General features: G+C 61.1%; 44 protein-coding genes and 9 pseudogenes (2 of these 53 running past the window's edge). 22 read left to right on the forward strand and 31 right to left on the reverse strand.

From position 1 onward, the window contains the following. From ACSKB8_RS36360 to ACSKB8_RS36390, 7 genes and pseudogenes are all read right to left on the reverse strand, one after another. A protein-coding gene (locus tag ACSKB8_RS36360; protein ID WP_438109355.1) for an aminotransferase class I/II-fold pyridoxal phosphate-dependent enzyme crosses the window boundary here: on the reverse strand, window positions 1–556 show its 5' portion. It extends 479 nt beyond the left edge of the window; 556 of the gene's 1,035 nt are visible here — the first part of the coding sequence; it begins with the start codon at window positions 554–556; its stop codon lies beyond the left edge, outside the window. 60 nt (window positions 557–616) lie between these two features. Beyond that, window positions 617–1,356, reverse strand: a pseudogene (locus ACSKB8_RS36365) (branched-chain amino acid ABC transporter ATP-binding protein). Further along, window positions 1,349–2,120 (reverse strand): annotated as a pseudogene (locus tag ACSKB8_RS36370) (ABC transporter ATP-binding protein). Before ACSKB8_RS36370 ends, ACSKB8_RS36365 begins: the two co-directional pseudogenes overlap by 8 nt. Continuing rightward, on the reverse strand, window positions 2,117–3,103 hold the full coding sequence (locus tag ACSKB8_RS36375) for a branched-chain amino acid ABC transporter permease (RefSeq protein WP_438110807.1): 987 nt from the start codon (window positions 3,101–3,103) through the stop codon (window positions 2,117–2,119). The pseudogene ACSKB8_RS36370 and the gene ACSKB8_RS36375 overlap by 4 nt, the downstream one beginning before the upstream one ends. A gap of 44 nt (window positions 3,104–3,147) precedes the next feature. Then, entirely contained in the window at window positions 3,148–4,020 is an 873-nt protein-coding gene (locus tag ACSKB8_RS36380; protein ID WP_370986662.1) for a branched-chain amino acid ABC transporter permease, read from the reverse strand. Between the two features lie 20 nt (window positions 4,021–4,040). Beyond that, window positions 4,041–5,228 carry an ABC transporter substrate-binding protein gene (locus ACSKB8_RS36385; RefSeq protein WP_370986661.1) on the reverse strand — a complete coding sequence of 396 codons (1,188 nt, stop codon included), beginning with the start codon at window positions 5,226–5,228 and terminating at the stop codon, window positions 4,041–4,043. 602 nt (window positions 5,229–5,830) lie between these two features. Beyond that, window positions 5,831–8,002, reverse strand: a complete 2,172-nt coding sequence (locus tag ACSKB8_RS36390; RefSeq protein WP_438109356.1) for an alkaline phosphatase family protein — start codon at window positions 8,000–8,002, stop codon at window positions 5,831–5,833. A gap of 279 nt (window positions 8,003–8,281) precedes the next feature. On the opposite strand from ACSKB8_RS36390, the gene ACSKB8_RS36395 reads away from it, so the two are divergent. Then, window positions 8,282–8,752, forward strand: coding sequence for a prepilin peptidase (locus tag ACSKB8_RS36395; protein ID WP_438109357.1), 471 nt, complete (start codon window positions 8,282–8,284; stop codon window positions 8,750–8,752). On the opposite strand, the gene ACSKB8_RS36400 is transcribed toward ACSKB8_RS36395, so the two are convergent. Beyond that, window positions 8,749–8,955, reverse strand: a complete 207-nt coding sequence (locus ACSKB8_RS36400) for a hypothetical protein (RefSeq protein WP_438109358.1) — start codon at window positions 8,953–8,955, stop codon at window positions 8,749–8,751. The genes ACSKB8_RS36395 and ACSKB8_RS36400 overlap by 4 nt on opposite strands. A gap of 58 nt (window positions 8,956–9,013) precedes the next feature. Between ACSKB8_RS36400 and ACSKB8_RS36405 the strand changes: the two genes are divergently transcribed. Continuing rightward, the gene (locus ACSKB8_RS36405; RefSeq protein WP_438109359.1) at window positions 9,014–9,268 is read left to right on the forward strand and encodes a hypothetical protein; all 255 of its coding nucleotides are present in this window, start codon (window positions 9,014–9,016) and stop codon (window positions 9,266–9,268) included. 166 nt (window positions 9,269–9,434) lie between these two features. Here ACSKB8_RS36405 and gspM read toward each other — a convergent pair whose 3' ends face one another. From gspM to ACSKB8_RS36450, 9 genes and pseudogenes are all read right to left on the reverse strand, one after another. Continuing rightward, entirely contained in the window at window positions 9,435–9,989 is a 555-nt protein-coding gene (gspM, locus tag ACSKB8_RS36410; RefSeq protein ID WP_438109360.1) for a type II secretion system protein GspM, read from the reverse strand. Beyond that, the gene (locus ACSKB8_RS36415; protein WP_438109361.1) at window positions 9,986–11,053 is read right to left on the reverse strand and encodes a PilN domain-containing protein; all 1,068 of its coding nucleotides are present in this window, start codon (window positions 11,051–11,053) and stop codon (window positions 9,986–9,988) included. The genes gspM and ACSKB8_RS36415 overlap by 4 nt, the downstream gene beginning before the upstream one ends. A gap of 3 nt (window positions 11,054–11,056) precedes the next feature. Beyond that, window positions 11,057–11,923: a general secretion pathway protein GspK gene (locus ACSKB8_RS36420; protein ID WP_438109362.1), complete on the reverse strand. Its 867-nt coding sequence runs from the start codon at window positions 11,921–11,923 to the stop codon at window positions 11,057–11,059. 47 nt (window positions 11,924–11,970) lie between these two features. Then, window positions 11,971–12,690, reverse strand: coding sequence for a PulJ/GspJ family protein (locus tag ACSKB8_RS36425; protein WP_438109363.1), 720 nt, complete (start codon window positions 12,688–12,690; stop codon window positions 11,971–11,973). Next, window positions 12,687–13,106, reverse strand: a complete 420-nt coding sequence (locus ACSKB8_RS36430) for a PulJ/GspJ family protein (RefSeq protein ID WP_438109364.1) — start codon at window positions 13,104–13,106, stop codon at window positions 12,687–12,689. The genes ACSKB8_RS36425 and ACSKB8_RS36430 overlap by 4 nt, the downstream gene beginning before the upstream one ends. Beyond that, window positions 13,078–13,542, reverse strand: coding sequence for a pilus assembly FimT family protein (locus tag ACSKB8_RS36435; RefSeq protein WP_438109365.1), 465 nt, complete (start codon window positions 13,540–13,542; stop codon window positions 13,078–13,080). Before ACSKB8_RS36435 ends, ACSKB8_RS36430 begins: the two co-directional genes overlap by 29 nt. After that, the gene (gene gspG / locus ACSKB8_RS36440; protein WP_438109366.1) at window positions 13,535–14,023 is read right to left on the reverse strand and encodes a type II secretion system major pseudopilin GspG; all 489 of its coding nucleotides are present in this window, start codon (window positions 14,021–14,023) and stop codon (window positions 13,535–13,537) included. Before gspG ends, ACSKB8_RS36435 begins: the two co-directional genes overlap by 8 nt. A gap of 18 nt (window positions 14,024–14,041) precedes the next feature. Beyond that, complete coding sequence (locus ACSKB8_RS36445) at window positions 14,042–15,250, reverse strand: type II secretion system F family protein (RefSeq protein ID WP_438109367.1); 1,209 nt, start codon at window positions 15,248–15,250, stop codon at window positions 14,042–14,044. 3 nt (window positions 15,251–15,253) lie between these two features. Beyond that, window positions 15,254–16,973, reverse strand: a pseudogene (locus ACSKB8_RS36450) (GspE/PulE family protein). A gap of 265 nt (window positions 16,974–17,238) precedes the next feature. On the opposite strand from ACSKB8_RS36450, the gene gspD reads away from it, so the two are divergent. From gspD to ACSKB8_RS36465, 3 genes are all read left to right on the forward strand, one after another. Next, complete coding sequence (gspD, locus tag ACSKB8_RS36455) at window positions 17,239–19,554, forward strand: type II secretion system secretin GspD (RefSeq protein ID WP_438110808.1); 2,316 nt, start codon at window positions 17,239–17,241, stop codon at window positions 19,552–19,554. After that, window positions 19,526–20,065 (forward strand): tetratricopeptide repeat protein, encoded by a 540-nt coding sequence (locus ACSKB8_RS36460; protein WP_438109368.1) that lies wholly within the window; start codon window positions 19,526–19,528, stop codon window positions 20,063–20,065. The genes gspD and ACSKB8_RS36460 overlap by 29 nt, the downstream gene beginning before the upstream one ends. Before the next feature lie 359 nt (window positions 20,066–20,424). After that, window positions 20,425–22,851: a spermidine synthase gene (locus tag ACSKB8_RS36465; RefSeq protein WP_438109369.1), complete on the forward strand. Its 2,427-nt coding sequence runs from the start codon at window positions 20,425–20,427 to the stop codon at window positions 22,849–22,851. Window positions 22,852–22,881: 30 nt separating this feature from the next. Here ACSKB8_RS36465 and ACSKB8_RS36470 read toward each other — a convergent pair. Beyond that, window positions 22,882–23,506 (reverse strand): annotated as a pseudogene (locus ACSKB8_RS36470) (putative 2OG-Fe(II) oxygenase). A gap of 141 nt (window positions 23,507–23,647) precedes the next feature. On the opposite strand from ACSKB8_RS36470, the gene ACSKB8_RS36475 reads away from it, so the two are divergent. Continuing rightward, window positions 23,648–23,980 (forward strand): hypothetical protein, encoded by a 333-nt coding sequence (locus ACSKB8_RS36475; protein WP_438109370.1) that lies wholly within the window; start codon window positions 23,648–23,650, stop codon window positions 23,978–23,980. 28 nt (window positions 23,981–24,008) lie between these two features. Here the strand turns inward: ACSKB8_RS36475 and ACSKB8_RS36480 are convergent. After that, window positions 24,009–25,993 (reverse strand): annotated as a pseudogene (locus tag ACSKB8_RS36480) (hypothetical protein). Between the two features lie 310 nt (window positions 25,994–26,303). Here ACSKB8_RS36480 and ACSKB8_RS36485 point away from each other — a divergent pair. The 5 genes from ACSKB8_RS36485 (at window position 26,304) to ACSKB8_RS36505 (ending at window position 31,914) form a co-directional block, all read left to right on the forward strand. After that, complete coding sequence (locus ACSKB8_RS36485) at window positions 26,304–27,209, forward strand: peptidyl-prolyl cis-trans isomerase (protein ID WP_438109371.1); 906 nt, start codon at window positions 26,304–26,306, stop codon at window positions 27,207–27,209. Beyond that, window positions 27,209–28,186 carry a HupE/UreJ family protein gene (locus ACSKB8_RS36490; protein WP_438109372.1) on the forward strand — a complete coding sequence of 326 codons (978 nt, stop codon included), beginning with the start codon at window positions 27,209–27,211 and terminating at the stop codon, window positions 28,184–28,186. Before ACSKB8_RS36485 ends, ACSKB8_RS36490 begins: the two co-directional genes overlap by 1 nt. A 17-nt stretch (window positions 28,187–28,203) precedes the next feature. Then, window positions 28,204–28,806: a HupE/UreJ family protein gene (locus ACSKB8_RS36495; RefSeq protein WP_438109373.1), complete on the forward strand. Its 603-nt coding sequence runs from the start codon at window positions 28,204–28,206 to the stop codon at window positions 28,804–28,806. After that, window positions 28,803–29,426 carry a HupE/UreJ family protein gene (locus ACSKB8_RS36500; RefSeq protein WP_438109374.1) on the forward strand — a complete coding sequence of 208 codons (624 nt, stop codon included), beginning with the start codon at window positions 28,803–28,805 and terminating at the stop codon, window positions 29,424–29,426. Before ACSKB8_RS36495 ends, ACSKB8_RS36500 begins: the two co-directional genes overlap by 4 nt. Before the next feature lie 331 nt (window positions 29,427–29,757). Further along, on the forward strand, window positions 29,758–31,914 hold the full coding sequence (locus ACSKB8_RS36505) for a TonB-dependent receptor domain-containing protein (protein ID WP_438110810.1): 2,157 nt from the start codon (window positions 29,758–29,760) through the stop codon (window positions 31,912–31,914). A gap of 564 nt (window positions 31,915–32,478) precedes the next feature. Here ACSKB8_RS36505 and ACSKB8_RS36510 read toward each other — a convergent pair. Next, the gene (locus ACSKB8_RS36510) at window positions 32,479–32,646 is read right to left on the reverse strand and encodes a hypothetical protein (RefSeq protein ID WP_438109375.1); all 168 of its coding nucleotides are present in this window, start codon (window positions 32,644–32,646) and stop codon (window positions 32,479–32,481) included. Between the two features lie 656 nt (window positions 32,647–33,302). Beyond that, entirely contained in the window at window positions 33,303–34,628 is a 1,326-nt protein-coding gene (locus ACSKB8_RS36515; RefSeq protein WP_438109376.1) for a glycosyltransferase family 4 protein, read from the reverse strand. A 738-nt stretch (window positions 34,629–35,366) separates the two neighbouring features. On the opposite strand from ACSKB8_RS36515, the gene ACSKB8_RS36520 reads away from it, so the two are divergent. The 6 genes and pseudogenes from ACSKB8_RS36520 to ACSKB8_RS36545 all read left to right on the forward strand — a co-directional run bounded on the left by ACSKB8_RS36520 (window position 35,367) and on the right by ACSKB8_RS36545 (window position 41,095). Beyond that, window positions 35,367–36,032, forward strand: a complete 666-nt coding sequence (locus tag ACSKB8_RS36520; RefSeq protein ID WP_438109377.1) for a hypothetical protein — start codon at window positions 35,367–35,369, stop codon at window positions 36,030–36,032. Continuing rightward, complete coding sequence (locus ACSKB8_RS36525) at window positions 36,011–36,241, forward strand: hypothetical protein (protein WP_438109378.1); 231 nt, start codon at window positions 36,011–36,013, stop codon at window positions 36,239–36,241. Before ACSKB8_RS36520 ends, ACSKB8_RS36525 begins: the two co-directional genes overlap by 22 nt. 27 nt (window positions 36,242–36,268) lie before the next feature. After that, window positions 36,269–37,114, forward strand: a complete 846-nt coding sequence (locus ACSKB8_RS36530; protein WP_438109379.1) for a tetratricopeptide repeat protein — start codon at window positions 36,269–36,271, stop codon at window positions 37,112–37,114. Then, window positions 37,062–37,640, forward strand: a pseudogene (locus ACSKB8_RS36535) (glycosyltransferase family 2 protein); the annotation flags it as partial. The gene ACSKB8_RS36530 and the pseudogene ACSKB8_RS36535, both read left to right, overlap by 53 nt. A gap of 252 nt (window positions 37,641–37,892) precedes the next feature. Beyond that, window positions 37,893–38,750, forward strand: a complete 858-nt coding sequence (locus ACSKB8_RS36540) for a hypothetical protein (RefSeq protein WP_438109380.1) — start codon at window positions 37,893–37,895, stop codon at window positions 38,748–38,750. 143 nt (window positions 38,751–38,893) lie between these two features. Beyond that, window positions 38,894–41,095 (forward strand): glycosyltransferase family 2 protein, encoded by a 2,202-nt coding sequence (locus tag ACSKB8_RS36545; RefSeq protein WP_438109381.1) that lies wholly within the window; start codon window positions 38,894–38,896, stop codon window positions 41,093–41,095. Between the two features lie 60 nt (window positions 41,096–41,155). On the opposite strand, the gene rfbD is transcribed toward ACSKB8_RS36545, so the two are convergent. Both rfbD and rfbC read right to left on the reverse strand, forming a co-directional pair. Next, the gene (gene rfbD, locus ACSKB8_RS36550) at window positions 41,156–42,106 is read right to left on the reverse strand and encodes a dTDP-4-dehydrorhamnose reductase (RefSeq protein ID WP_438109382.1); all 951 of its coding nucleotides are present in this window, start codon (window positions 42,104–42,106) and stop codon (window positions 41,156–41,158) included. Beyond that, window positions 42,106–42,660, reverse strand: a complete 555-nt coding sequence (gene rfbC, locus ACSKB8_RS36555) for a dTDP-4-dehydrorhamnose 3,5-epimerase (RefSeq protein WP_438109383.1) — start codon at window positions 42,658–42,660, stop codon at window positions 42,106–42,108. Before rfbC ends, rfbD begins: the two co-directional genes overlap by 1 nt. 111 nt (window positions 42,661–42,771) lie before the next feature. On the opposite strand from rfbC, the pseudogene rfbA reads away from it, so the two are divergent. From rfbA to ACSKB8_RS36580, 5 genes and pseudogenes are all read left to right on the forward strand, one after another. Next, window positions 42,772–43,649, forward strand: a pseudogene (gene rfbA / locus ACSKB8_RS36560) (glucose-1-phosphate thymidylyltransferase RfbA). A gap of 24 nt (window positions 43,650–43,673) precedes the next feature. Continuing rightward, a complete protein-coding gene (gene rfbB, locus ACSKB8_RS36565) occupies window positions 43,674–44,741 on the forward strand; it encodes a dTDP-glucose 4,6-dehydratase (protein WP_438109384.1) in 1,068 nt (355 codons plus the stop codon). 57 nt (window positions 44,742–44,798) lie between these two features. Further along, window positions 44,799–45,662 carry a class I SAM-dependent methyltransferase gene (locus tag ACSKB8_RS36570; protein ID WP_438109385.1) on the forward strand — a complete coding sequence of 288 codons (864 nt, stop codon included), beginning with the start codon at window positions 44,799–44,801 and terminating at the stop codon, window positions 45,660–45,662. Window positions 45,663–45,665: 3 nt separating this feature from the next. Then, window positions 45,666–46,619, forward strand: a complete 954-nt coding sequence (locus tag ACSKB8_RS36575; protein ID WP_438109386.1) for an alginate O-acetyltransferase AlgX-related protein — start codon at window positions 45,666–45,668, stop codon at window positions 46,617–46,619. A 410-nt stretch (window positions 46,620–47,029) separates the two neighbouring features. Beyond that, on the forward strand, window positions 47,030–47,953 hold the full coding sequence (locus ACSKB8_RS36580; protein WP_438109387.1) for a hypothetical protein: 924 nt from the start codon (window positions 47,030–47,032) through the stop codon (window positions 47,951–47,953). 51 nt (window positions 47,954–48,004) lie between these two features. Here the strand turns inward: ACSKB8_RS36580 and ACSKB8_RS36585 are convergent, their stop codons facing one another. From ACSKB8_RS36585 to ACSKB8_RS36620, 8 genes and pseudogenes are all read right to left on the reverse strand, one after another. Continuing rightward, on the reverse strand, window positions 48,005–48,289 hold the full coding sequence (locus ACSKB8_RS36585; RefSeq protein ID WP_438109388.1) for a hypothetical protein: 285 nt from the start codon (window positions 48,287–48,289) through the stop codon (window positions 48,005–48,007). A 53-nt stretch (window positions 48,290–48,342) separates the two neighbouring features. After that, a complete protein-coding gene (locus ACSKB8_RS36590; protein ID WP_438109389.1) occupies window positions 48,343–49,443 on the reverse strand; it encodes a polysaccharide pyruvyl transferase family protein in 1,101 nt (366 codons plus the stop codon). Window positions 49,444–49,573: 130 nt separating this feature from the next. Next, on the reverse strand, window positions 49,574–50,017 hold the full coding sequence (locus ACSKB8_RS36595) for a hypothetical protein (RefSeq protein WP_438109390.1): 444 nt from the start codon (window positions 50,015–50,017) through the stop codon (window positions 49,574–49,576). Between the two features lie 40 nt (window positions 50,018–50,057). Beyond that, a complete protein-coding gene (locus ACSKB8_RS36600; protein WP_438109391.1) occupies window positions 50,058–51,668 on the reverse strand; it encodes a glycosyltransferase in 1,611 nt (536 codons plus the stop codon). After that, window positions 51,613–54,021 carry a glycosyltransferase WbsX family protein gene (locus ACSKB8_RS36605; protein WP_438109392.1) on the reverse strand — a complete coding sequence of 803 codons (2,409 nt, stop codon included), beginning with the start codon at window positions 54,019–54,021 and terminating at the stop codon, window positions 51,613–51,615. The genes ACSKB8_RS36600 and ACSKB8_RS36605 overlap by 56 nt, the downstream gene beginning before the upstream one ends. A 44-nt stretch (window positions 54,022–54,065) precedes the next feature. Then, window positions 54,066–56,135 (reverse strand): tetratricopeptide repeat protein, encoded by a 2,070-nt coding sequence (locus ACSKB8_RS36610; protein ID WP_438109393.1) that lies wholly within the window; start codon window positions 56,133–56,135, stop codon window positions 54,066–54,068. After that, a pseudogene (locus tag ACSKB8_RS36615) lies at window positions 56,132–57,474 on the reverse strand (HlyD family type I secretion periplasmic adaptor subunit). Before ACSKB8_RS36615 ends, ACSKB8_RS36610 begins: the two are co-directional and overlap by 4 nt. Continuing rightward, window positions 57,464–57,671 (reverse strand): annotated as a pseudogene (locus ACSKB8_RS36620) (peptidase domain-containing ABC transporter) (it continues 2,027 nt past the right edge of the window). Before ACSKB8_RS36620 ends, ACSKB8_RS36615 begins: the two co-directional pseudogenes overlap by 11 nt.

Below are 57,671 nucleotides of genomic sequence, written 5' to 3' on the forward strand. Positions count from 1 at the left end.
ATCGCGAATACGCCGCGCCCGTCGGATTGGAGGGCGCATTGAGGATCAGCCAGCGGGTTTTCGGCGTGATGGCGGCCTCGAGCGCCTCCGCCGTCAGCTTGAAGCCTTGGTTTTCGGAGCAGCGCACGATGACCGGCTTGCCATCGTTGGCAATGACCATGTCGGGATAGGAGACCCAATAGGGTGCGGGGATGATGACTTCCGTCCCCTCCTCCACGCTCGCCATCAGCGCAAGAAACAGGATCTGCTTCGCGCCGCCGCCGACGCAGATCTCGTTGTCTGCGTATTCCAATCCAAGGCGCCGCTTGTAGTCGGCGACGATCGCCTTGCGCAGCGCGACGGTGCCGTTCACCGCGGTGTATTTCGTCTCTCCGCGGTCGATCGCCTCATGCGCCGCTGTCTTGACGTGATCGGGCGTGTCGAAATCCGGCTCGCCGATCGCCATGTCGATGATGTCGCGTCCGGCCGCCTTCAGCTCGCGAACCCGCGCGGAAGCTGCCGTCGTGGGGGAGATCTTGATGCGCGAGACGCGCGCAGCCGGCACGAAAATCGTCACTTTGGTCGTCCTTTGGGTTTCGAATGTGTCCGCGCCCGCTCGCGGCGAACGCCGTGAATTCTAGTGCTCGACCTCGATTTCGCCGCGCATGCGGCCCGTGAGGAACAGCTCGCCGAGCTCGTCGTGGGTGATATCCGCAGGCCTGCCGTCCCAGATCACCTTGCCGAGGCGCAGGATGACGGCGCGCTGGGCGACCTCCATGGCCTTCTTGGTGTTCTGCTCGACGAGCAGGATGGTCTGACCGCTCGCGTTGATGCGGAGCAGCTCGTCGAAGACAATCCCGATAGCGCTCGGCGAAAGTCCCACGGACGGCTCGTCGACCAGCAGAATCTTGGGCGCTGAAGCACGGCCATGGCCACCTCCAGCAATTGCTGCTCGCCGCCGGACATATTTCCGGCGAGCGTATTGCGTCGTGTCTTCAGGATCGGGAACAGGTCGTAGACATAGTCCCGCTCGGCCCTCACCTGACTGTCACGCAACGTATAGGCGGCCATCTGGAGATTTTCGTCCACGGTCATCACGGGAAAGTTGCAGCGCCCCTGCGGCACCCACGAAATGCCCTCCGCCAGGATCGCGCGCGACTTGTAGGATGTGATCTCCTTGCCACGCCAGTTGATGCTGCCGCCCTTGATGGTCGTCATGCCATAGAGCGTCTTCAAGAGCGTCGACTTGCCGGCGCCGTTCGGGCCCATTAGCGCCACGAACTGCCCCTGGGGAACGTCGAGATCGACGCCGTTGAGGATGTCGAGCAAGCCGTAGCCGGCGCGCAATCCCTTGATCGAGAGTGAGGGTTCAGCCACCGAGATAGGCCTCCCGGACCGCCTGGTTCTGGACGATGTCGTCCGGCGTGCCTTCCGCAAGTTTGCGCCCCTGGTCGAGCACGACGACGCGCTTGCAGAGGCTCGTCACCACGTCGATATTGTGCTCGATGATGAGAAAACTGACGCCGAAGGAGGTGTTGGCGAGACGGATGCTCTCGACCACGCGCTCGATTAGCTTCGGATTGATACCGGCCATCGGCTCATCGAGCAGAATGAGTTTTGGCTCCGGCATTAGCATGGAGGCGAACTGGATCAGCTTCTGCTGACCGCCCGACAGCTTACCCGCCAGCTGGAATCGCACGTCCCAGAGGCCGGCGATCTTGATCAGCTCTCGCGCGCGCTCCCGCAGCGCCGCGAACTCGATTGCGGGCCGCGGATCCGACGCCGAAGGTCGACCAGATGCCGGGGAAGGTGAACATCTGGCCGGCGATGACGAGATTCTCCTCGACGTCCAGCGCGCCGAATACCACCGTCTTCTGGAACGAGCGCAGCATGCGACCTTCGCGGGCGATGTCGTTCAGCGAACAGCCCGTGATGTCCTGACCATCGAGCTTCACCGCCCCCGCGTTGGGCTTGGCGAGCCCCGTCACGCAATCGAAGAAGGTGGACTTGCCGGAGCCGTTTGGGCCGATGAGTCCGCAAATCTCTCCGCGGTCCACGTGAAGGTCGACCCCGTCGACCGCACGAATGGCGCCGTAAGACTTGCAGAGGCCGGAGATGTCGAGGATCGGGAGCCCGGTCATTTGCGCCTCTCGAGGAAGGACCAGAAACGGCCGATGAGCGGCGCGAACCCGCTCGGAAACCAGAAGACGAGCCCGAGCAGGAAGAAGCCATAGGCGATCATGCGCAGCTCCGGCGTCACGCGAAGTGCTTCCGTGAGCCCGACGAACAGCAGGCTGCCGAAGATGACGCCCGAAATGGTCCCCGCCCCGCCGCCGAGCACGATGATCAGCATCGTCGTCGAATAGTACATCTGGAAGGTGAGCGGGCTGACGACGGTCAGGTAGTGCGCATAGAGACTGCCACCGAGGCCGGCGAAGGCGGCGCTGATCATGAACACGACCAGCTTGTAGTGCCAGGTCGGGATGCCGACGGATTCAGCCAGCGTTTCGTTCTCGCGGATCGCGATCATGTTCCGCCCCGCCGGCGAGCGAACGATGAGGTAGGCGAGCAGCGTGGCAATCGCGGCGATGGCCAGGACCAGATAATAGAAGCCGACCGTGCCGGAGACGGTGAACGAAGCCGGCCCCAGCGCAAAGTAGGGCTTGGGAATGGCCGCCAACCCCATGTCGCCGCGCGTCAGGCTGATCCAGTTCTTGGCGATGGCTTGGCCGATGATGACGAAACCCAGCGTGCACATCACGAACGACGTCGCGCGCAGCCGTAGCGCCGGAATGCCGAGCGGCAGCGCAATGGCACCGGCCGCAAGTCCCGCGGCCAGGAAGTTCACATAGAAAGGTGTGCCGAAATGCACCGCGAGCAGCGCGGACGTGTAGGCGCCGATGCCGAAGAAGGCGGCTTGCGCCAGCGACAGCAGCCCGGTATAGCCGAGCAGCAGGTTGAGCCCGTGCGCCGGCAACAGGAAGATCAGCGCGATGATCATCGCGTGCAACGGATAGTTGCCGAGAAATAGCGGCGCGACACAGGTCAGCGCCGCGAGCGCGAGACCGACGGGAAGGCGGAGATCCCGTCCCGTCGTCGCGGCTGAGAGTTCAGCGGGCGTCATGTTCGGCTCTCGGGCGATCTCGCTCACCTGTCATCACCCCCGATCTAGAAGCGCGCCTGCGCGGAAAAGAGCCCGTGGGGACGCCACATCAAGATCAGCATCAGGGTCGCAAAGCCGACCGTGTCGCGGAATTGCAGGCCGACATAGGTGGCGACCAGGCTCTCGGCGATACCAAGGATCATGGCGGCGACGAACGTGCCGCGCACGTTGCCGAGCCCACCCATGATGATGATCGGCAGCGTCTTGAAGGTGATCAGCTCGCCCATGCCGCCGTAGACGCTCACGTTCACCGGCGCCGTCAGCACGCCCGAAAGCGCGGCAAGACAGGCTCCGAGGATGAACGTCCACAGCGCGATGTGGCGAACATCGATACCCACCACCGCGCAGCACTCGATGTTCTGGGAGACCGCGCGCATGGCCTTGCCCATCCGGCTGTAGGTGACCATCAACTCGAGCCCGACGAACACGATCAGACCGACGATGATGATCAGAATACGCTGTTCGGCCAGGGTGAAGCCAAGAACGCTCACCGGCTCGATGTAACCGCCGGAGAAGAACTTGTAGCTGCCGCCGAACAGCAGGATGACCGTGTTCTGCAGGATCAGCGCGACGCCGAGCGTGGCGAGAACGCCGGCTTCGGCCGGCGCGCCTACTATCCGCTGCATCACGAAGTTGCCGACCACGACGGCGATGACCGCCGTCGCAACCACGCCGATCACGACCGCGACCGGATAGGGCAGATCGAAATAGTCTATCGCGAACCAGGCCCCGAAGGTCCCGAGCATGTAGTATTCGCCGTGGGCGAAATTGATGGCTCGCAGGACGCCGAAGATCATCGTCATGCCGACGGCAACGATCGCGTAGACCGATCCGGAAACGATGCCGTTAACGACCTGTTCGATGATCGTGTAGAACATGGGGCCACCGTTTCGCGGGCTTACTTGGGATAGTCAATCTCGGCCTTGTAGGCGCCCTTGATCACGGGCTTGCCGCCCTCGATCTCGACTAGGATCATCGGCAGGCGCGCCTGGTTGTGATCGTCGAAGGAGACCTCGCCGACCGCGCTATCATAGTGGATGCCGGAGAGTGCGGCCCGGACTTTCTCGCGATCGATGCTCTTGGCCTGCTCGATCGCCTTGGCGAGCAGGTGCACCGTCTCCCAATGCACGTAAGCGTGATTGTTGGGAGCCTCGCGGTATTCGGCCGTGAACTTCTCGACGAAGGCCTTGCTCTTCGGAGAGTCGTACCCCGGAAGCCAGGCTGCGGCCTCGATCGCCCCCTCCATCGCCTTCGGCGCGGCCTTGATGGTGCTCGCGGTATTGAACTCGGCATTGCCGATCAACGGGATCTTGCCTGCGATCCCGACTTCAATCATCTGGCGCCCGACGATGGGCGCGGAATCGGCATTGCCGTACATGATGATGGCCTGAGCGCCGGAATCGCGGATCTTGGAGAGCACGCTGCGGAAATCCACCTCGCCCTCCTTGTAATAGTCTTCCGTCAGGATCTCGCTCTTGAAGCGCGGCAGGTATTTCTTGGTGAACTGAATGGCGGCGCGGCCGTAGTCGCTGTCGACCGAGAGCACGGCGTATTTGGTGTATCCCTTCTTCTCGGCCGCGTATTGCAGCACGAGCAGTGAGCGGTTCTCGTCGGTCGGATAGTTACGGAAGGTCCATTTGAAGCCACCGACGCCCGCCTTGTAGGTGATCATCGGGTTGGACGAGGCCGCGTTGAGAAGCAGGACGCCGGCGTCCTCGACGACCGGCTGCATGGCCAGCGTCACGGAACTCGAGACGTCGCCAATAATGAAGTCGACCTGATCCTGATCGATCAGACGGCGGGTCGCCGAGACACCCTCGACCGGCGTGCCCTGGCTGTCCCCCGGCATGACATTGATCTTGCGTCCGCCCACGCCGCCCGCATCGTTGATTTCCTTTGCAGCCATCTGGGCGCCGCGCAGCGAAAAGGCCCCGTACCGGGCGTTCGGGCCGCTCATCGGCGCGACGAGACCCAGCCTGACCGCGCCATCTTCGCTTCGCGCTGCAAAGGCGCCGGAGGAAGCGGTCTGGAGTCCAATCAGCGCGGCTCCGATGCAAAACCCACGTCGGCTCAACTCGATCGTCATTTCCCCGCTCCGCTGCTGCTACCAAATGATGCGACCGCGAACCCCGCCACTTCAGTGGTCTTGCCCTTGGAATTTTTTGTTGCGGCCGACGGCAAAAAATAGATTTACGTTTGATGACAGGGGAAGCACGACTGTAGTCTGCCGCCATAGCGAATTCTTATGGCCGTCCGGGGCCTCGGGACGGGCGTTGGTCCCGGCTGCGGTCTAAACTCTGCTCCCGCGCGTTGATCTTCACAATGCTTTCGGATTGGCTGAGGCGACCGGCCGAAATTGGCAACGGCGGAGTCAAAACCTGCTTGATTTTCAACGAAAAAGCTCACGTTTCGAAAACGGACAAAATGCTTTGCAGCAAATTCGATAGCTTGGTAGCCGTTTCGAAATGAAGAAGCCGCCTTTGCGGAGCGGATCAACTGCCAAAGGTTGGCGAGCCCGCGCGCCCGCCGACCCGGAAGAAGAACGCGTCAGCACGTGACCTTCCCACCTTCCCAAGCGCCGTTGCTGGCCGTGACCATGGCCTGGATCAGTCCCGCCCCACTCCCAGAGTTGCGATGGGCGCGTGTGAGCGCCCATCAGCCAAGTATGAGGATCCCGCGCGCCGCTTTTCAGCGCAGGATTTCCTGCAGCACCTCGCCGTCGACCTGGCGGGGCTTGACATCGAGGAGCCGCATGATCGTCGGCGCCACGTCGACGTTGCGCATGCGCGAGATCGTGGTCCTCGGGCGGATCTGCGGGCCGACGGCGATGAAGGTCGCGCTCATCTCCGTCAGCTCGGGATCGTGGCCATGGGCACCGTAGAAGTTCGGCATCGACAGCGTGGTCGTCGCCGCATTGAATGGCGCATCACCGAGGCGGGCGACGCCGGGGTTCTGGATGCCGTCGAAGTTGTAGCCCGGAGCCATCAGCGCGAACACATCGCCAAAATCCTGGCTGATGGTCTTGCTAGTGCACAGCCCGGTACCGTCTTCGCAGTGCAGCGGCCGGGTTTCGACCACCGTGAATATCCGCCCGTTCCTAAGCGAAAAGTTGAACCGCGAGTTGGGATCGACCGCGTTCTTCACCGCGTCGGCGATCTGCGTCACCAGCGCGTTGTAGGTCGCCGGATCGACGGTGCCGCCCTGCTCGCGGTTCTGCAGATTGACGTAGATATTGACCGCCGGCCCCGAGGTGCGGATCGCCACCTTGCTGGTGTCGATGCCGGCATTGTGCAAAATGTTGGTCATGCTCACCGAGGTGTGGAACGGTGCGAAGCCGTGATCCGACACCACGAAGATGTTGCTGTCACGGCCCGCAGCATCGATGATCCGCTTCACCGCCGCGTCGGCGGTCTGATAGGCGAAGCGGATGTAGGACGCGTACCGCGCGACCTTGGCGGGATCCTGGTTGTCGCCGATCGAGTTCGGGTCGGTCGAGCTGGTGCCCTGGCGGCTGTCGGTGAGCAGGAACTGGTGCTCGGAGCCGTCGGGCTGCTCGATGTAGACCATCACCAGGTCGGCGTCGGGATGCTTGCGGATCGCGTGCTCGGCGATGTTCGCCTGGTAGCGCACGAAGGTCTTCACCATGTCCTCATACATCGCCTCGATCTCGGTATCGGGGAAGTTGGTGAAGCCCGGACTCAGCCGCTCCGGAATGCGGAAGTCGGCCTGCGGACGCCAGAACCCGATATTGTTGTTAATGTCGTCAACATCGGCCAGCACCGCCGCGTTGCGCGGGATGAAGTTGGCGCCGTAGCGGGCAAAGCGCACGACCGACAGATCGGGCGCAAGCGCCGAGACGAAGTATGCGGCACCGACCTTGGCCCCGCTGCCCTCGAAGAAGAACGGCGCATTCGCGCTGCCGACCTTGGCGTAGGCCGGTCCGGTCGACGGCGCGTGGAAAGGTCCTGCCGTGATGCCGCCAGTCGTGTCGAAGAACACCAGGGTATCGTAGTTCACCGTGTTGTCATTGGTGGTATCGAGCGCCGCCACCCGGATCGCATACTTGACGTCGAACGTGGCGGCATTGGTGCAGGTCGCGGTCGGTGCCGACGCGCACGAGAGCGTCTCGATCGCCGTCGGCGTCGCCAGCACCGGGCTGAACGAGAAGTGGCCAGCCACCTGGAGCGCCGCGGCGATCGCAGGATCGGGCGCGAAGTCGGCCTGGGACAGCGAAAAGCCCCGCGCCCCGATGCCGCCAAACGCCCCGAATGGCACGGTGTAGTCGGTGACGCGGGTCGGCTGGGCTGACTGCACGACCGTGTTGTTGATGGAGATGTCGGCGCCGTCGCTGCCCGGCCACGTCGCGGTGATCACCTTCTTGCCCTGCTGACGCAGCTGTACCCACAGCGGCACGGCTGTCGGCTGCGACGTAGGACCGAGCGGGCTCAGGCGATAGCCGCCGATCGGCGCCCCGAAGCCGCTGATGCTTGATGAGATCGGCGCGACGATCGCCTGGAAAGTGTTCGAGGGAATGTCGTTATGAACGGCCGTCGAGCCGGTGGCGATCTCGATGTGCGACACTGCCGTGAGCGACGGCGAGGCAGTCACGTTCTGCTCCGCAATCGCGCCATGATGGCTCAGCCACGCCAGGCCGCCGTCACGCGGCAGCACGCCCTCTTTGATAAATTTCTGAATGAAGTCGGGCTTGGCACCGTCGAGCGAGATCAGCACCACCCGCCGCGGCTTGCGGCCATGGCCATGCTGGTCGTTGCCATCATCGGCGCGGGCCGGTGCCGCAACGCCGTTCAGTGATAGAGCAAGCGACATCACCGTTATCGAGACAAAGGTCTTTAAATTCATAACAACGCCCCATGTTCGCTGCGCGACTACGTGGATTTGTCGGGAACGAGAGGCAATGATTAACGGGCTCGCCTAACGCGCATGTGACGTTCAGGCGATGTGCGTAAGTGGCGGCGACGCCGCCGCGAGCTGGCAAGGTGCGCAACAAATTCGGCTGTTCGAATATAATTGCGGCCGGATGGAAAAACGCATTGACGACCAAGTCAAATCCTGCGTGAAGTCTCATGCCCCGCACTCGGTCGGGGAAGGCCTCTCGCACCTCTTTGCAATCTTTTTCCCATGATCACAGCCGTCAGCTTCGCCTTCCTTGGCATCGCAGGCGCTGGGCTTGCATGGATCGACCTGCGGCGCGGCATTATTCCCAACTGGCTAAATCTTGCGCTTGCGGTGGCCGGGTTTGTCAGGAGCGCGATCCTCAATGGCGGGACCGCTGCATTCAGCGCCGCCGCGCAAGCTGTCATCGTTGGCGCGGTCATATGGCTGCTGCGTCGATTTTATTTCATGCTTCGGCAAGTTCAGGGGCTTGGTCTCGGCGACGTCAAGCTGCTTGCTGCGTCCACCATCTGGATCGGCATTGTGGGCGTTCCGACGCAGCTCCTTATTGCGTCGTTGTCCGCACTCGCGGCGGCTGGTGCGATGCAGTTCGCGGGCAAAACCATGACACGGCAGACGTCGCTTCCATTCGGTCCTTTTCTTGTTTTTGGCCTGGTGTTCACGCTCGCGCTTCAGCAGGCCGACTGGATTGATTAGTCCTGTTCGGCTCGGTCCGGCGGCTTTTGGCTTCCCTGCGCAATCGTGCTCTCAGCTTGGACACGGGCAGGTGCGGCCGGTCCGGTCCCGGGCTGCGGCAGGTTCAGCGTTGCGCTCTGCTCGTCGCGCACGAGCGTGACCTCGCGGCCGTGCACTGAGCGCAGCTTCCAGCCCTGATACTCCTCGCCTAGCCTGAGGCGCATAGCCGCCCTGGTGGTATGATCGACAAAAATCGCAAAACTCTGATCATCGCCGGCGATCGTGCCCACCAACGATAGTGGCGGACGCTCCATCGGCGGCGGCTTGGGCGGCGGCGGTGGCGGTCTTGTCGCCGGCACCGCGGCAACCGCTGGCGGCGGTGGTCGCCGCGACGGCGAAAAGACCGGCCGCTCGCGCGTGTTCGACAAGGAGGTGAGCGGGATCGCCCACAGCGGATTAGCGCTCACCGCACGTTCTGGTGCTGAGGGGACCTGGGTGGGCATCATGGGCGTGACCACAGCTCCGGGAGTGGCGTGATTATCCCAGGGTGACGGATCGGAGACTATTCCCGTGCGGCCCGGACCGGGGGCATCAGCGCCGGAAAAATCCGTCGGCAACGCCAAAGCCAAGCCTGGGACGGCGAGCGCAGACGCCAGCAACAAGGTGGCGCAAAGCGAATGTGGTCCCGTCGCGGCGTGCTTTTTCATTTACTACCTCGCCACTGGCCAGAGACAGCGAGCAACACCCGCAACTTTCCTTCGCCGGAACCAGAGAAACTGGACGGCGATTGCACGACCAGCTGATCGACAAACAGGAACGGCATGCCGGCCTCCAGATCGTACAGCAATTGCTGCAGGCCAGGCTGATCAATCTCGCAGCTTGCGATCATGGATAAGAAATCGGCCTTCGTGCCCTTCAGGTCGACCTGGGAAGATAACACGTTACCGCCGAGCCTGGTCACCGCAGCAGTGACGCGCTGCAAGAGCGCGGCGCCTGCAATCGTCACGGTCGTACCTTCAAGGAATGGCGAGCCGGATCGCGCCGCAGCGGCGGCATCCAGGGCGCGCGCGGACATAGGCCGTCGTCCTTCGAGTTGTTCGAGCATCGCTGCCGATGCCGCGACTTCGGCGCGCTCACCAAGCAAATCGGCCATCGAGCTTGCAATCACGAACACCAACAGAGCCGCGATTGTGAAGTAGAGTGCTGCTGCGGGGAACGGTCTGGACAACAATTTCAGCAAGGTTGCTGTCTGATTCATGAGCCGTCCCCGAAGTAAGGCGTCATGCGAGCCTCGATGTGGAAGCGTTCACCCGGATCGCTTTGGCCTCGCGTGGTCGGCGCAAAGAAAGTGGCGCGGGTGAAGTGCGGCGACTGCTCGATCAACCGGATCAATGACGGTGCATCCTGCGTCATTCCGACCACCTGCATCTTGTCGCCTTCGACCCGCAGCTCGGTCACATAGGTGGTATCCGGCAACACACGCGATACTGCCTCGAGCACCACCACACTCGATGGGGTCGTCTGCTTGAGCTTGGCAAGCAATGTCTCCGCCGATCCGCCCGTTTGGTTGATCCGCAAGGCGGCGCGACGTTGCGCGATGTGTTGCTGCAGCTCGTGCTGCTCCGCGTCGAGCATGCCACCGACATAGGTGGACACAATAAGCGAGGCCGCCGCCCCTGCTGCCGCGAGGCCCAACCCGAGCCGCAATAGCCTGGGCACATCGACCGTGCGGCCGGCGCCGCTCGGCTGAGCCTCGAACAGCCTGATGCGCGTCCCCTCGCTTTCCGCCTCGTGGAGGTCGACCAGACCAGCCACGGATGAAACGCGGAGATCGCCGGCCAGTCTAACCAGCGGCTCGATCTTTTGTCTTGACGTTGCCGCCAACATCAGTCCGATCCGTTCATTCGCGAGCGGGGCCGGCGGACTGGTGCCGAACACGGCGTCGCTCGCGGTCCATGGCGTCAGACGATCGATCTGCGTCCGGATCATGCCGTCAAGAAAATCCGCCGCCTGTTTTGGGAAATCGAGCGGACGGACCAGCACGTGATCCCGCCTCATCACGATATCGAGTTGGCTGCCACGTAGCGCGGCTGCCCACTCAGGCGGCACAGCAGGTTCGGGACGGTTCTGCACCAGCCGGAACGACAGCTCAGGCAGGCTCGCGCCCGTTCCCGTCGAAGTGACCCGCGCGGTGAAGCCGTTCCCCTGCCCCTCGATCAAGACGATCTGCCGCCGTCGCACAAGCTTCGCACCGACCGCATCGATTGCGGCCGCCACAGCTGCCATCCACGTCGCAAACAACTCCTTGAGTTCCGAAATCATCGGTCACAGCTTTCTGTAGGCTTGCGAGCTCACATCGCCTTGCCACGACAGCACTCGATAGAGCTCCGTGTCGCCACCCAACCTGATCACCATCTCAGAGGCCGTGTGGCGGCCGTTGGGAAAGCGGATTAAAGTCAGGATGCGATAGGCCTTGCTCTTTTCTGCGTTAGCGCTCGCCCTGGCCGGGCCAAGCGCTGCCGCGATGGCGCTGCGGTCACTTCCGATTTGCGCACGCTCACTGAGAAATTGTTTGAGGATCAGCGGCGTCATGCCGGGCAAGGCCGCTATCACTTCCGGCGCCGCAATGGTTGCGTCGATGCCCTCCGCGCCGCTAAACACGGTGACAAAGGGCAGCGCACGCTGCACGAGTGCCGGGGCCAGACCGAGCACCAGGCCGAGCTCATTGACATGCGCGAAGGGCGCCTGACGCGGCGAGTAGGCGCGGCCCGCGGCGCGATAGAGCGCTTCTTCATTTGCGGCGGTCTGCGCCGTCGCGCGGCTCCGCCAGGCGACGATGCGCTCAGCGCCCTCGCGAGCATCCTCGGCCGCCGCACCAAGCGCGGAGAGAAGCCCCTCGAGCAGTTCCTTGGGCGCTCTGTTGAGATCGACGCGGGAGGTCTCCGCAATAAAAGATACCGCGAGATCGGCGCCATTCAGCCGCATGCGAAAGGCGCCTTGCATCGGACGCGCCTCTTCGGCGCCGAGCTGCAATCGATAGGCTGTCAGTTCAGCGCTTGCAGATACCAGCGCCTCCGTCTGCAAGGCAACGTCGTTGAGCGAAAGCGCGCGCGCCGAGCTTGACAGGTAGGCCGAGAAGATCATCGCAAGCGCGGCAAGTGCTGCCACTAGCCATAGCACGGCCACCAGCACGAACCCTTGCTGGGAGGAACGCCCTGCGCTGTGCCCGGCCAACCCCGTCACGATCCGTCCTGCTTTCTTCCGGCGCTACTGGCGCCGCCATTGTTCTTCGCCCCCTCATCCGCGCTTTCCTTGACCGCATCGTCCGCATCGCCTGCCGCTGCATCGATGTGGACCGGCGCCACCGAGGAAGCTGACAACATCCGCCCGGTCGCGCCATCGCGTATCGTCAGCATGATCGTGACCGGCAACTTTTCCTGCCCCTTCCAGCTGTCCCGGAAAACGCGATCCGGACCGGCGTAAGAGAAAGACAGGCGCAACGGAGAGCGCAGCAGCACCACCGGATCGGACAGATGTATCTGCTCAGACGGCGACGCGCCGGCCGGCAATGGCCCGAAGGGCGCGCGGGAGCGCACGGTCACCATCCGGCCCCGATCGTCGGCTTCCCCGATCCGCACGACGTCGAGCCCGATGCCGCTGTTGGGACCGAGCGCCGTGCGCACGAAGGTGAGCGCGAATGCCGAGCCGTCGAACAGCGGCCGCGGCAGCTCGCGGCTGGCCGGCACGAATTCGGCGGCCGCAAGATCGCCAGCGATCCGCTGAATGGCGATGCCGACCTGCTCGGTCTCTTGAACGCGGTCGATGCCGCGATTCCAGTTCGGCAGCCACTGTGCCGTGATGTTCGCAAGCGCCGAGAGTATGAGCCCGGTCAGTGCAAGTGCCACCAGCGCCTCGATCAGCGAAAATCCCGATTGGCCGCTCTCTGTATTCCTGCTCATGTTCGATGCTGCGGCCTCGGTATCAAGCGCACGGTTTCGATGTCGACCGTCGCCCCGCTGGCTGCGCGGACGCGAATCCTGACCAGTTCGGGTATCCAGGCCACCCGCTCGTCGTTGGCCTCCCAGCCGCCGGCAAGCGGGCTGACATCGACCTGCCAACGGTAGTTGCGGAGCTGGCCGGACAAGCTGCCGGGACTGATGTCCTTGCGCGGCGGAATGGCCGTCGCCAATACGGTCTGCGCGGTTTGCATCAACGCCAAGTGATCCTCCAGCGCCCGCACGCTCCGGGCGTTGGTCGACATGACCGATCCGATCGCCATGATGCTGCCAGCAACGACCGCAAGCGCGATCAGCACCTCGATGATGGTGAAGCCGGCCTCATTCCGGTCAATTGGCGATTTTGGAGCGGGAGACAATTTCGATTCTTCCGGTCAGCCAGTTGACGCGAATTTCATAAGCCGTGTCGAGCCGCGCGAGTGCGATCGTGCCACCACAGGACATGCCGTCGGCAAAGAAGCTGATGGTCGAAAGCGCAGGCCGCTGGCGACAGGTCTGCGGCAGCAGCGCGTCGAGACGAACGTCATCGGGAACCCGGATGATCCTGCCGGATGCGCCGGATCGGATCGCGCGGGAGGGCGCGTCGACCGTCGTCGCAACATTGGCGCCGCGTGCCACTGCGGCATTTCGATCGCCTTTGAGCAAGGTTGCCGTTTCCAGCGCGTAGGCCTGCAGGCGAGAGCGCGAGGTGTGACGGGGCACAAACGGCATCAGCACGGAAGCGAGCATCGCGATCAGTGCAATGACACACACCATTTCGAGCAGCGTAAAGCCACGTTGCGGCGTATCATTCATTGCTCGCGCTCGTCATGTTGTTCAGCGAGATATCCGCGGCGGCAGCGCTGCCTCCTTCCTGGCCGTCGGAGCCGTAGGAGATGATGTCGTAGGCGCTGTGCTCACCCGGCGCGCGGTAGACGTAGGGGTGATTCCATGGATCGTTCGGAACTACGCTGCCCTTCAGGTAAGGACCGTTCCAGGCGGCAACACCGGGCGTCCGGCGCACCAGGGCGGTCAGCCCTTCCGCGGTTGACGGGTAGCGGCCGGTGTCGAGATTGAACAGGTCGAGCGCGCTGGCAAAGCTCTGCATCTGGATCTTCGCCGCCTTGACCTTGGACTCGCTCAGATAATTCAGCACCCGTGGGCCGATCAGGCCCATGATCAAGCCGATGATGGTGATGACGACAAGCATCTCGACCAGCGTGAAGCCCTGCTCGCCGTGCCTGCGCGCATCCCCAATGGCACACTGCGCAATTCTGACCGAAGGCTGCTTCGACATGGCGACTAGTCCTCACATTCATCCGACGAGTTGCGTGACCGACAGAAGGGCTGTCATCACGGAGACAATCAGCCCGCCGACAACGGCGCTGATTGTCACGATTGCCAGCGGCCCGATGATGCCGACGATGCGGTCGAGGCTGCGCTGCAGTTTGGCTTCGTAAAATTCCGCCACGCGACCGGCGAGCGTCGGCAACTGGCCGGTTTCCTCGCCGAGCCGCAGCATGCGAAGTGCCATCGGCGGCAGGCTCATCGAAGCCGAAAGCGCTTCGGACAGTTTGCCGCCGTGCCGCACGCGGTCGGCGGCCTCGCTCCACGCGTCGACCTCTCCGGTCACCGCCATGATGTCGACCAGGATGCGCAGGCTCGCGGTCAGGCTGACGCCGCTGCCGAGCAGGACGCCGAGATTGCGACAGAAGAGGCTCGTCCGGTAATAGCCGAAGATGCCGGCGATGCCCGGCATTCGCGCCAGGCCGCCGATGACGCCGGTTCTCGTCCCTGGTCGACGCGGCAGAGTCCACGCCGCGGCAACCAGGGCTGCGCTCGCCAGCATTAGCGCCGTGCCGTTCGCGCGCATGAACTCCGAAATCGAGATAAACATGCCGAGCGCAGAGTCCGACCTGCTGCCGAAGTCCTGCAGCACGCTGGAAAATTGCGGGAGCACGAACAACATGAAGAACAGCATGACGCCGATGGCTGCAATCAGCACGAAGAGCGGATATTGCATGGCATCGGCAAGCCTGCGGCGCATCTGTTCGGCGCGCGCGCGCTCGGTACCGAGCATCTCCAGGACCTGATCCAACGTACCCGACAGTTCACCCACCCGCACCAGCGCGACATACATCCGCGGAAACAGCGCGGGGTGCGTCGCCACCGCATCAGCCAGGCTCTCCCCGCTCAGCAGCGCACCCCGCAGCTTGCCCACCACCGGCCGGAGGCGGCCGACATCGGCGTCGCTCGCGAGCAGTTCAAGCGCATCGTCGAGGCGCGCGCCCGCTTTCAGCAACAGCGCAAGATCGCGGGTGAAGGTCGTCACTTCCGCCGCGCTCGGCTTGTTGAACCGACCCCAGCCTCCGGACGAGGCGATGCGCTTCTCCTCGACGGTTTCGATCGGCAGCAAGCGAAGATACTCGATCCGGGCCGCGACCTCAGCGGCAGTCGGCGCCGAGATCGTGCCGTTTACCAATTCGCCGGTTTGCGTCAGTGCTCGGTAGCGGAAATTTGGCACGAGCTATCTCACGGTCGTAACGCGCAGGATTTCCGCAGGCGAGGTCACTCCAGCGCGGCACTTGGCGATTCCGTCGTCGAGCATCGTGGTCATGCCGGCGCGAATGGCAGCCTGATCGATCCTGAGTCCGTCAGCGTTGTCTCCGATCAGTTCGCGCAGCTCGTTATCGAGCTCGAGGATCTCGAACACTCCGAGCCGACCACGATAGCCTAGGCCGGCGCAGCGTTCGCACCCGCGCGGTTGATGAATCGTCTCGCCTTCCTTGAAGCCAAGCGAGACAAGCCGTGGATCTTCGGCGAGGTCATCCCCGCTCAAGACGATCGGCGCTTTGCAGCGATCGCAGAGCTGGCGAACAAGACGTTGCGCGATGACCGCCCGCAAGGTCGAGCGCAACAAATACCCTTCGACGCCGAGGTCGAGCAGGCGTGGTACCGCCGCAGCTGCCGTTTCGGTGTGCAGGGTCGTGAGAACGAGGTGCCCCGTCAGCGCCGCATGGACAGCGACATGTGCAGTTTCGGAGTCGCGCACCTCACCGACCATGATGACGTCGGGGTCCTGGCGCACGAAAGAGCGCAGTGCGTTCGCAAAGGTCAACCCGATCACAGGCTTTACCTGCGACTGATTGACACCCGGGATTTCATATTCGACCGGATCCTCGATCGTCAGAATTTTGCGGATCGGCTCATTCAGTACCGACAAGATAGTGGCGAGCGTTGTGGTCTTGCCGCTGCCGGTCGGTCCGGTGATAACGACCATGCCATGGGGCAGCTTCAAAAGTCGCCTCAGCTTGGCTTCGTCGGTCGGCGCGAAACCGAGCTTATCGATCACCAGCAGCCCGCGATCTTTCGGCAGGATGCGGATCACGGCGGACTCGCCGTGCTGGGTAGGCATGATCGCCACACGGATATCGATGTCACCGCGGCTGACGCGCAGGCGCGCGGCGCCGTCCTGCGGCAGGCGGCGTTCGGCAATATTGAGGCTAGCGATTATCTTGATACGCGAGATCACAGCTTGCGGCAGCACGCCAGTGGGAGCCGCAATGGGCCGCAGCATGCCGTCGATCCTCAGCCGGACCACAAGGCCAGCCAGAAACGGCTCGATGTGGATATCGCTCGCCCTGAGCTCGATGGCCTTTTCGAGCAGGTCATTGACCGCGCGCACGACGGGGGCGCCGCTTGCGAGATCGCGCAGGCTCTCGATGTCATCCTCGCGCAGCTGGCGAAGACTGCCCGCCTCATCCCGGCCGCTCAGAACCTCGTCCGAAAGCTGTCGGTCCAGGACAATACCGAGATCTTCGAATGAGGCTGCGGTAATCTGAAGGTCGGGACCCAGCACGATTTCGGCTGCCCGCCTTGCCGCCTGATCGCCCGGATCGGCCATGGCGAGCTCAACGCTGTCTTCCGTCGTCCGATCAGGGATAGACCAGCGTTTCCCGAAGAAACCGCTGCGAGAACGCGGCGGTCAGTGGCGTGGATGCCAGCAAGTCCTGCAGCGTCACGCGTTTGAGGCCAAAAAAACGAGCCGCCTCGTCGGCGAATTCGCCGGCCGACAGATCGGTAGCCTCCCAAAGCTTGACCTGTGCGCCGGAGGGCAAGCTGGCTTGCTGACCGTCGCCCGGGTGGCGGCCCCCGCTCTCCTGCTCAGCCTCTTGTGCCTGAGGCATTTTCAGGTGCCGAGCCCGGCGAAGATGCTCGACGAAATGCGATGAGTAATGACCGGTCATGCCTGTTTCCAGTCAAACTCCTGGCGTGAGCGAATAAGAATAAAGAGGCGCCAGCGCTGCCAATGATCGCCGGAGATAGAGTTATTGACCCCCAATGTGACACCTGTACGAAGCCGCGGACATCGTGGACAACTCATACCAAGAGTGGTCGCATCAGCCTGGTAAACATTACTGTCATATTTCCCGCTTAAGGGATGCGTACTGGTCCGGATCGGCGACGGCACGGTCCGAGACCCGCATGTTCAAGAGTGGGATCGGCGAAGGTATGGTGCGTATCGGCAATCAGGGCCGATCCCGGATGATTGCGCGCAGCATCTGCGTGGCGGCATTGATACTTTGCGCCGCAGCTGTACTGTCATCGTGCAATTTCGTGAGCGTCGGAGCTCCGCCGCCGGCGGAAGTCGACGTGCTCGACAAGGTGCGCTCGCTAGACATTCTGCCCCGGCAGACCCAGAACGTGAACGCCGTGCAGACCAATGCCGGCGAACGCAGCCGCGCCGCCGTCTATGAGGGGACGATCATCTCCGATGTCGCGGAAGTACGCGCGCAACGGCCGGCGACCGGCAACGGCTACGACCTCAATTTCGAAACGACACCGATTGCGACCGTTGCAAAAGTTGTCCTGGGCGACATCCTCAATACCGGCTACACGATCGACCCACGCGTGCAGGGCACGGTGACACTGGTTTCTGTTCGCCCCGTCGCAAAGTCAGACATCGTCTTTGTACTCGAAAATGCGTTGCGGCTCTCGGGCGTCGTGCTGGTCCGCGACACGGCCGGATATCGGCTGACGCCACTTGGCGATGCCGTCGGGTCCGGACAGATGGACGCGCAGGTCGCCAGTGCCGAGCCGGGCTATGGCGTCTCGATCGTGCCTCTACAATACGTGTCGGCACCGACCATACTGAAGCTGATGGACAGCTTTGCCACCAAGCCTGGCATGGTCCGCGCAGATGCAACGCGAAATCTCCTTCTGATTCAGGGCACTGGCGGCGAGCGCCGCACCGCTGTCGAAACCGCCATGAGCTTCGACGTCGACTGGATGCGCGGCCAATCCGTCGGCATCTTCCCGGTCAGCAACAGTGCGCCGGAACCGATCATCTCCGAACTGGAAAAGATCATGGATTCCGGCGAAGTCGGGCTCAGCCAAAGCCTCGTCAAGCTGCAACCGATCAGCCGGCTCAATGCCATCATGGTCGTCAGCCGGAAGCCCGCGCTTCTGCGCACGGCTGCGACCTGGATCAAACGGCTCGACCAAGCGGATACCGCGCGCACCAGCGTGCACGTTTACCGCGTCAAATATGGCGAGGCCCGCCAGATTGCGCAGGTGCTGACGGAGATGTTTGTCGGCGGGTCATCGGCCTCGCTCGAAAGCGCCGACAATCAGCTCGCGCCGGGATCGGGGTCAACGACGACGTCCAGCCCGGCCGACCGCCTGTCGCTGAACGCGAACTCCCCCACTTCAACCGGCGGCTTCGCCTCGCGCCCGTCCACCGGCATGAGCGGGGCCACACCGCAAGGGTTCGGCCAACCGCAGCAGGCGAACGGGAATTCACCCAATGGCAGCGCGCTCGATTCCCGAAGCACCGGCAGCACAGGACAACCGCTGATGCCGGGCGTACGCATCACGCCTGACACCGTCAACAACACCCTTCTGATCTATGCCGATCAGGGCAACTACAAGATCATCGAAGCCACCCTGCAGCAGATCGATCGTCCCGCTCTGCAGGTCGCGATTGATGCCACGATCGCGGAAGTCACGCTCAACAACGAGTTGAACTATGGGGTGCAGTTGTACCTGACCAGCCGTGATTTCGGCCTGCGGCCGGACAAGGGCTCCGTTCTGAACACCCAATCCACCCAGGCGCCGGGCACGACAACGAGCTCGGTCGCGGGTGCCGTCACCAACGCTTTTATCAACCGCGCCTTTCCCGGGTTCAACTTCCTGGTCGGTTCAGAGGCGCAGCCGAGCGCTATTCTCGACGCGCTGCATTCCGTTACCAGCGTGAAAGTACTGTCCAATCCGTCGCTGGTCGTTATCAACAACCAGGCCGCAACGCTTCAGGTCGGCGATGTCGTGCCGATCTCGACCGGCAGCGCCACGGTGCTGACCACGAACAATACAGTCGTCAATACGATCGACTATCGAAACACCGGCATCATTCTCCGCGTATCCCCGCGCATCAACGTCAACGGCAATGTCAGGCTCGAGGTCGAGCAGGAGATCAGCAACGTCTCGCCTGCGACCGCTGCGAGTCTGACGCCGACCGTATCCCAACGCCGGGTCAAGAGCTCGATCTCGGTGGCCACGGGACAGACGGTTTTGCTCGCAGGGCTGATCAGCGAGCAGCAGAACGGCGACCGCAACGGCATTCCGCTGCTGGATCAGATTCCGGGAATCGGCGACGCCTTCTCGCATCAGGGCAAGAAGGGAACGCGCACCGAATTGATCATCTTCATCCGCCCCCAGATCATCCGCGACAGCCTCGACGCTCACCAGGTAGCGGAGGAATTGCGGTCGAAATTGCGGGGCAGCGTGGGAGCGAGCACCGATGATCTGCGGGTCCCGACGGTACGCTAGGGCATTCGGGCTCGCGCGCCCGCGCCGCTTCGCGGCGAGCCTCATCGTTATCGCCTGTTGCTCGGCGGGGACGGCTCCGGCGCGTGCCGATGCGCTTGCCCGCGCCAACACAGCTTACGTGCGGGGAGATCATGTCCGTGCGGTCAATCTGTTGATGCCGCTTGCGCTGAATGGCAACTCGAGGGCGCAGGCCTTCCTGGGCTTCATGTCGGAGAACGGCTTCGGCGTGCCGCAGGCCTATGATGCCGCTGCTGATATGTATTGTCAGGCCGCGCTCCGCGGAAATCCGTTCGCACAGGCCATGCTCGGCCTGCTCTATGACAAGGGCCACGGCGTGCCACAGGATTTCGTACTGGCGTATAAATGGCTGAACCTTGCCGCCGCGCGGGCGCCGAAACGCGATCGCGACTATTACCTGCGGCTGCGCAACGCGGTCGCCTCGAAAATGTCGCAGGATCAGATCGCGGAGGGACAGCATCTGGCGCTCCGTTTCGCAGCTGGTCGCCCCTGACCTTGCCGTCACATTGCAAAAACGTGACAAGCTTCGATAGATGCCGGTGAGCGCGAAAAGCTCGAACCGCGAGCAGTCTCGGTTGAGCCATCATGGTCCCTACCCGTCCGACAGGTGATGAATGGACAACAACGCGGTCGCAGATATCTCCTCGCCTGGAATGACGATGCAATCCAATCCCGACAACGGCGCGACACTTTCCTCGGCCGACTTCGCGCCGCCCTCGGCTGACGCCCGGGATCATTCATCGATCAGTTCAGGCTGGGTTCTGATGTCGATCGTCGCCCCCTCCGGCTTCGCGGGCCTTGGCTATGAGATTGTGTGGACGCGCCAGCTGCAGCCTTGCGCTCGGCACCGAGATGATGGCGGTGTTGGGCGCGATCGCCGGCTTCTTCGGCGGGCTTGCGCTTGGCGCCTTCGTGCTGGACCGGCCGATCCGCCGCACCAGGTCGCCGCGAACGGCCTATGCGGTGTTGGAAGCTATCATCGGAATATGGGGATTGCTCTGCATATGGCTGTTACCTGCGGCTGGCCGCTCCTTGGCGCCGCTTCTCGGCCCAGAGCCGGCGCCAGCGCTGCTGTGGGCGGCTAGCTTTGGACTGCCGACTCTGATTCTGCTCCCAGCAACCGCAGCCATGGGCGGGACATTGACCGCGCTCGAGCGCATGGTGAGGGAGGCCCGCCACGGCTCCCGGGTAACCGCCGCCGTCTATGGAGCAAACACCGCCGGTGCCGTGGCCGGAACGTTGGTTTCCACGTTCGCCCTGCTGCCGGCTTTGGGCTTTTCCGTGACGCTCGCCTGTCTCGCCGGCATGAATGCGCTGTGTGCCCTGGGTGCGCTCATGCTCGGCGTGCGGAATACTGAAATGCCCTTGCAAGCCGTGCAACGATCCGAACGGATGGCATTGGAGTCGCGCCTAACACTCACCCTGCTTGCAACCGGTGTGCTCGGAATTGGCTTCGAAGTACTTGTCGTCAGGCTCGCGGCGCAGGTACTGCAGGATACGATCTATACTTTTGCGGGGTTGCTCGCGGCTTATCTGCTCGGCACCGCGGCTGGCAGCTTGGCCTGGCAACGCGCGGGCAACCGTGTCGATGACGCAAGCCTCGGGTTGCTCCTTGCAGGCACCGCGCTCACCTGCCTGCTGACCGCCTTGTTCATGCCGTCGATCGCCCGCGTCACGGACAGCCTGCTCGCGTGGGGTGTCGTCGGAGAACTCGCGGTTGCGGCCGCGCTGTTCCTGGCGCCATCGGCCGCAATGGGCGCGTTGTTCGGTCTGTTGGCAGAGCGGGTGCGCGAACAACGGGGGTCGCTGGGATGGGCAGTTGGCGTCAACAGCATTGGCGCGGCAATGGCGCCTATGCTGGCGGCAATCTTGATCATTCCTGCCCTTGGCGCATGGACGGCGCTGATTGCGGTCGCGCTCGGCTATTTGTTGCTGATCCCACTGCGCCGCGCAGCACTGATGTGGTCGGCGCTACCAGCGACGTTCGCGGTGATCCTGCTGCTGCTCCCTCACCCGTCCCTCACACGGGTGCCGGGTGGTGGCGCGCTGCTGGCTGTCAGGGAAGGTCCGATGGTCACGGCGAGCGTTGTCGATGATGCTTCCGGCGCCCGATATCTGGAAGTGAACGGCCGTTTCCGCATGGGTGGTACCAGTTCAGCACGGTCGGACTATCGGCAGGCGGTCTTACCGCTGCTCCTACATCCGGCCCCGCATCACGCCTTGTTCCTTGGCATCGGCACGGGCGCCACCCTGGCCGGGGGAGCGCAGGTGCCGGGACTTTCGGTGCACGGCGTCGAACTGTCGAAGGAGGTCGTCGAGCTGCTTCCCTGGTTCGCCGATCCGACCCTCAAAGGTCCGGCGCCTCGAATCACGGTTGCCGATGCGCGCCGCCATGTCGCGGCGGACAGCCGTCACTACGACGTCATCGTGGCGGATCTGTTTCATCCGGCGCTGGACGGGAGCGGCGCGCTCTACACGACTGAACATTTCGCCGCGATACGAAACAGATTGGCCCCCGAGGGCGTATTCTGCCAATGGCTTCCGCTCTATCAGCTCGATTTGCCATCCTTGCGCGCCATCGTGCGCTCGTTCCTGGAGGTCTATCCGGCTGGATCGGCATGGCTCAACCACTACAGCGTGCGCACGCCGATGCTCGCCCTGATTGGCCCTCGCGGCGGCGGCGGCCCCGACCTGGATACGCTTGATCAGAGGCTCGCCGAATCGTCCATCGCATCCATGGCGCGACAGATCGGATTTGAGACCGACATGGATTTGCTTGGCCAATATCTCGGAGGATCACGCGCGCTGTCTGCCTTCGCCGGCTCGGGACCTCGGAACACCGACGATCGTCCGTTCGTCACATTCGACGCAAACCGCAACGTAAAAGCCTTGAGCGAGCCACCGTGGAAATTGCTGCTTGCAGTGATCCAGGTGATGCAGCCCGATCCGGCCGAGCTCTTGCCTTTGTCGATACGTGACGCGCTAGGCCCGCGCCTGCTCGCGTATTGGCGCGCGCGCGATCGCTTCCTCGAGGCCGGCGCAACGCTGCCGGGAGATCCTCGCGGCGCGGCGCTGATCACGGCAGCAGCTCCGGGATTGCTGAACGCGGTGCGTCTTAGCCCGGAGTTCGAGCCCGCCTACCGCCCGCTGATCGCGATGGCGCGATCGCTGATGGCCTCCGATCCGGCGGCGGCGACGCACCTGCTCCATGAAATCGAGAAGGCGGCGCCCTCACGCATCGAGGCGCGGGAGCTGCTGGCGCATCAGGGCCGGCGGTGACCATGCCGTCCCGCTGGAGCGAACTCCGGCTCAAGGTGCAAAGTTGATGCGATAGCCCCAGCAATCCAGACTGTTCGGGAATAGCGTTGAACGCGATGGTGATGCGCTGTTCGCCCTGGTTTCTTGGCACCTCGTGATACAGATAGCTGGGGAATAGGACGAGATCGCCCGGCTCGGCTTCCGGCAATACGTATTTGCCGGCATTGAATGGTCCAATGGCAGCGGTTCGCGTGTGGTGGCGAAAGGAGAAATCAAATCCACCGGGTGGCCGCACGAAAACCGTCTTGCAGGCCGGATGCGATGGCGTAAGGTACAATATGCCGGAAACAAAACTGTTGGCATGCGAATGCAGTGCCTGACTGCCGCCGTTTTCCAGCATGTTCGTCCACATCTCCTTGACCGTCCAGCGCAGCTTCTCGCCGAACAGGAGGTAGCCGAACTCCACCAGCTTCGGGATGGTCAGCTCAGCGATCTCGCGGAACAGACTGTTGTCGCGCGGATCGGCCACCTGCGTATGGAACAGCTGGTCAGAGCGCAGATTATTCTCAATGCGCGCATTGCGGATTGCTGCGACGGCGGCTTCGTTCAGCACCTGCGGCAGCAGTCGCGGCGAACGCAACAAGGGGATCGGGAAAAGCGGCTCGATCTGATCCATTTCGCAAATCTACCTGTTCTTGGGGCGGACCCGACAATGCGCGATCAAAGATGACACTGCGATGACGGCAAGGATGATTTGCGAAGCCCTCCCCTATTCGTCGGGCTTGAGCACTTTCAGCTTTTCGCCGGGCGGGACGTCATGGCGTCGTTCGCGGACCTGTTCAACAGCACGCGCGGCCATCTCCAGGCACTCGTCGAATTCACCATTGCCGGCTTCAACCAGGGCTTGCTGCAGGTGACGCTCGGCAAAGTAGCGGGAGAGATTGTCCGGGGCAAGTCTGCGGCCAAGGTGCGCGCCTCGCCGACCGCAGCCTTGCAATCTTCCAGCGTGGGTTCGTCCGAGGCGGGCGCAACGTCGGCCGCAGCGGCCGTGCCGCAGCTGGCGCCAATGACAAGGCACAGCGCGCAGACACTAATTCGCAAGCAAGAGTGGCACATTTCGCAATCAAAGGTTCCGGCGGGAAAGCTGTAGCTTCCCGCCGGACGACCTCGTTGTACCGTTATTGATGGCCGTCGTGGTGTCCCTCGTCGTGGCCGTTATCGGCCCGACGCGACAGCCTGCGCGCCAAATCAGCGTTCGTTTCGACCAGCAGCTTGGGCGAGCCCTCCGGACGGACGAAGATGGGATTGGCGTAGAACCATACGTTCGAGTAGGCCTGAACGTCGTGGGTCACTTTCTTGACGCCATTCACCGCTTCCAAATGTGCCGGGCAGGCCGGGTCGGTGCAGCTCACCTGCGCATTGTTGGCGTCGAGCAGCGGATTGCCTGCCGAGTCCGAGACATTCGGGGTGCCAACCGGAATATCTGGTTCCGCGTGCGCGGATATAGAAGGGAGTCTGGCCAGCGGTGAACGTCGTCGTGAACCGCAGCCGGACCGAACCATCCCGACCGTGTTCGCGATGCATCTGCGTCGCATTGATCTGCTGCGCGATCTTCGCCGACGGATTGTACACAATCGACGCACCGGCCGTGCCCGCCGCATTCGGAACCGCATACCCCGGAGCATCCGGTGCGATCACGCCGGTGATGTCCCCCGTGATCAGATCGACATGGTCGACCGCCGGCTTGTCGAGCGGCTGCTTGATCCCCACCGGCACCAGCAGAGGATTGTTGAAGCTGTAGGGGCTGTTGTTCTTGGGGGGGATGGTCATCGCCATCTCGAGCGTCACTCGATCGCCCGGCCTCACGACCAGCGTTTCGCCCATGCCCTTCCATTCCTCGCCACGTGCTCGGGCACGGAACACCAGATCGGGACCGATAAGCTCGGCGTTAACCGAGTAAGAGTTGCCCGAACGCATGCCGTCGATGACCGATTGCGCCGAGTGATGTCCGGCATTCGGAACGTACAGTTTGGTGTACTCGCCGGGAATAAAATCGGCTGTCGTGAACGAATCGCGCGCGCCGCCCGCGCCGCGGTTATGCCAGTCGGAGCTTACATAGACGAAGAAGTTGCGACCTTCCCCAGCAGACCATCCCAGAGTCCGCCTACCTTCGCGGTGTAAATGCCCGCCATGCCGTATGTGCCGCCGCCAACCGCACCGCTCCCGTAAGATCCGGATCCGCCGCTGAGTCCGCCCTCGGCAAAGTGACCGGGCGACTCGATGCCGAACGCGACGGTCGGTCCGGCATTGTTGAAACTGCGGAAGTGCTCGATGTTGTAGCCTTTGGTGCCCGTCGGACTGAACGGTCCCTGGCGCTCGGTGTGGGTGGGAATGACATAGGATTGCAGCGGATAATTCGCCTGCAACCACTTGATGCCTTCCAGCGCCTTCTGGTGGCCGGCCGTGCCCGTATTGTTGACGTTGTCCTTACCCGGCCAGAGCTGGTTTTCGCCGTCCACGAGACCGATCGCGTCGGTATCGGCGCGGTCGAAGCGATATTCGAATTCCGCCATCTTGTCGGCACTGCCGTGGCCCCTCGGGTGCTGGCCGGCAATGACCGCCACGTCGACGTGCTCGTGGCCGGGCGCGATCCACTCGAGACCCTCGATCAGCACCTTGTTGTACATCGGCGTACGATTGACGATGATCGGGTATTCGACCTCCGGATCGACTGCCAGCGCCACATCTTCGCATCGCTGCCGGTGCCGTTTGGCGTGCCCTTCAGGCTGGTAATCGTGATGCCATCGATGGTTTGGCCGAGCGTCTGATTCCACGTCCTCGTGGTGTCGCCCGGAAGGTTGGCGCTCGTGTCGCTGAAGCGGCAGTCGCGGTTACCCGAACCGCCGTGATTGCCGAGAGTGAACCAGTCGAGATCGAAGTTGTTGCCACCGCCGGCCGCGACGCCCCTTCCGACCGCGCGGTCGATCGCATAGCCCGCGGACACCGAACCATCCGTGCAGGTGTTGTGATTGTGCATGTCGCCGGCAACGTAAGGATTGCCCCTGTGCCCATCGCTGCCCCACTGCTGGGCTTCAGCGCTCTGGGTTAGCGCCAATGACGCCGATGCTGCGGTCAACAGAATCGCTTTGGTAAATGGAAACATCTATCGCCCCTCTTCGGATTTAATTTCGTCGGTACGGCAGGAAGGAAAGGAATCTCAAGCGGCCGTAGCGAGCCGCGTTTGATTGCACTCTCTGCAGTCCGGACAACAGCAGACTTCAGAGACAATTGCGTGAAGCTTTTGTGTTGGCGCGCAGAGCGCCCACGGAAGCCCAGACACTTCCACCTGCGAACACTTCCGTCTGCAAATTTTCTCTTGCACGAGACACACGATTGTGGATGACAGATGGAGAGCTCTGTCGGCTGTCAGCGGCCGCCAGTTACCCTCTGAGAATTGTAAAGCTTTTATGTCAATGTCAGCGACACAGATTGAAGTGCAGTCCTCTCAGATGTTGCACGCCGGACGCTCCGACCATGAGAGCGCGGAAGCTGCGCAGGGCGTGACGCGTCATTCGCGCTCTATCATCTCAACGCTCATGCGCTTATCGCGCGAACCGCTACTGCATTTCGCTCTGCTTGGAGGGATGATCTTCGCAGCCGACGCGGCTTTGCATCCGGCCGCCAAGGACGAAAAGGTGATCACCGTTACCAAGGCGTTGCGCCAATCCTTCGTCGAGAACTTCGACGAGGATAAAGAACGCACGCCTTCCGACGACCAGCTTCAGAAACGGATTGACGCCTGGATCGCGAGCGAAATCCTTTACCGCGAGGGCAAGGCGCTTGCCGTGGACCGCGGCGACGAGATGATCCGCGACCGAATTGCGTTCAAGATGCAGTTGCTGATTTTCGATCAGATTCGGATCGCGAAACCGACCGAAGAGCAACTGCAGGCTTGGTTTGCCGAAAATCACGCCCGCTTCGACGAGCCGGAACGCGTTTCGTTTTACATTACCCCGCCGACGGATCAGACCACGGCGCAACGTCAGCTCGAGGACATTGTCCAACAACACGAATCAGCGGAGTTGCAGCAGCAAACTCGCGCAATTCTCGCCCGGCCCGTCGGAAGCCTGGCCGCATCTTTCGGCGAGGATTTCCGCGATGCGCTGCTGAGCATGCCGCAGGAGCAGTGGAAGGTGTTGCGGTCCAAGGAGGGTTGGCACGTTGTTCGCCTCGACTCGCGGCGTGAAGGAGCGCTTGCTAGTCTCGAGAAGGTGCGGGATGAGGCCGCCAGGACTTGGCAGACGGAAGAAACGCGCAATCTCGCCTGGGAAGCGGTCAAGCGGCTCAAGGCTTCCTATCAGGTGCGGTACGAGCAGTGATGGCGTCCCTGTATTTGCGATTGGCGCTGCTCATCCTCGCCGTGCTCGTGCAACCCTGCGCGCTCCGCGCGCATGAGGCAACGCTCGGCGTGCTCGAATTCCGCGAGGTTCGATCGGGTGCGTTCGTCGGCCGCTGGACCATGCAGCCGTCGATCGGCGCTGGACGGGTCGATCTGCGGGTGCCGCCCCATTGCTTCCTCCGGCTGCCCGAAATGAACTGCGGCCAAAAAGGGTTGGTCGGCCCGATCACCATTACCAACCTCGGCGCCAACATGTCGGCTGTGCTGATCAAGATCATTCCGATCGAAGGTGAGCCGCGCAGCTACACGATTTCGACTGCGAATCCAGTGGTGTCCGTACTCGGCACTGGCGCACCGACGCTTCAGACCTGGATCGAGCTCGCCAAGAGCTATGTAAACTACGGAATCGATCACATCCTTTTGGGCGCCGATCATCTGTTGTTCGTGTTGGGCCTGATCTGGATCGTCGGCGGCGGGTGGCGGCTGGTGAAAACGATCACCGCCTTCACAATCGGACACAGCGCTTCGCTTGCTGCGGCGGCTTTCGGCCTGATCGGTGTGCCGGAACGCCCACTCAACGCCTGCATCGCATTGAGCATCGCGTTCCTCGCAGTCGAAATCGTTAAGCAACAGCGTGGAGAGATGGGCCTTACCGCTCGCCATCCGTGGGCTGTCGCATTTACGTTCGGGCTCGTTCATGGCATCGGGTTCGCTGGCGCTCTGGCAGGACTTGGGCTCGAAAGCCGTCTCCTGCCGGCGGCGCTGCTCTTTTTCAATGTCGGCGTGGAGATCGGCCAGCTTGCCTTTGTGCTGCTTGTGCTCGCGTTGATCTGGGCGCATCGCCGGCTCGGCGCCGTCTTGCCACGCTGGGGAGACGCTCTCCCGGCCTACGCCATCGGTACCGTTTCGATGTTCTGGTTCTTCGGCCGTCTTGCGCGCGTGCTCGCGACCATGTGAGAGCAAGGAGTAAGCTCATGTCACCGCGCATCATAACGTGCCTGGCTGCGCTTGCCGCGCTCTGCCTCGCACACCCCGCACTCGCGCACGAGCAAACCGGCGAGCAGGGCGGCTTGGTCAGTGGGCTGCTGCATCCATTGACGGGGATGGACCATCTGGTTGCGATGGTCGCAGTCGGAATCTGGGGGGCGCAACTCGGCGCGCCGGCGATCTGGGTACTGCCTATCACCTTTCCGCTCGTGATGGCACTGGGCGGCGTCGTGGGTGTGCTGAAAATTCCGCTGCCGGTGCCCGAGATCGTGATCGCGCTGTCGGCGCTCGCGCTGGGTGCCGCGGTCGCGATGCGTCTGAAGCTGCCGTTTTCCGTCGCGGCTGCGGTGGTTGCCGTGTTCGCGATCTTTCACGGACACGCGCACGGGGTCGAGCTTCCGGGTTCGGCCAATCCGCTGGCCTACGGCATCGGCTTTGTCGTTGCCACGGGCATGCTCCACCTCTGCGGAATTGTCATTGGAATCCTGACGCGGTGGCCTGCCGGAGCGCGCGTTGTTCAGGCTCTCGGTGCAGTCATTGCGGCGCTCGGATGCTACTTCCTCGTGCACAGTCTCGGAGCCACCGCATGAACATTCGGCTCGGCGGTGTTTGGATTGCGGCTGCCACCCTGCTTGCCTCCACAACCGCATCAGAAGCGCACGTCATTGCTGCGCGACTTGGCGATTTCTACGTCGGTGCCGTGCATCCTTTCACCGACCTCCATGATATCATCCTTTGGCTGGCGATCGGGATTCTCGGAGGCTCGCTCGGAGCTTCAAAAGGACGGTGGCTTGTCCTGGCGTTTCCTCTGGGGCTGCTCGCCGGACTTTCCCTTGTTGCGGGCCTCGGATTCGTGCCGTCCGAGTCGTCGGCCTTGCCTGCAGCAATGATTCTGCTCGTCGGACTGCTGCTGGCGGCGGCAATGCCAGTTCCAGCAACGCTCTTGTGCGTCATCGTTTTCGCCTTGGCAGCGGCGCGTGGCGCGGCGAATGCAAGCAATCTCGAGCCGGAAACCAATCGGCTGCTGTTCGCGGCAGGATTGGCCAGTGCGGGTTACGCAGTCACCACATTGATCATGGCCCTCACGCTCACGTTCCAGCGACCGGTTAGCGCCGGCCCAACTGCATGGCGCACGATCGCAATTCGCGCGTTCGGCGGCTGGGTCGCCGCAATCGGGTTGATGATGACCGGACTCGCGTTCGCTTCCTGAGTCGGTCGTTGGTGCGGACACCTTAGCCTGAAGCGAGAGAGTGCTCCGAGCCACCGGGCAACGAGTTAACCGGTAAGCGCAGCCATCGCCAGCCGCCCGCTTTTGCTGGCGCATCGATTCCCGCGAGCGGGGCGTATTGGCTGGTGTGGTGCCCGCTCGATCTTGGTCTTTAGGTATGACATTGTTGTTCAATCGTCATACCGGCTTGCTACGTGAGTGGGCTGGCTTGGGTGCGTGCAGTGGTCATCGACTGTACCAGGTATTGTGCGGGGGCGTGTCAGTGCGTGGGGCCTTGTTGTTGCGGATATTTGCCGCCACCACTTCGTCCGTCGTGTGCGCGTTCCCGGCAGTGGCGCACGAAGTAGCCACAACAGCTAACTCCAATCAGCTTCCGCCCGTCACCGTCACTGCAGCCGGTGTGCAGCCCAATCGGGTCGCCCGGCCCAAACGGGTCCAAAATCGCGGGACGCACCGCGCTACCGCAGCCCGGTCCGAGCTGCCAGTCGCAGTCGGCGCCAACGACGTCACTGCCGGCGATTCGTCCGACAAGACCGCTGCCCTGCAGCCCACGGCCGTCAGCGCTATGAAGATCAGCGGCGCCGAAGTGAACGCGGTGCCGTTCGCGCGGGTCGGCGAGGCCTTGGAAGCCGTGCCCGGCCTGATCGTCACCCAGCATTCCGGGGAGGGTAAAGCCAATCAATATTTCCTGCGCGGCTTCAATCTCGACCACGGCACCGATCTCGCCATCAGCGTCGATGGTATGCCGGTCAACATGCCAACGCACGGTCATGGGCAGGGCTATGCCGACATCAATTTCCTCATTCCCGAGCTGATCCAGTCGGTCAATGTCCGCAAGGGTCCGTACTTCGCCGATGTGGGCGATTTCGGCACCGCCGGTGCAGTGGCGATCGACTACCTCAACAAGCTGCCGAAGAATATCGCGGAGATGACATTTGGCAGTTTTGGATATCGCCGTGGATTGGCGGCAGGCTCGACCGCCATCGGCGACGGCACGCTGCTCACGGCGATCGAGGCTACCAAATACAATGGCCCTTGGGAGTTGCCGGACGACGTACGCAAGATCAACGGCGTGTTGCGCTATAGCCAAGGCACCGCCACCGACGGATTTACGCTCACCGGAATGGCCTATTCCAACGGCTGGAATTCGACCGACCAGGTCGCGCAGCGCGCCATCGACCAGGGCATCATCAGCCGTTTCGGCACACTCGATCCGACCGACGGCGGCACCTCCAGCCGCTTCAGCCTATCCGGCAATTGGGCGCAGTCGAGCGCGTATGGGCAGAGCAAGATCAGCGCTTATATCGTGCGCTCGGATCTGGAGCTCTTCAACAATTTCACTTACTTCCTCGACAATCCCGTCAACGGCGACCAGTTCAACCAGCTCGATCGCCGTACCTTCGGCGGTTTCGATGCGCGGCACGCCTTCGACTGGCGGTTTGGCGGCTTGGTGACGCAAACCCGTGTTGGCGTGCAGAGCCGCTACGACGACATCCATGTCGGCCTGTTCAAGACCGAACAGCGCAATGTGCTCTCGACCGTTCGTGACGATCGCGTGCAGGAAGGCAACGTCGGCATCTGGACGGACAGCACCACGCACTGGAACGACTGGCTGCACACGACCGTCGGGGTCCGCGAGGACATCTTTGCCGGACACGTGCTGAGCGACACGCCACAAAATTCCGGCAATGCGCAGGCGACGATGGCAAGCCCAAAGACCGGCATCGTGCTCGGTCCCTGGTTCAAGACCGAATTCTTTGGCAATGCCGGCTATGGCCTGCACAGCAATGATATTAGAGGCGCGACCATCACAGTCGATCCAAACGACAAGGTGACGCCGCTCGAGCGCGTGCCGCTGCTGGTGCGCTCGCGCGGCGCCGAGCTCGGCATCCGCACCAGGGCGATCGAAGGCCTCACCAGCTCGGTCGCGGTGTTCGTGCTCGATTTCGACTCGGAACTGCTGTTCGTCGGCGATGCCGGTACCACCGAGCCGAGCCGGCCGAGCCGTCGCATCGGCGTGGAATGGACGAACAAATACAAGCCGGTGCCGTGGCTGTCGTTCGATCTCGACATTGCCTATACCCGCGCGCGCTTCACCGATTTCGATCCCGCAGGCGATCGCATTCCCGGTGCGCCGGCGTGGGTGGCGAGTGGCGCAGTTACCTTTGGCAGCGAGACCGGCTGGTTCGGGGCACTCAAGGCGCGCTATTTCGGCCCGCGTCCGCTGATCGAGGATGACAGCGTGCGGTCGCTGTCCTCGCTGATTTTCAATGCCCGGGCGGGGTATCAATTTGAAAACGGCGTGAAGCTGCAGCTCGACGTGCTCAATCTCTTCAACACGCAGACCAATCAAATCGAATACTATTACCTGTCGCGCCTACCGGGCGAGCCGATCGGCGGTTTCGCCGATCGCCATATTCATCCCGCCGAGCCGCGCGCCGTGCGGTTGACAATAGCAGCTCGGTTCTGACGGTCCGCTTCGGTCAATTGCGCCTTTTCGCTGATCGAATTGGCCCTAAGTACGGGCCGATCGTCCGAAGGTCGACGTGGGTTCTGAAGGCGCGAGAGAATGTCGTTTGCGAGCCGCGGCGGCTTCTGGGGGCACACCAAAAGCGAGAGCATCGTCCGGAACATCGGAATTGAATTTGACAACGCGCCCGCAATAGCAGAGCAGGTCGACCTCTGGACCGACTGGGCAGAGCAAACTCTGTCCCTCCATTGCAGCCTGCTTCAGGTCAGAAGCTGAATTATCAGGCTGAAGAACGGGCGGCCTTCGGCTAACTGCCCAGAAACTTATCGAACCCAACCAAGGCACCAAAAACGGCCGCAGTGACGGTAAGGAAGGCGACGAAATACCAAAGGCGATACATGCCGGGATAACCGGCTGATCGATGATTGGTTCATACCCGGCAAGCTCCTCGCCCGTCTGGTGATCTAGGCCGAGGATGGACGAGGAGCTGCAGCGTCGGTCCTTGGTCGCGCAACTAAGCTAAAAACGTGCCATGACAGTCCTGTCAAACTATCGGCCTCGCAATCAATGAATATTGAGTTTATCCAGCGGCGGTTGAAGTTCGGCCGCTCTCTCCGCGCGATCCTTCTTGCGGAACTCGTTTTCTTTGCGTTCGAACTTGATCATCTCCTGTTGGGCTGCTTCGAGCAGGCGATTGCGTCTAGCCGCGTCGTGCTGGGTACTGTCGGTCATGACCAGGTCCTTTTGCGGTCCCACTCCCAGACAAATCGGGAGACGGCGCCAAGCTTCGGTGCCTGAAAATTACGGATTTATGACGGCGGGAGATCAGCATGGCTGTTAGAAGAAGCGCGGCCGGGCTCGAAATAACTGGTCAGTTACCGCCGCCGCCCAGATCCGTCCGGTTTGGATCATAAAGTCAGGTTCGGAACTGATCGGCGCGATGATCCGAAACGCGCCTAGTCCGAACTCATGCGGCTCGCCGGAACCGGTGCACACGTCGTGCGCACGCCACCCTTCAACCGATTGAAACGCTTGAGCTCTCGCTCCAATCCATCATGGGCTAACTCGGGCTAAGCTGAGCAAAACAGAGGCAACATGAGCAACCTTCAAGAAGCGAGCGATATCGCCATAGGTTCAAGTCGAGAGTGCGTTGCCTCATTTCGTCATACATGTCGGAGCTGCGATACGCTCTTCAACGTTCCAGCTCGGCGAGAACTGTCAGCATGGGGCAAGAATTCTCGCGGAGATTGCGCGATCGCCCTTGTCAGGTGACGTGACAGGCAACCAGATGCTCGCCCCCTCCGCCGCCTCTTCGAGCGATGGCTCACTTTCGCCAGGCGCGTCCTGATCGGCAACTTGACAACGGATTAAGAACGACATCGACTGCATCACAGTTGGCGACCTGCCGGCATGTTGCGCGACGCTCGCTTGGCGCTCTTGGTCCGCCACTCAGAAACCGGACGCGCTGGCCAGAATACGCGCGGTGATGACGCGGCCTTTCCCCTCAGATCTATAAGGCGGCGCATTCGGGGCACGCAGACCTGCTCCGCGTCGTAATTATCGACAACATAGCGGCGGGCGCTTTCGCGGAGCACGGAAAATTTTGCCGGCTGCTCGAGCACTTCGACGACCCGCCCGGCAAGCTCGTTAACTGCGAAGAATGGGACCAGCAGGCCATTTTCGCCCGAATTGATGACTTCGCGCACCGGCGACGTGTCAGAACCGATGACGAGGCAGCCAGTGCTCATCGCCTCCAGCATCGACCAAGACAGCACGAAGGGGTATGTAAAATAGACGTGCGCCGATGATACCTGAAGGGCTGCAATGAAGGTCTGGTACGAGACTCCTCCCATGAAATGAACACGCGACAGGTCCAGGCGATCGCGCATCTCGTCAAGGAAGATCGACTTCCAGTTTGTGCCCGCCGGGGGCGGAAGTCCGTAGGATACGCCATCCCTGCCGATGATGACGATCTGTGCGTTCGGCCGCCGTCTCAAGATCTCAGGCAGCGCGCGCATGAAGATATGGTAGCCCCTAAGCGGCTCGAGATTGCGCGCGACAAACGTCACGACCTCGTCGGACGGTCGGACGTGCTGTCCATTCGGCAGCAGCAGGCGCGCCTGCTGATTCGGCCGCATGCGCGCCGTGTCGACGCCCTCGTGAATTACGTCGATCTTGCCCTGGTAATGTGCGGGAAACGTCGATTGCTGCCATTTCGTTGGCGAGATGCCCATCTCGCAATCCTCAAGCGCGAGCAGGGTCGTCGCATTTTTCAACTGGAGCCCGATGTGACCATCGAGCCCAGGCATTGGAAATTCCGGATCAAATCCGATGTCACGCCCATCGGCCCCGTAAAAAAATTCGCAATAGATCAGCAAACGTGCCTTGGGAAACATCGTACGCAACGGCAGCGTCTCGCCCCACCCGGGATGGGCGAGAATCAGATCCGGCTTGAATCCAGACGTCGCTAGACTCGAAAGACTGTACAGCACCTGTTCGGCACGCCGGCACTCGACATCGAAGCGCCGTGCAAATGGATGCGTTCCTGAAACGTCAGCGTCAGGAAGCGCGTATTTGATCAATCGTACGGACGGCATCGATCTTGCAGTCGATGCACCGACGGCTACGACCTCGAAGCCAGGCTCCTTGGCCAAAGCAGCCGCAATGTTGCGATACTGTGCCGGGAAATTGTTGTGAACGATTAGGATCTTCATCGACGCCGCTCTCGGCCCAGCCCCTCGTGGCATGCAATCAATCGGGAATGAATGCAAGCATGGGCGATATCTATAGCAAGAGTTGGCGACAGCGAAGCACGCAGATTCCAACAGGCAATTGAGTTCAAGATTTATCTGTTCTCGTCTTGCTCGCTTCGTGAGCAAAGGCGCCATCTGATTGAACAGACTCAAACCAATCCGTCATGACACGACTGTGTCACTCGTCCACAAGTTCCCGATGATTAAACTGCTGAAGTATCTCTTCGCCTCGAAGCTTTCGATATGCCTGACATTTTCCTGCCCCAAATTAGAGCGATTAAGTCCAAACGTATGCCACTTTGGGTTTTGTTCTCGCCACGCGAGTTTTTGATGATTGCTTTAGTCTTAGAGGCCCAAGTCCAAGCGCGCGGTGAGCCATCCGATGACGATTAAACACCCCCCTTTCGACCGTGAGTTGTGCAGCTGGCATCCTGACTTGATCGGGGTCGATGATATCGCGAATACCATCGCGCTGCTGAGAGACGAGAATGAAAGGCTCCGTCAAATCGCGGAGCTGCTCAGCGCAGAAACCGAATACATACGCCGATCTCTATTGCCGCCGGATTGGCGTCCTGCCGTTCGCTTGAGAAGCGTTCCTTAAGCCGTCTTGTTTGCGGACCGGTTCGTCAGAGCGACGCTCACGCAAGATCGTCAAGCGAGAAGAAACAATCTTTGGTTCATCGAATCTGATTGGGGGCAATGATGGATGATGTTGAGCAGCAGAAGGTCGTAAGTCTCGATCGGGGACTCTTCTTCGTGAGCTACAAGAGTGCGGACGATCTCGCTTCGCCGCCGCACGTGACGGTTGTACCGACGCAGGGACATGAAGGGCGCATGGAGCTCATCATGCATCCCGACGCAACGGAGCCGACGCTTTGGGAGCCGAATTCGGGCCTGATGGTCCGGGTCAACACACCCGGCACGTTGCAGATTCAGGTTCAGCCGATGCGACCCGGGGGATCGCGCGCGGCCATGGTTCGTATCGAACCAATTCAATCCGGCCGAGCGCCGCTCGGCGCGCAAAATGAGAGCGTGGTCATGCACGCAAATGTTGCAATGGACGGTCTTAAGATCCTCGGCCACGTCGCAGGTCGCGGCGATGTTGTCGTCGCGTCTAATGCTTGGATTGCAGGTCCAACGGCCCCATCGCGCATCGAAGGAATTGCCCTTGAATGGCCGGAGAAGCCGGCGGGTCTCGATATTCGCTATGCGGTCCAATTCCCCATTAGCCAGGCGGGGAGCGGCAAAATGGTGTCGCTCGGGACCTATGCCGGCACGCGTGGACGAGCCTTGCCGATTACAGGCGTCGTGCTGGAAATCAGTGGCGCCGGGGATTCGAGTTCGTGGCGGAAGCGACGTTCTTGAACGCGCCGACCTTGCGCGCCATCGGAAAACGCGTCGTTCTGTCGGGGCCGACCAGCCGCGAGCCTCTGGTTGGCATTCGCATCGGCGTCAACCGGTTAGCAGCCCCAGACAATGTCGTCGTTCCCGCAAAACCGTCACGAAAACCGGTCGGCTCCAGCCGGGTCCGCGTCTTCCGCAGCCGGGCGCGCCAAGAGAGCTCCATCGGCTAGGGCAATCCGAAAATGGAGCCGCGTAGCGTGGGTGAGCGATCGGCTGGGTCGGACCACCATCGCAAGATTCCCGATGTTTCCTTCCTTGTCGGGCCTCACGCGCATATCGCGCTCGAACGCCTCGCAGCCGAGGCGTTGACCACGCAGGAGTTCGCGACGGCGCTCAAATACGCCGATCGACGCATTCGAGTTTCGCCTCCACCAGCAGCTCACTGCTTCGTTCTCCGCGCCGAAGCCGCTTGGAGGCTTGGACTTAACGAAGCTGCGCTGTCCGATCTTGCGCGGGCGCTTCTTGTCGATCCTTACGATGTCGGCGCCAACCGCCGGATGCTGGCGTGGGCTGTCGACGAACGACGACTGGCCGCAGCCGCTCAACTAATACGCCGCGAAGGCAATCCGGCCATCCTTCGAGCTGCCATCGCGGAGCTGCGGCGTGCCGGGGGCCGCCACTGGGCGGCCTGCTCTGTGTTCGACAATCACGTGACGGGCTGGGTCGCCTGGACCAACGCCCTTTCCGTCGAAGTTAGCCTTGCAACCGAAGACGGCACGCTGACGAGCATTCTCGAATCCAATCCGTTTCACCCCCTGGCGAGCGCAGATGTGCAGGCAACAACCTTCTTGGTTCGGCGGCCACCGTCCACTACAGCTCAAATCGTGACGCTGAGATGCGGCGAAGACGTCGTCCAGGTTCGACGCGTGGCGCCCAACCTCACCTCGACGATGAACCTCCGAGCCGCTCGCGAATTCTTCCATCAGAATCGGACCGAACGTCGACCTGCCGACCGTTATTGTCCCCGTCTATGGGGATGCGCGGGCAACGATCGAATGCTTCGAGAGCCTCGACAAGGCAAGGCGTCAACGAAGGACTGGTAAGGACGCCTTTCAGGTTCTCGCCATCGACGATGCCAGTCCGGAAGTGGAGCTGCGGCCCCATCTGAGCGAGCTTGCGGCGGCAGGCAAGATTCGTCTCCTCGTAAACCCGGTCAATCTCGGCTTTGTCGGCGCGATCAATCGGGCGCTGAACGAGATCCAGAGGGGCGACGTAGTACTGCTCAACTCCGACACGCTCGTTCCGCCCGGCTTCGTCGATCGGCTAGCCAACGTGGCATATTCGGCGCCAAACATCGGAACCGTCACACCACTTTCCAACAACGGCGACATCTTTTCATTTCCAACGCCGAACGACGTTAATCCGATGCCGCGCTATGACGAGATTGTCGCAATCGACCGCGTCGCCAGCGCAGCTAATGCGGGGAAAGCGATCGATGTCGCAAGCGGCATCGGATTCTGCCTCTATGTTACACGGGCCTGCCTCGACAGTGTGGGCAAGCTCTCGGACAATTTCGATCGCGGTTATCTCGAAGACATCGATCTCTGCCTCCGCGCGCGGACCAACGGCTTCCGGAATGTTTGCGCGCCGTCGGTCTATGTCGGACATCACGGCTCGAAATCTTTTCAAGAGGAGAAGCGCGGTCTCGTGCTTCGCAATCTTAACTTTTTGGACCAGCGATTCCCGAACTACCGGGAGGAATGCCGCGCCTTTGAAATCGCCGATCCTTTACGGCCGGCGCGCGCTGCGCTCGAGCGTGCGCTGCCATGGCCCGCTGAGCCATCGGTACTAGTTCTCGCGGGAGCGCGGACCTGCCCTGCCGTGACCAACGCGCTGATACGCCATCTGCGCCTGCATGGCGAGCGCACGGTCCTGCTCTCGCGGGACGACAATGTGCTTCACCTCCGAGCTGCCGACGGAGGTTTGCCGCAAACCACGTGTTTGAGGCTCGACACAGAGGCAAATCTCGCCAGCGCTGGCGACATCCTGAGGCGGCTATCCCCAACGCGTGTCGAGATCCTTGAGCCAAACCCGCCGCCGCGGCTCATCGAGCTGATCCGGTGCCTCGATGTTCCGATCGATCGCTGGCTGATATCGGAGAGCATTGGCGAGATTGCTTCCCTGCCCTCCGGCACAACTCCACTTTTCGTTCCCAGCAAAATGGCAAAGGCCTATGCACAAAGCAGGTGGCCCGATCGCAAGATCCTGCTGCATGACTGGCCCACATGTTTCATGACACTGCCGCCAATCTCCGCCAATGACAAGTCCCTTGTAATCGTTCCCTCGACGCCAACGCTCGCATCCCTGCGTATGATAAACACATTGGCCGATCGTCTGTGGCGGCGCGAACCATCGCTACCGATCGTCGTTGCCGGGGCGACCTGCGGCGATGATCGCCTGATGTCACGGCCCAATATCTTCGTCACGGGCGCGATTGCCGCGGACGAACTTGGCGATGTCCTGAGACCGCATAATCCGGGCTGGATCCTCACCGATTTTGAGCAGCCCGTCTTCGGCCATCCTCTCGTCGAGACCGCCAGACAGGCGACAAGGCCAGTCGCCTACCGCGACTGGTCCGGCGGTGCGCTGAAGCCCCGCAAAGGCGACCTCGCCATTTCTGCCATTGTGAACGCGGCAGCGCTTGCCGATCTCGTGGTCGACTGGGTCGCGCGGTCCTGAGTATGTCGCGTCTCTCTCGCCACCCATCCGAATTGTCGATCAGACCAAAGCTCGTCAGCCGGCTTGAGCTCGCGCGCGATGGCACGTTGTCCGGCTTCGTCTACGACGCGCAGGCGCCGGAGCGCCGCTATAGCGTCGAGATTTTGCTCGACGGCCTCGTGTTCAGCACAACCTATGCCGACGCCTTCGTTCCGGAGCTTGCTGAACAAGCGCATCAGGCGAGTTGCGGATTCGCGATCACGATTGAGCCCGATCTGCTGCGCGCCGCACGCACCCTCGAGGCCCGCCTCGCCAATCTCGGCACGCCTGTCGGCCAACCGGTCGATTTGGAGAGCGAGTACGCAAATCGCGCCGATCTGCGCAAGACGTGCCAGTTGCGCTGGCTCGGCGGGCTGCATTTCCAGGGTTGGATCGATAGCGACTCCGCGCTCTTTCTGGAGGCAATCGTCGACGGAGAGGCCGTCGCCCAGGTTAATGCAACCGCCTGGACGCATGTTGGCGAAGCTGCGGCACACCGGAATGCGCGCGCTTTTGATTTCCACGTCCCGCAACGCTTTGCCGACGGCCGCGTTCACCGCGTTTCGTTGCGCAGGGAGGACGGTGAGCCAATTCCAGCGACGGCCGTCTTTGTCGCCTTTCCCGACGGCCTTGCCGGAATGATCGACGCGCTCGGCGGCTACGGTGCCGAGCGCCTGCGCGGCCAGCTGTATGATCAACTGATTCCCGCCTCGCTTCCGTTCTCCGACTACGTGAATTGGCGCGACCGCTTCCCGCTGCCGATCCCGCGAGTAAGTGCCCTTTCGCTCGCGGTCGTCGTCGCCGGCGCCCCCGGCGCAGAGCAAACGCTTGCCGCGCTGCAGACCCAGACCCACGAAAGCTGGACGGCAGGCGTCATTGACGGGGAGCTACTCTCCGTCGACAGCGACGCTCTGTTGGAGTTTCTGGACGGCGCCGCCTCCGATTCACATCACATCGTCATCGCGATGGCGGGTGTGGTGGTCGAGCCGAATGCTCTGGCCCGCATTGCCGCAGCATTCGACGCCTATCCGGATGCGATCGCCCTGTACGGCGACCTCGATTTTCTCGCCGAGGATGGCCGGCTCTGGCCGCTGGCCTTTCCTGCATTCGACTACGAAAGGATGCTGGAGCAAGGCTATTGTGCGCATCTGTTTGCTGTTCGACGAGACGCCCTGCTCGCCGGCCTTGAGGCCCGTCCCGACAATCTTTACCGCCTCTTCAACTGCCTGCTCGATCACGCTGGTCCACGTGAGGACAACATCCTTCATCTGCCGGGAGCACTGGCGACGCTTCCTAAACTCGATCGAACGTATGCCAGCCATCAGCTTGCCGCGGCGAGCCAAATGCACCTCGACGCACGTGCCGTCAGTGCCGATGTCACCCCGCAACAAGTTAACCTCTTTCCTGCGGTTCGAATTGGTCGAGCGATTCCGCGCCAGCGCGTGACAGTGGTCATCCCGACCCGAGATCGTCTCCCGCTCTTGCGCACCTGTATCGACAGCATCTCGCCGGCGGTCGAGTGCTGCCGCGCAGATATTCTCGTCGTCGACAATGACAGTGCCGACCCCAAGACGATCGCCTATCTTGCAGGCTTGGCGAGACGCGGCGTGCGGACTTTGCGGGTCGAAGGTCCCTTCAATTTCGCGAGGCTGAACAATCAAGCCGCAGCAACACTCGACAGTGACGTGCTCTGTCTCCTCAACAACGACATCGAGGCGAGTTCCGAAGACTGGCTCGAGGAGATGCTCACGCGGCTCGCCGAGCCTGATGTCGGTGCGGTCGGCGCGCTCCTGACTTGGCCTGGCGGCGTCGTTCAGCATGGCGGTGTCGTCCTGGGAATGAATTTCGCGGCGACTCACGCCTTTACCGACAAATTCGGTGATGATCCCGGGTTTCTCGACCAGCTCCTTGTCGCGCACCAATGCAGCGCCGTGACTGCGGCCTGCCTCGCAACCAGACGCAGCGACTATCTTGCCGTCGGCGGGATGGACGAGTCGCGCTTCGCGGTCGCCTTCAACGACGTCGACTATTGCTTACGGTTGCGCCAAGCGGGCAAGCGTATCGTTTTCACGCCGCATGCGAAGTTGGTTCACGCCGAATCAGCCAGCCGCGGGCGGGATGATCGCGCCGACCGGCGCAGCCGGTTCGAGCATGAACTTAATCTGCTTCGGGCGCGCTGGGGTGAATGGCTCAACGAGGACCCTACCTACAATCCGCAGCTCTCGCGCGACGGGATTCCCTACAGCGCCCTCGCCTGGCCGCCCGGGCCACGCGCCCCTCGCTACAATCATCTCAAACCGGCGCGCGACGTGCCGTTGGGGTTCTGAGGCGGCGCCTCATCGTCCTTCAGGCCGCCGCGCGCCCCCTTCGCTCGATCCGCCGTTCAGTCACGAATAAACTCGCTGCTGGAGCTGGCGCGCCGGCTCGGCGCGTGCTGCTTTTTCTTGCAAGGCAACGAAATCGTCGAGCTCGACCGATAACGCCTCCTGCCAATTCGGCATGGTCACTCCAAACTGTTTCTTCAGGCGCGACAGGTCGAGCCGTGAATTGCCGGGCCGTATCGCCTTGGTCGGGAAATCGGCCGTGGCGATCGGAATGACGCTTTCAACCTCGAGTCTTAGGCCGCGCGACCTCAGGCCGGCGACGATCGCGCTCGCAAAGCCATGCCAACTGGTCTCGCCGGCGCAGACGAGATTGACGACGCCGCCTTTGCGCGCAAAGAGCTCATTAAGGTTCGACAAATTTGGCAGCACGATATCTGCAATGGCGTTGGCGATCGTCCTCGCAGTGGTCGGCGCGCCGATCTGATCAGCAACGATGCGCAGCTCTTTGCGCTCTGCCGCAAGCCGCGCGATCGTGCGTAGGAAGTTGGCGCCCTTGGCGGCGTAGACCCAAGAGGTACGTGCAATCAGATGCGGACCGCCTGCTGCGCAAATGGCGGTGTCACCGGCGAGCTTGCTTGCGCCGTAGACCGACAACGGCCCCGTTTGACTATCCTCGTGCCATGGCGCCTTCCCGGAGCCGTCGAAGACGTAGTCTGTGGAAAAATGCACCAGCGGTACGCGACGTTTCGCAGCCCATTTGGCGATCACCTCGGGTCCCCCGGCATTGATGCGGAATGCGAGCTCGCGCTCGTCCTCCGCGCGGTCCACGGCGGTATAGGCCGCGGGGTTGATGATGAGATCCGGCTGGAACGTGTCGAGCACCCCGACGAGTCTGTCAGGCTTCGACAGATCGAAATCATTGAGGTTAGGCGCGATGATTGTGCCGAGTCGAGCCAGGACTGGTTGCAATGCACCTCCGACCTGCCCGCCGGTTCCCGTCAACAGTATCCGCATCAGACTTGCCCATACAATGGAAGGTTTTTGATGTCCGCAAGCAGCGGCGCGTCCGCGTCCTTGGCCGAGAGCGACGGCTTTTCGATACCCCAGTTGATACCGATCGCCGGGTCGTCCCAGCGGATCGAAACCTCGTTCTCCGGACTATAGAAATCATCGCATTTGTAGAAAAAGTCCGCGGTCTCTGAGAGCACCAGGAAACCGTGCGCGAATCCCCGCGGAACCCATAGCTGCCGCCGGTTCTGCTCGCTCAACTCGACGGCAACGTGACGTCCGAAATTCGGGCTCCCGACGCGGATGTCGACGGCGACGTCGAGCACCTTGCCCCGTAGCACGGCGACCAATTTGCCCTGGGTAACGGGATTTTGCAGATGCAGACCCCGCAGCACGCCGCAGCGCGAACGGGACATGTTGTCCTGCACGAAGGGCCGCGTGATGCCGTATGTGATGTAACGAGTGAATTGATAGCTCTCGACGAAGAAGCCACGGTCGTCGCCGAAGAACTTGGGCTCGATGATGAGCACTTCAGGAAGCTCGGTCCGGATCACATTCATTTTCGTAGCACTGCGAATTTTTGCCGACCGACACCGGTGTTTCGGCGTCGTCACTAACTTGTACTCTTCACATTATATGTTATGGTTGTGATAAGTAAACTGTGAGGAGCAATGAAAGGCATCATTCTCGCAGGCGGCACCGGCTCTCGCCTCTATCCCGTGACGACCGTCGTCTCGAAGCAACTTCTGCCGGTCTTCGACAAACCCATGATCTACTATCCGCTCTCGACGCTAATGCTCGGCGGAATCAGGGAAATTCTGGTCATTTCCACGCCCCAGGACAAGGCGCTCTTTGAGCGGTTGCTCGGTGATGGCAGCGAAATCGGCCTACATTTTCCTACGCCACGCAGGAGACGCCGCGGGGGTTGGCTGACGCATTCATCGTCGGGCGTGACTTTATCGGCGACGATCCGGTGGCCCTAGTGTTAGGAGATAACATTTTCTACGGGCACAGCCTGCCAGGAATGTTAACAAAGGCATCCCTGCGCAATAAGGGCGCCACCATCTTTGGTTATGTCGTCAACACGCCTGAGCAATATGGCGTGGTCGAGCTCGACCAGGCCGGTCGCGCGCTTTCGATCGAGGAGAAGCCGAAGCAGCCGAAGTCCAACGTCGCGGTCACCGGGCTCTATTTCTACGACAACGACGTCGTCGACATCGCCGCGCGGATCAAGCCATCGGCACGCGGCGAGATCGAGATTACGGACGTCAACAAGGCCTATATGGAGCGGGGCGATCTCTATGTCGACGTGCTCGGTCGCGGCTTTGCCTGGCTCGACACCGGTACGCACTCCTCGCTTGTCGAAGCCAGCCATTTCGTCCAGATCCTCGAGCAACGCCAGGGCCTGCGCATCGCCTGCCCCGAGGAAATCGCGTTGCGACAGGGCTACATCACGGTTGAAGCGTTCGACCGGGTGGCCGCGAAGACCGCAAAGAGCAGCTACGGCGAATATCTACAGTCCGTCGCACGCGCGCACAGAGCGGCCTAATTTGCCGCACGGAGTTGATTGATCATGCGTTTGAAGGGGTTGACCATCTTCGTGACGGGCGGGGCCGGCTTCATCGGTTCCGCGGTCGTGCGCTACCTCCTGCGCAACAGCCACGCACGCGTCGTCAACATCGACAAGCTCACCTACGCCGCAAACCTCGATTCCCTCCCCGGCGCGACCGAAAACCTCCACTACGCCTTCGAGAAGCAATGCATCTGCGACGCCCCGGGACTGCGCCGGCTGTTCGAGCACTATCAGCCCGACGCTGTGTTGAATCTTGCCGCAGAGAGCCACGTCGACCGCTCGATCGACGGCCCCGGCGAATTCATGCAGACCAATATCGTGGGGACGTTCACACTGCTCCAGGAGACCCTACGCTACTGGAGGACGCTATCTCCGGACAAGCGGGCGCGGTTCCGCTTCCAGCATATCTCCACGGACGAAGTGTTCGGCTCGCTTGGCGAGGAGGGCTTCTTCACGGAAGCCACGCCCTACTCGCCCAATTCACCCTACTCCGCAAGCAAAGCTTCATCCGACCATTTGGTGCGCGCCTGGCATGAGACCTACGAGCTGCCGACGCTCCTGACCAACTGCTCGAACAATTACGGCCCCTATCACTTCCCTGAAAAGCTGATCCCGCACATGATCATCAAGGGCCTGGCCGGAGAGCAGCTTCCCGTCTACGGCGACGGAAAAAATGTTCGAGATTGGCTCTATGTCGAGGATCACGCCAAAGCCCTCACACTCGTGCTCGAGCACGCAGCCGTCGGCGAGACCTATAATATCGGCGGCCGAAACGAGCGCACCAATCTCCATGTGGTTGAAAGTATCTGCGATCTCCTCGACGAGATTAGTCCGAGTCAAAGCGGGCGGCGCCGCGATCTCATCACCTTCGTCGCCGACCGCCCCGGCCACGATCGCCGCTACGCGATCGACGCCTCGAAGCTCGAACGCGATCTCGGCTGGCGCGCGGAGGAGACTTTCGAGACCGGCATCCGGAAGACCGTGCACTGGTACGTCGATCAACAGCCGTGGTGGCAGGCGATCCTGGAGCGCGGATATCAGACCAAGCGGGTCGGACTCGCCCAGTAGGTCTGAAAGAGGCGGCATTCTGCCTCAAAACCCGGCGTTTTCTCAATCGAGGACGAGATGCACAACACCGAGATCAACAAGATATATGAGACCTATGCGCCTCTTACCGACCAGGAATGGCGGTCCGATCTGGTCAGGAGCATCAGAGAGCCTTCGATACGGGGCATCGCCTTCCCCTCATTTCCGTCAGCGGACCTGCAGCGCCATCTGCAGGGAAACTCGAATGAGATGGCGATCAGAGGTGCGCTCAGCTTTCGCGAGCACTGCGTCGGCGTCTTGAACGCCAACGGCGCCTCCCTCTCCAAGGACAGCATCCTGATCGACTTTGGAACCGGCTGGGGCCGCATCGCGCGCGCTTTTATGAAGGATGTGCCCGCGGCGAACATCTACGCGATTGAACCGTTCGACTTCATCGTCGAAGCGCGCAAGGCGAACAGCTATATCAGCTTCGTCAAAACCGATCCGTTGCCACCGCTCCCGTTCCGTGACGGATTTGCGACCCACTTCGTCACGTGGTCGACTTTTTCACACTTTAACCAGCACTATTTTGATCGGTGGATTTCCGAAATTGCCCGCATTCTCAGACCAGGTGGCATTTGCTTCATAACGACTCTCGGCATTCGGTTCTTGGAGGACCTGAAGGAAGCACACCGAAAAAAGATCAATGGTCAAGAGATACACTTCTGGATAGATCTCATTCTGAAGCGGCTTCCCCATGACGCGATCGACACCGCAATAGCGGAAGTCAGGTCCGGCAATTTCTTTTGGCTGCCCTCGGACTCAGTGGCACGCAGTGAGTTTGCAGAATGCTTCGTAACGGACAGATATCTCTCCGATAAGTTCTCCAATCTATTCGCTGTCATCGACTATGCTGATCACGGACAGTTAGCCCAAGATTGCATAGCACTGAGACGAAAGTAGAGCGTGGTGCCGCAGCTCTCAAAAGACGTTTTCGAGGGAGACGACGGCCATCTCTTCCTGGTCGGTGGCAGCAACGACGTCGCACGTCTTTTCTCCGAATCCGACCACAATCTCCAATTGATCTGTTCTGCATGGAAAGCTCTCCTGACCAGCAGAAAGAGAGCTGCTACGGATAGAGGAATCAAATATCTTCATTGTTTTGTTCCGGACAAACTCTCGATTCTCAGGACGAAGGCACTCGCCGTCACAGCTCAAATGAGATTTCCAGCCGAAATCCTGGAAGAAAGCGATGATGCCGAGTTGCGCGGGATCTTGGTGCCGCTAACCAAGTATCTCAGAAAGCAGGCAGGCAACTACGAAGTATTCCATCGGACCGATACTCATTGGACGGTGGAGGGCTGTTTCAGCGCCTATCAGATGCTGTGCTCTTACATGGTGATACCGCAAAAGGCAGATCTGATCATGCGGAACGCACCAGCCCGCGAGGGTAGCTGGGATCTCGGCTCTAAGTTGACGCCAAAACGGTCCGAGACGATCCGGTTCGGACGTTTTGGCATCGGAGCATCCCGGGTCGAGGCCAACGATATCGTGACCGCGCGTGAAACCGCCCAAGTGCCGAACGATCTGTTACTGCACGTCGGATCGATCGTCGAATATCGCAATGAAAGACACCCTCTGGCGAAAGTGCGGATGCTCGTGTTCGGTGATTCCTTTTTTGAGTATCGGCCTCATATGCTCACCGGAATGTTTGCCGAGACCGTCGATGTCGTGATGTTTGTCTGGTCGGCCGCCATCGACTGGAAATTGGTCGACGAGTTCAAGCCGGATATTCTCCTGACAGAGATTGCGGAGCGATTTGTCCGCGTCATACCAATGGATGACATCGATATCAGGCGCCATGCAACCAACAAACTTCAGTCTGTCTTGCGTTCGCAGTCCGAACGGAGAGCATCATGACCTGAAACGGGAACCGCGCATGCCTCCAAGCGTGGAACAAACTCCCGTGGCGCGAGTTCTTGTCCCTCACGTCTACGAGTTCGTGTGCAGCTTGTTCTGGAACGATCAGCAGCTGCGTGGATGTCCTCCGAGGCAAATGAATGGCCCCACCTATCTGGTCGTAACAGTAGATGTCAGCCATCTCGTACATATCAACGCGTCGGACTCTTCTGCGAGCGTTTCTCGCCAGCCTTCTGCTTCCCACCCGCAGTTACGCAAGAACTCGATGCCCTATCTTCGGAGCCATAAGGTGGGACGCACAATACTGCGACACGAGGGGGGAGCCCTGTTATGAAGAAGAAAAAGCTCTGAGTCCCCAACGCTGGCAGTTTCGTGCGCCGCTCCATAGCCGTCTGACTGATTCCAAAACGTTGCAATTCAACGCTACCGAGGCCTCGTTCGACCAAGAGATACGGGTCGCTCATGCGGCCGGTCTCGGCTATTGGGCATATCTAGCGTACGGCAGCGATGGTAAACTGGACCTCGCGCACTCGATGATGCAGGGGCTGAAGTACCATCGTCGAAGCGGCATTGCCGATCAGATGAACTATTGTCTGATAGCGACCTTGGACACGCTAGGTCGCGCTAACGGATTCGACGAAGCGACAAAGCGCATTCACGGTCTCTTTTCGGACCACAACTACCAGAGAACGCAAGACGGCAGACCGCTTCTGTTCCTCTACTACCTCGATGCCCTATTGCCCTCATACTGGAATGGTTCGCTCGCCGAACTCGGGAAATCGCTGTCTCACCTGCGAAATCAGGCGACTTCTTCGGGTGGTAGAACTCCCTACATCGTACTTCTGCACACACCACCTGCTACAGCTGAAACGATCCGAAAGCAGATAGGCGCCGATGCCGTTTCGGCATATGGGATAAATTTCGGGCCAAACAGGTCTGGCACTTATCCCGAGCTCCAACGACACGTAGAACAATATTGGGAACATGAGTTGGCCCACACCTCGGGCAGTGTGGTGCCGACCGTCATGGTCGGCTGGGATTCGCGACCGCGAAAGGAGACCCCTCCCGCTTATGACAAACGGGATTACACGCGCATCGACAAGAGTGCGCATGTCGCGATCGCAACCCCTAGCGAGTTCTCTTTCGCCTGCCGACAGGCGTCGCGCTTCATGTCGAACCATCCGGATCGATGCCCCTATCAGATTGCGCTGATCTATTCCTGGAATGAATACAGCGAAGGTGGAGCACTGGCCCCGACCTTGGGTGATCCGTCCGCCTCAATGTTGAGAACCGCGAGCGAGGTTCTGAAGGCTTGTCGCGCGGGAGAGAACTAAACATCACACGCGCTCCAGGTCCAACGACGGCACCCGCGATCAGCCTCGGCCTTACAAATCAGATCGTACGATAGCAACAACTTGAAAAATATTGGGTAACGCGTCGATGTACCCGGCAAGGAAGCGGTCACTCGTCACTGCAAGCACACGCTTTCCGCTTATGACCGGCTGTTCGATCTGGAACGACGGATCAACCGCAATGGCACCGCACGGCATCATTGCCATGACACCATTTTGGTATCTCAGTCTGGAGATCCCGTTCAACCATAAGGGACCACGATAAGGCTTTACTGATTTGTACTTGATGCCGGAATGAGTGATCAGTGCATCGGTCACTCTGGACGCGCTTACATGCCCGCTGCAGTCCCGGGATCTGAGGCTAGAGACGGTCAGTTCCTGACGATGAGTTTGTTAGCCGAGAGAAATCGCGTGTATGCTGGATAGAGCCCTTGATAGCGTCGCGCGAGACTGCCGAGCCCAACACGACTATAGAGTTGCGCCACATCAATTTTATCAAGATCAACGATGGAGACGAATGGCATACCCAGGAACCGACACATATCCTCGGTCCTTGTATCGTGACAGATGACAAGAGCAGGAACGCCGCGTTGTAGAGCGGCCATGCAGCCGTGAAAGCAACTCCCGAACACGAAATCATAGTTCTGAACGGTATCGAGCCAGTCATCCACGTCGAAAAAGACCCGCACGTGATCGGCCGCCCACTTCCGCACGTCGACCTCGGGGGCGACGTTCGCCAAGAATGTTGAAATTTCCTTCAACGCTTCTTCAGAATTCCGAGCCTGCTTGTCTGCCAACCTGATTTCGGCCTGCTCGCTTTGAGCAACGAAATCCGCTTTCCAGACTATTCCCGTGCCGTAGATTTCGCGCACGAGCCGGAGCATCCTTTCCTTGTCGAACGAATGACCGACGACGTCTCGCGACGCGTTGATGGAAAGGCGCTTGACCTCTTCAAACGGCCGCCGAGGGATGTTCATGCCGTGAGGTCCTCCCATGTAGTAGGAAGGGCATCCGGTCACAGTCACATTGTGCACACCGCGAAGCGCGAGAACTTCTTGGGTGTAGGGGCCGCGAACGCCGATGCTGACGGCTCTTTCGGCAATAACTTTTACGAACCGCTCGGTGCCAGGCATCAAGCTTATGTTCGGATCGTAGTTGTTTGATTGAGCTCCGAGACCAACTACCGCCACCGGCAAGTCGGCGCGCTCGATGTATTGCGCCATGCCGCCCAAATCGAATTGTGGAAACAGAAAGTTGGCCGCCGCAACGGCAATCATGTCGAAGCGCTCATGCACTTCCCTGGGGTCGATACTGTGATCCCACGAGAGGTCGTCGTAGACGATACGATCAAGCAGCCCGCGCGCAATCAACTGGTTCCCGGTATTACCTCCGGTCTTCGCCAATTTTGACATCGGATCTTCGCCAACTTCCGCAGAAAAGCTCGGCGTTGCTCCAAGCAGAAAAATTTTCACTGTGCTCCTCCGGAGGCGATATCGATCCTAAACCAATCTGTAGCGCGCTTATTCCCACCCATATTGCTCTTGACCACCATCATCCAAATAACTTTGCGGCCACAACAAGGATCGTCACCGTATCTTCATCCTACCTTCCCCTGATCGCTGATTTCCATTGCGCCGCCTCTCCCTCGTAGTCAGCCGCCGGCGATCGCCCTTCGCCGCCACCAATTGAAAGAAAGTGTGCTTCCGCAGATTTTACTCGACCATCCCTTACGGCTGCCGCGACGTCGGGATATTTGCCGAGATACCATTCGGCATCCACGGCTGGCCCTCCTCCACGGCGGCCCTCAAAGTAGCCGAAGCCTATGTAGTGCAAGTGTGCACTCTCGACCTCCCCACGAGAAACCGCTTTTGCGACGTCGGGATTCTCCCGCAAATAACCGTCCCCGTCGAACTCGGCAGCGGCTATGGCGATCTGTAACAACAGCTTGAGCAAGCCTGCCGGCACGTTGACATGGCCGGAACCATCCAAAGCGGATTTGTCGAGGTTTAACGCGCTCATCAACGATTCAGCAGAAGGTACAAACATCAAGTCACCCCAAAACGCCCATTAGTTGCAGTCACCACGATCACCTTTCGCCCGCAGCGCGCGACGCAGCTTTTGCTGTCCGCTTCGGCTTCTCAGCGTCGGCGGCTGTTGCCAGCAATTGCGCCGACACTTCCTGGAGATAGGAGGCCTGGGCTCCGAGTTCCCGCTCGCCAAAGCCGATCCGCTCCCGAGCCAGACGGTGTATGGCGTCGATCTCTTCGATGTGCTTTTGCGCTTTCAACGAATGGGTGACGCTCGCCGCATGGCGGCGGTGAACGTTGAGTGGATCCGCGATATAGGCGATTTTCGCGCCCTGAACCTCAAGGGCCTTGAGATAGAGCAGCCAATCGCCAGCCATCCGGAATTCACTAAGACGGTCATGGCAGGCATTGAGCGCGCGCAACAACGCCTCTCGGCGCCACAGGACCGAGCTGACATTCAGGATCGTATTCCGGACGCCGAGGTAGCGGGCCACGAAATCGCGACCATCGAACACCTCGGTCCGCGACAATGCGCCTGGCTCTATTGTAGCGTAATAAGGCTTATAGCTCGCATAGAGATGGGCGCCATCGGCATCGATGGATTTGGAGTCGGTGAAGCCGAACGCGATGTCGGGGTCACCGCTCATCAGCGCCAGCAGGCTCGAGATGAAGGTCGGCTCCGAGAGATCGTCGGCCTCAGCGATCCAAAGGAACTCTCCCTTCGCCATCTCTGCAGCCTTGGCCCATTGCGCGAACACCGAGCCGGAATTCTGTTCGTTGATCACGAGCGTCAGATCGCGCTGGCGCTGATCGGCAAGCTTCACGATGACGGAAATGCTGTCGTCGGACGAGCAGTCATCGAGCACGATGACCTCCTCGACCGGATGGTTCTGGTCGAAAATGGTGTAAAGCCGCTCCGGCAGGCAGTGCGCGTAGTTGTAGTTCGGCACCGCAACCGACACGGTGGGTAGTGACGGAACGGCAAGCCGCCAGAGATCGCGGACATAGTCCGCAAATGCGAACTTGGTCTGAATGATTTCCGTCATGCGAGTACGCTCGGCGTCCGATGGCGTCGAGCGCAGAAGGTTCTCCACGGCCTGCGCCATCGCCGGCACATCGCAATAGGGTACTACGCGACCGACGTTCTCCTTGAGAAGGAAGCCCGGGATACCGCCAGAGTCCTGGAACGCAACGACGGGCACGCCGACGCTGAGCGCCTCCAGCGCCACCGTCGGAAACGGATCCTCGCGCGAGGTCAGCGCGTAAACGTCGGACGCGGAATAGAGGCCCTGCATGTCCGAACGATAACCGGCGAGATGAAAGTGGCCCGTGGCCTCAGCACGCTTGATCTCCGGCCCCAGCCATTCCTGGAGGCTTGGATCGATGCCGCCGGCCCAGCAAAAATGGACATTTTCATTGTGTCGTCGCACCAAGTTCCAGACTTGCAGAAACAGATCAAAGCCTTTTCGCAGGTCGGCATAGCCGACGCCGAGCACCATCTTGTCGGCAGCCGCAACGCCAAATTCCTTGCGAACGAGCCCGGCTTCCGTCGGCGCCGGCTCGATCTGCTTGTAACTGCCCTGCGCGCGAATGAGGAAACGCTCATCGGTCCCATCAAGCCCAAGCGCTTCGACGAGCTTGTCGCGCACGAAATCCGAGGCGAACACCACACGATGCGCACTCCCAATCGCCGCCCGCGCGAGCTCTTCCAGGTGCTTCTCGTGCAGGATCCGCGGCAATTCGTCGGACCAGGGAAACGGTCCGAAAGCCCATTTCGACGAGGAATTTTGCGGCGCGACCGCTCGCGGCCGTGTTGGCGATCGCCGCTGTAAAGCCCTTTTCTCGAAAATGTCGTAGGGTCGCAGGGATCTCGGAAGCCTGCTTGAGTACGGTGAGCGGCGCGACCGAGGCGTATTCGGCTTCCATTGCTCCGCCCTGAAGCAGCAGAAAGTCGATCTCGATATTGAAGCCGCTGCGCAGCGTCTTGCCGATGTTCAGCAAGAGATGCTGCGCGCCGCTGGGGAACGCATCATGTCCAACCAGCAGAATCTTGGGCACTGACAGGTCGCGGGTCAGACCAGTGGCCGCGCGCGCGGTGGCATTCAGGTAAGCCGAACCGAAGTGGAGATCGGGCTCGAGATACGCGCCCTCGCACCATTCGTTCCAGGCGTTGATACAGACGAACGATTTACCGAAAAAGGTGTGGGTCTGCGCTTGCTCGACCAGCGCCGACAACCACGCCTCGTATTTCTGCGGGGTCGAGCCCTGGATCACGAGGCCCGAGCCTTGCCGGCGCGCATCGTTGTCCCAGCTCGGCACCACCGTCTTGATCAGCGGAAAATTCGGACGCGGCTCGTCAAGCGAATATTTGGCGACGTCGTCGTAACTGTAGATCTGCCCCGCATAAGTATCGTCCAGGATCTTGGCTTCGGAGTTCACCAGCGGCACGTATTTGGTAAGCTTGTGCGGCGGAAATTCGATCGCGCCGTCCATGCCGTTAACAGTTGGATCGTAATCATCAAAACTCTGGCTCATGATGATGATCGGATCTTCGTTGAATTTCTTCGCGAAGATCGCGCGCCAGCGCGCGATGACGTTTGCCGTGTCCGGAATGAGGCGCGGCCGATAGATCATCAGGAGCGGACGGCCCTGGACACGGATGTAGCGTTTGTCCTTGAAGTGCCGATTGAAGTCCGACAACAGGCGCTCGTCATCGTCGGACAGGTAGTCCTGCGAAATCAGGACCTCGCCCTCCATGCCGTCCCACCGCCGCGTCCAGTTCTCGTTGGCCCACATCAGGCAGAACGGCATGTTGATATCGCGCGTCTTCAGGAATTGCTCCAGCGGCTTTTCCAAGAGGCGCCTGCCGTTGAACCAGTAGTAGTAATAGACGAAACCGTGGATGCCCGCCGCCTTGGCGAACTTCGCCTGCTTGCGCATGGTTTCGATGTCGGCGAGCGAGTAGAAACCCAGGTCGCGCGGAATCCGCGGCTGGTAGTGATCCTTGAATCGAGGTATGCCGCGCGCGATGTTCGTCCACTCGGTGAAGCCGGTGCCCCACCATTTGTCGTTCTCAGGGAAAGCGTGAAACTGCGTCAGATAGTAGGCCAGCACCTTGGCGCGCGGTTTTGCGCCGGCCGGCAATGGACGCAGTTCCTCGAACAGCGAGCTCGGACGGGTGAACCGCTTGATCTCGGCTGGAATCGTGGCTTCGTTCTCCGGAGGTGACGGATAGATGCCATCCTCGTGGCGATGCTCGAGATAGTGCAGAAGCGGATTCTGGTCCGTCTTACCCCTGAAGTAGCGCTGAATGTAGAACTTGGTGTCGAACTCTGCCGACGGGTTGCGCCCTTCCTTATAGCCATGAAAGATGAAGTGCTCGAACGGATCGACGCCGGCCGCTGCAACGTCCTGATAGGTCTGACGATAATATTGCGCGTCAAATTCCGGGATCGGGCTGAAGGGGCCCAGGCGGTTCTTCAGATAGTGTGCGAGCGGGCTCTCACCTTCCGGAATGCCGTACTTCTCCCGATACCAGGCCGGCTGAAAATAGGGGCTTGGCCGCCGCCCATCGCGCTCGCCGACCGTCGCATAGTGCAGGAACGGATGCGCCTCCGCGTCCTGCACATCGGGATAGGTTGTGACGTACCAGATCGGGTCGAAGATCGGATTTGGCTTACGACCTTCCCTGTAGCCATAGAGAAAGAAATGCTCGAACGGATCGGCGCCGACCGCGATCACGTCCGGATAACTCGCGGCGTAGAAATCCTCGTCGAACAGACCGAGGCCCTTGAGGGTGCGCGCGGCATCTGCAAGGTCGACGGCTGGCGCTGGCTGCTCGACCTCGCGCGGCGGCTCCGTCTGCCTGCTCGCCGGTCCTTCGGCGGCGAGCTCCTTCGCAGAACTGTTTACTTTTGTGGCGCCCGGCTCTGACCTGGATTGCAGCCTTGCGGCAGCACTGCGCCTTGCCCGAGGTTCTCTCTGACCGGCGTCGCGCGCGAGCTTCGAAAGGAAATCAGCCATTGTTACTCATTCATGCATTGGACGCTTCGTTCCGCACTGGCAGACTAGCGCAAAGTTTCTGTCTCCGATGTGAAGGCCCGATCGCGTGTCGCGCCGATCGACTGGAGGCGCCGCACGGCGCCTTCATTGCGTTGCCGCGCCGCGTATTGATACCAATTGACCGCCGCGTCGCGATCTTGCGCGGTGCCTCGGCCCGACATCAACGCGTCGCCCAGCGCAACCTGCGCTTCCGCCATGCCGCGCTCGGCGGCCCTCTGAAACCATTCCGTCGCCTTCGTCACGTCAGCCTGGCGCCCCTGTCCCCTCCCGAGCATCACGGCGAGGTTGTACTGCGCAACCGTATGTCCCTGCTCTGCAGCGGCCTCGTACCAGTTCACACCCTCAGCAAGATCCAGGCCCACTCCGTAGCCTGTGCAGTACATGACGGCGAGCTGGAATTGTGCGGCTGCATGCCCCGCGCGCGCCGCCTTGGCCATCCATGATGATGCTGCCTGCGCATTCCCCACCCCGCTCTTCGGATCCATATGGAGAAGCCCCAGCATGTACTGCGCCTCGACATGGCCAGCATCCGCCGCGCGCGTGAGCCATGGAGTGGCACCTAGTATATCGGCGGTTCCGCCGAACTTACCTATCTTCAGCGCGCCCAGTTGAAACGCCGCCGGAGGATGACCGGCCTCCGCGGCCTCTCTCAGCAAAGAGTGCGCGCGTGCAACGTTATCATCAGACGCATCCTGATGAAGCAGGAAGAGCGCGTAGGCGGTCTTGGCGTCAGGATCTCCGCTACCGGCGGCCCTGCTCAACCATTCCGACGCCATTTCCTGATCTTTGGGAACGCCGGCACCGGTTGAATAGAGCTTTCCGAGTTGCACCTGTGCGGCGCTGATACCGCCATCTGCGGCACGTTCGAACCATTTGATCGCGGCCTCCACGTTGCGCTGAACGCCGGAGCCGTTGAGATAGAAGATCGCAACGTTGAATGCCGCAGTGGCATGGCCATTTTCGGCCGCGCGCTCGAACCACTTCGCGGCCTGACGAATGTTGGGCGAGACACCGACACCAGTCGCATAGAACCGGCCGACGAAGAATTGCGCCTGCGCATCGCCCCGCTCGGCGGCCTTCTCGTACCAAACCGCCGCCTCCCGCAAATTGGGCTCGGCATCGGCTCCGTTCGAATAGAATTCCGCGAGTGCCTGAATTGCCGGAAGGTAATCCTTCCGCGCCGCCTTGCGCAGCGCGGACTCGGCCCGATCGAGGTCTTTGGCGACGCCCTTGCCGCTGAGCCGTAACAGGCCGATGTTGTAGAGTGCGATCGGATCATCATGCGTGGCCGCACTCTGGAACAGGCGAGCGGCCTCAGTCGGGTTCTCGGGCAAGCCCATACCCTTCAACGTCATGAATGCGAGCCCAATCTGCGCCCTCACGTGATCGTGCGCCGCGGCCTTGCCATACCAGATCGCAGCCTGCGCGAAATCGACGAGTACGCCGCGTCCCTGATAATAGACGTCGCCGAGCGCGAATTCGGCCGGCGCAAATTTCTGATCGGCCGCCGCCTGATACCAACGAAGTGCAGCAGCGAGGTCCTTCGTGCACCCCTGCCCTTCGCTGTAGAGATTGCCCAGGATGGTCTGAGCATCCGCTTTGCCGGCTTCGGCCGCGGCCGATATCCAGCGAAACGCGGCGCAAATATCCTTAGCGACACTGGTCCCGTGCGGGAATATCAGGTGATGCACATTCGACGCGGTATCGCCCAATCGGGCGGCGGAGGATTGACGCCAGGTCTCCGGCCTATTCGGTCCGAGGCTGGCGTTGACACCGTACAGATAAATCAGGCCGAGTTGATATTGCGCCTCGGCGTGACCTCGCTGCGCCGCGCGTTCGTACCACACCGCGGCATCGGGAATGCTGCCCGCCACTCCCTGGTTCTTGGCGTAGAGCATGCCGATCCGATAGTCCGCTTCCGCGTCGCCGTTTTGCGAGGCACGCTTCCAGAACTTTAGTGCCTCCAGATAGTGACCGCGCTCGAACGCCGCCTCCGCCGGACCAAGCCGCCTTTTGTCAGATCCGTGAGACGCGGGCCGAAGCCATTGGAGGAGCGATCGGGTCAATGCCGTCATGGCTCACGCATGGCCTCCCGGATGCCCTTCAGCATTCCGCCAAGCAGATACATTCCGACCGCCCGCGTGCCGACATGGACGTCTCCCGCAAGCGTCATGCCAGGAATCAGGCGGAAGTTTTTCGGGACATCCTTGAAGTTGGTCGAATCCACCGAGCACCGCGCCTTGTAGTACGCTTCGATAGGCTTTCCATCGTCGTCGGTTGTGAAGGCACCCTCGCTGATCCAGCGCACTTTGCCCTCGGCTGTACCATGCTCCGCGGCATTGAACGCATCGATCCGCATCGTGCAGGTATCCGGGCCGGATAAAACCGACATCGCGCGAGGCGATGCGAATTTCAGCCTCGAGCTTGGTGTCGGTCGGCATCAGAGTAATGAAGGGATCGCCGGGCTTCAGCACCGACCCGACCGAGAGCCTTGCCATCGTCAACACGACCAAGTCTTCGGCGGCGGTCAATCGGACCAGATCCTGGTGCCTGAGCGCCTTCTCATATGAGGCTCTCGCCTCGTCGAGCTTGTTGCGAGTCGTCACGAGATCCTGAACTCAGTTGCGCAAACCATTGCTGCTTGAAGGCGTCACGGTCCGCGATTGACGCGGCGAGCGTATTCTGGGCTTCGATTAGGCTGTTATGGGTGTTCTCCAGGGTCCGCAGCAATTCAAGCCTTGTGTCCTGGGAGATAAACATATTGAGTTGCGAGCCCGTGCCGTGCTCGGCCAGCGTCGTGCGCATGGTCTCGATCTTCTGCAAGATCTCGTCACGCTGCCGATATCTCGCATCGTCCCCGCGAAGCTTCTCCATCGTCGCCTGCGTCTGCTTGATCTTCGAATCGAAACTATTGATCTGCGCGGTATATTGCGCCATCCGCTGATCATAGAGCGCCTTCTGCAAGGCTGCGTATTTCTGGTAGTTCTGGTCTGGCTTGCTCGCAAAGACCAGCGGATGCTGGTTCAGCTCGGCTTCATCGCGCGCCACCTGAGTCTCGAGACTAGCGATCTGCAACTTCGCCTGGGTCAGGTCCGCCGACGTAAAAGTCGCGTCCAGGGTCGCAATAAGCTGTCCCGGTTGCACCTGCTCGCCTTCCCGCACGTCAATCGTCTTAATGATCGATGGATCCAGCGCCTGAAGGACGCTGATCTGTCCCACCGGCACGATTCGCCCCCCAACGCTGGTGATGACGCGATCTATCCGCGTCAGAGCGAGAATGGCAACGATCGTGACCAGGAAGGCCGAGAGCACAAACAGCGTTGCTCGCGCGATCAGAGGCTCAGCCTCCTCTCGGATCGCATCCGTTTCCGATTGAAATTGGCGAACGGTCGCAAGCGCACCATCAGGAGACAAGCGTCGGACTCCCAAATTTTGACCGATCGCTGCGGGCTGCCGGCGCCAGATGCGTGTTCTGCTGATACCACAGCGAGCTGTAGATATCGTTGCGCGCCAGGAGCTCCTCATGCCGCCCGATATCGTCGACCACACCACGATTAAGCACGAGAATTGCGTCCGCCTTTGTCAGGGACGACAGGCGATGCGAGATGATG

The sequence above is a fragment of the Bradyrhizobium sp. BR 1432 genome (assembly GCF_051547705.1).
In the GTDB taxonomy this organism is placed as follows: Bacteria; Pseudomonadota; Alphaproteobacteria; order Rhizobiales; family Xanthobacteraceae; genus Bradyrhizobium; species Bradyrhizobium zhanjiangense.

Excerpts from the sequence above, each read along its gene's own strand:
- ACSKB8_RS36375 (WP_438110807.1), bottom strand. The coding sequence starts at position 3,103 with ATGACGCCCGCTGAACTCTCAGCCGCGACGACGGGACGGGATCTCCGC.
- ACSKB8_RS36380 (WP_370986662.1), bottom strand. The coding sequence starts at position 4,020 with ATGTTCTACACGATCATCGAACAGGTCGTTAACGGCATCGTTTCCGGA.
- ACSKB8_RS36385 (WP_370986661.1), bottom strand. The coding sequence starts at position 5,228 with ATGACGATCGAGTTGAGCCGACGTGGGTTTTGCATCGGAGCCGCGCTG.
- ACSKB8_RS36390 (WP_438109356.1), bottom strand. The coding sequence starts at position 8,002 with ATGAATTTAAAGACCTTTGTCTCGATAACGGTGATGTCGCTTGCTCTA.
- ACSKB8_RS36395 (WP_438109357.1), top strand. The coding sequence starts at position 8,282 with ATGATCACAGCCGTCAGCTTCGCCTTCCTTGGCATCGCAGGCGCTGGG.
- ACSKB8_RS36400 (WP_438109358.1), bottom strand. The coding sequence starts at position 8,955 with ATGCGCCTCAGGCTAGGCGAGGAGTATCAGGGCTGGAAGCTGCGCTCA.
- gspM (WP_438109360.1), bottom strand. The coding sequence starts at position 9,989 with ATGAATCAGACAGCAACCTTGCTGAAATTGTTGTCCAGACCGTTCCCC.
- ACSKB8_RS36415 (WP_438109361.1), bottom strand. The coding sequence starts at position 11,053 with ATGATTTCGGAACTCAAGGAGTTGTTTGCGACGTGGATGGCAGCTGTG.
- ACSKB8_RS36425 (WP_438109363.1), bottom strand. The coding sequence starts at position 12,690 with ATGAGCAGGAATACAGAGAGCGGCCAATCGGGATTTTCGCTGATCGAG.
- ACSKB8_RS36435 (WP_438109365.1), bottom strand. The coding sequence starts at position 13,542 with ATGAATGATACGCCGCAACGTGGCTTTACGCTGCTCGAAATGGTGTGT.
- gspG (WP_438109366.1), bottom strand. The coding sequence starts at position 14,023 with ATGTCGAAGCAGCCTTCGGTCAGAATTGCGCAGTGTGCCATTGGGGAT.
- gspD (WP_438110808.1), top strand. The coding sequence starts at position 17,239 with ATGGTGCGTATCGGCAATCAGGGCCGATCCCGGATGATTGCGCGCAGC.
- ACSKB8_RS36460 (WP_438109368.1), top strand. The coding sequence starts at position 19,526 with ATGATCTGCGGGTCCCGACGGTACGCTAGGGCATTCGGGCTCGCGCGC.
- ACSKB8_RS36465 (WP_438109369.1), top strand. The coding sequence starts at position 20,425 with ATGATGGCGGTGTTGGGCGCGATCGCCGGCTTCTTCGGCGGGCTTGCG.
- ACSKB8_RS36475 (WP_438109370.1), top strand. The coding sequence starts at position 23,648 with ATGGCGTCGTTCGCGGACCTGTTCAACAGCACGCGCGGCCATCTCCAG.
- ACSKB8_RS36485 (WP_438109371.1), top strand. The coding sequence starts at position 26,304 with ATGTCAGCGACACAGATTGAAGTGCAGTCCTCTCAGATGTTGCACGCC.
- ACSKB8_RS36490 (WP_438109372.1), top strand. The coding sequence starts at position 27,209 with ATGGCGTCCCTGTATTTGCGATTGGCGCTGCTCATCCTCGCCGTGCTC.
- ACSKB8_RS36495 (WP_438109373.1), top strand. The coding sequence starts at position 28,204 with ATGTCACCGCGCATCATAACGTGCCTGGCTGCGCTTGCCGCGCTCTGC.
- ACSKB8_RS36500 (WP_438109374.1), top strand. The coding sequence starts at position 28,803 with ATGAACATTCGGCTCGGCGGTGTTTGGATTGCGGCTGCCACCCTGCTT.
- ACSKB8_RS36510 (WP_438109375.1), bottom strand. The coding sequence starts at position 32,646 with ATGACCGACAGTACCCAGCACGACGCGGCTAGACGCAATCGCCTGCTC.
- ACSKB8_RS36515 (WP_438109376.1), bottom strand. The coding sequence starts at position 34,628 with ATGAAGATCCTAATCGTTCACAACAATTTCCCGGCACAGTATCGCAAC.
- ACSKB8_RS36520 (WP_438109377.1), top strand. The coding sequence starts at position 35,367 with ATGATGGATGATGTTGAGCAGCAGAAGGTCGTAAGTCTCGATCGGGGA.
- rfbD (WP_438109382.1), bottom strand. The coding sequence starts at position 42,106 with ATGCGGATACTGTTGACGGGAACCGGCGGGCAGGTCGGAGGTGCATTG.
- rfbC (WP_438109383.1), bottom strand. The coding sequence starts at position 42,660 with ATGAATGTGATCCGGACCGAGCTTCCTGAAGTGCTCATCATCGAGCCC.
- rfbB (WP_438109384.1), top strand. The coding sequence starts at position 43,674 with ATGCGTTTGAAGGGGTTGACCATCTTCGTGACGGGCGGGGCCGGCTTC.
- ACSKB8_RS36570 (WP_438109385.1), top strand. The coding sequence starts at position 44,799 with ATGCACAACACCGAGATCAACAAGATATATGAGACCTATGCGCCTCTT.
- ACSKB8_RS36595 (WP_438109390.1), bottom strand. The coding sequence starts at position 50,017 with ATGTTTGTACCTTCTGCTGAATCGTTGATGAGCGCGTTAAACCTCGAC.
- ACSKB8_RS36605 (WP_438109392.1), bottom strand. The coding sequence starts at position 54,021 with ATGGCTGATTTCCTTTCGAAGCTCGCGCGCGACGCCGGTCAGAGAGAA.
- ACSKB8_RS36610 (WP_438109393.1), bottom strand. The coding sequence starts at position 56,135 with ATGACGGCATTGACCCGATCGCTCCTCCAATGGCTTCGGCCCGCGTCT.